The organism is Brevundimonas sp. EYE_349, from assembly GCF_023147505.1.
Taxonomy (GTDB): Bacteria; Pseudomonadota; Alphaproteobacteria; order Caulobacterales; family Caulobacteraceae; genus Brevundimonas.
Genome location: NZ_JAHXPB010000004.1, coordinates 163,006 through 216,747 on the forward strand (window position 1 = coordinate 163,006; position 53,742 = coordinate 216,747).

General features: G+C 66.2%; 61 protein-coding genes and 1 pseudogene (2 of these 62 cut by a window edge). 29 read left to right on the forward strand and 33 right to left on the reverse strand.

The window, feature by feature from the left end:
• Positions 1–1,797, reverse strand: partial view of an ATP-binding protein gene (locus KZX42_RS09120; protein ID WP_248118891.1) — the 5' portion only. 339 nt of this gene lie to the left of the window's left edge; 1,797 of the gene's 2,136 nt are visible here — the first part of the coding sequence; its start codon is at positions 1,795–1,797; the stop codon falls past the left edge of the window.
• Between the two features lie 301 nt (positions 1,798–2,098).
• On the opposite strand from KZX42_RS09120, the gene KZX42_RS09125 reads away from it, so the two are divergent.
• The 6 genes from KZX42_RS09125 (at position 2,099) to phoB (ending at position 8,775) form a co-directional block, all read left to right on the forward strand.
• Positions 2,099–3,496: an ATP-binding protein gene (locus tag KZX42_RS09125; RefSeq protein ID WP_248118892.1), complete on the forward strand. Its 1,398-nt coding sequence runs from the start codon at positions 2,099–2,101 to the stop codon at positions 3,494–3,496.
• Positions 3,497–3,649: 153 nt separating this feature from the next.
• On the forward strand, positions 3,650–5,080 hold the full coding sequence (gene pstC, locus KZX42_RS09130) for a phosphate ABC transporter permease subunit PstC (protein WP_248118893.1): 1,431 nt from the start codon (positions 3,650–3,652) through the stop codon (positions 5,078–5,080).
• Positions 5,073–6,377 (forward strand): phosphate ABC transporter permease PstA, encoded by a 1,305-nt coding sequence (gene pstA, locus KZX42_RS09135; RefSeq protein WP_248118894.1) that lies wholly within the window; start codon positions 5,073–5,075, stop codon positions 6,375–6,377. Before pstC ends, pstA begins: the two co-directional genes overlap by 8 nt.
• A 4-nt stretch (positions 6,378–6,381) precedes the next feature.
• Complete coding sequence (pstB, locus tag KZX42_RS09140; protein WP_248118895.1) at positions 6,382–7,332, forward strand: phosphate ABC transporter ATP-binding protein PstB; 951 nt, start codon at positions 6,382–6,384, stop codon at positions 7,330–7,332.
• Positions 7,333–7,336: 4 nt separating this feature from the next.
• The gene (phoU, locus tag KZX42_RS09145) at positions 7,337–8,062 is read left to right on the forward strand and encodes a phosphate signaling complex protein PhoU (RefSeq protein WP_248118896.1); all 726 of its coding nucleotides are present in this window, start codon (positions 7,337–7,339) and stop codon (positions 8,060–8,062) included.
• A gap of 20 nt (positions 8,063–8,082) precedes the next feature.
• Positions 8,083–8,775, forward strand: a complete 693-nt coding sequence (phoB, locus tag KZX42_RS09150) for a phosphate regulon transcriptional regulator PhoB (protein WP_248118897.1) — start codon at positions 8,083–8,085, stop codon at positions 8,773–8,775.
• A gap of 41 nt (positions 8,776–8,816) precedes the next feature.
• On the opposite strand, the gene KZX42_RS09155 is transcribed toward phoB, so the two are convergent.
• A complete protein-coding gene (locus KZX42_RS09155) occupies positions 8,817–9,740 on the reverse strand; it encodes an Hsp33 family molecular chaperone (protein ID WP_248118898.1) in 924 nt (307 codons plus the stop codon).
• Between the two features lie 200 nt (positions 9,741–9,940).
• On the opposite strand from KZX42_RS09155, the gene KZX42_RS09160 reads away from it, so the two are divergent.
• The 4 genes and pseudogenes from KZX42_RS09160 (at position 9,941) to KZX42_RS09170 (ending at position 14,409) form a co-directional block, all read left to right on the forward strand.
• A complete protein-coding gene (locus KZX42_RS09160; protein ID WP_248118899.1) occupies positions 9,941–10,480 on the forward strand; it encodes a hypothetical protein in 540 nt (179 codons plus the stop codon).
• Between the two features lie 121 nt (positions 10,481–10,601).
• Positions 10,602–11,129: pseudogene (locus KZX42_RS17320) on the forward strand (HAD-IB family phosphatase); the annotation flags it as partial.
• 135 nt (positions 11,130–11,264) lie between these two features.
• A complete protein-coding gene (serA, locus tag KZX42_RS17325) occupies positions 11,265–12,494 on the forward strand; it encodes a phosphoglycerate dehydrogenase (RefSeq protein WP_348983623.1) in 1,230 nt (409 codons plus the stop codon).
• A 112-nt stretch (positions 12,495–12,606) separates the two neighbouring features.
• Positions 12,607–14,409, forward strand: a complete 1,803-nt coding sequence (locus tag KZX42_RS09170) for an autotransporter domain-containing protein (RefSeq protein WP_248118901.1) — start codon at positions 12,607–12,609, stop codon at positions 14,407–14,409.
• Positions 14,410–14,434: 25 nt separating this feature from the next.
• Here KZX42_RS09170 and KZX42_RS09175 read toward each other — a convergent pair whose 3' ends face one another.
• Entirely contained in the window at positions 14,435–14,998 is a 564-nt protein-coding gene (locus tag KZX42_RS09175) for a GGDEF domain-containing protein (protein ID WP_248118902.1), read from the reverse strand.
• A gap of 175 nt (positions 14,999–15,173) precedes the next feature.
• Between KZX42_RS09175 and purE the strand changes: the two genes are divergently transcribed.
• Positions 15,174–15,665, forward strand: coding sequence for a 5-(carboxyamino)imidazole ribonucleotide mutase (purE, locus tag KZX42_RS09180; RefSeq protein ID WP_248118903.1), 492 nt, complete (start codon positions 15,174–15,176; stop codon positions 15,663–15,665).
• Positions 15,666–16,748 carry a 5-(carboxyamino)imidazole ribonucleotide synthase gene (locus KZX42_RS09185; RefSeq protein ID WP_248118904.1) on the forward strand — a complete coding sequence of 361 codons (1,083 nt, stop codon included), beginning with the start codon at positions 15,666–15,668 and terminating at the stop codon, positions 16,746–16,748.
• A 239-nt stretch (positions 16,749–16,987) separates the two neighbouring features.
• Here the strand turns inward: KZX42_RS09185 and KZX42_RS09190 are convergent, their stop codons facing one another.
• Positions 16,988–17,635 (reverse strand): COQ9 family protein, encoded by a 648-nt coding sequence (locus KZX42_RS09190; RefSeq protein WP_248118905.1) that lies wholly within the window; start codon positions 17,633–17,635, stop codon positions 16,988–16,990.
• A gap of 187 nt (positions 17,636–17,822) precedes the next feature.
• Between KZX42_RS09190 and rpsU the strand changes: the two genes are divergently transcribed.
• On the forward strand, positions 17,823–18,065 hold the full coding sequence (gene rpsU / locus KZX42_RS09195; protein WP_087120183.1) for a 30S ribosomal protein S21: 243 nt from the start codon (positions 17,823–17,825) through the stop codon (positions 18,063–18,065).
• A 103-nt stretch (positions 18,066–18,168) separates the two neighbouring features.
• Here rpsU and KZX42_RS09200 read toward each other — a convergent pair whose 3' ends face one another.
• The 7 genes from KZX42_RS09200 to KZX42_RS09230 form a co-directional block, all read right to left on the reverse strand.
• Positions 18,169–19,527, reverse strand: coding sequence for an ABC transporter permease (locus KZX42_RS09200; RefSeq protein ID WP_248118906.1), 1,359 nt, complete (start codon positions 19,525–19,527; stop codon positions 18,169–18,171).
• A complete protein-coding gene (locus tag KZX42_RS09205; RefSeq protein WP_248118907.1) occupies positions 19,524–20,471 on the reverse strand; it encodes an ATP-binding cassette domain-containing protein in 948 nt (315 codons plus the stop codon). Before KZX42_RS09205 ends, KZX42_RS09200 begins: the two co-directional genes overlap by 4 nt.
• A 64-nt stretch (positions 20,472–20,535) precedes the next feature.
• The gene (locus KZX42_RS09210; RefSeq protein ID WP_248118908.1) at positions 20,536–22,422 is read right to left on the reverse strand and encodes a CocE/NonD family hydrolase; all 1,887 of its coding nucleotides are present in this window, start codon (positions 22,420–22,422) and stop codon (positions 20,536–20,538) included.
• A gap of 68 nt (positions 22,423–22,490) precedes the next feature.
• Entirely contained in the window at positions 22,491–23,129 is a 639-nt protein-coding gene (locus tag KZX42_RS09215; RefSeq protein WP_248118909.1) for a M23 family metallopeptidase, read from the reverse strand.
• Positions 23,130–23,293: 164 nt separating this feature from the next.
• The gene (locus KZX42_RS09220) at positions 23,294–23,518 is read right to left on the reverse strand and encodes a DUF465 domain-containing protein (RefSeq protein WP_248118910.1); all 225 of its coding nucleotides are present in this window, start codon (positions 23,516–23,518) and stop codon (positions 23,294–23,296) included.
• A gap of 37 nt (positions 23,519–23,555) precedes the next feature.
• On the reverse strand, positions 23,556–24,020 hold the full coding sequence (locus KZX42_RS09225; protein ID WP_248118911.1) for a TIGR02444 family protein: 465 nt from the start codon (positions 24,018–24,020) through the stop codon (positions 23,556–23,558).
• Positions 24,020–24,619, reverse strand: a complete 600-nt coding sequence (locus tag KZX42_RS09230; RefSeq protein WP_248118912.1) for a UbiX family flavin prenyltransferase — start codon at positions 24,617–24,619, stop codon at positions 24,020–24,022. The genes KZX42_RS09225 and KZX42_RS09230 overlap by 1 nt, the downstream gene beginning before the upstream one ends.
• Positions 24,620–24,735: 116 nt before the next feature.
• Between KZX42_RS09230 and KZX42_RS09235 the strand changes: the two genes are divergently transcribed.
• Entirely contained in the window at positions 24,736–24,909 is a 174-nt protein-coding gene (locus tag KZX42_RS09235) for a DUF465 domain-containing protein (protein ID WP_248118913.1), read from the forward strand.
• Between the two features lie 77 nt (positions 24,910–24,986).
• Here KZX42_RS09235 and KZX42_RS09240 read toward each other — a convergent pair whose 3' ends face one another.
• Complete coding sequence (locus tag KZX42_RS09240; protein ID WP_248118914.1) at positions 24,987–25,652, reverse strand: cell cycle transcriptional regulator TrcR; 666 nt, start codon at positions 25,650–25,652, stop codon at positions 24,987–24,989.
• A gap of 220 nt (positions 25,653–25,872) precedes the next feature.
• Between KZX42_RS09240 and KZX42_RS09245 the strand changes: the two genes are divergently transcribed.
• A complete protein-coding gene (locus tag KZX42_RS09245) occupies positions 25,873–26,535 on the forward strand; it encodes a beta/gamma crystallin-related protein (protein WP_248118915.1) in 663 nt (220 codons plus the stop codon).
• Here the strand turns inward: KZX42_RS09245 and KZX42_RS09250 are convergent.
• Positions 26,532–27,503: an NAD(P)H-quinone oxidoreductase gene (locus KZX42_RS09250; protein ID WP_248118916.1), complete on the reverse strand. Its 972-nt coding sequence runs from the start codon at positions 27,501–27,503 to the stop codon at positions 26,532–26,534. The genes KZX42_RS09245 and KZX42_RS09250 overlap by 4 nt on opposite strands.
• Before the next feature lie 88 nt (positions 27,504–27,591).
• On the opposite strand from KZX42_RS09250, the gene KZX42_RS09255 reads away from it, so the two are divergent.
• Positions 27,592–27,795: a DUF1192 domain-containing protein gene (locus KZX42_RS09255; RefSeq protein ID WP_248118917.1), complete on the forward strand. Its 204-nt coding sequence runs from the start codon at positions 27,592–27,594 to the stop codon at positions 27,793–27,795.
• Between the two features lie 107 nt (positions 27,796–27,902).
• Complete coding sequence (locus tag KZX42_RS09260) at positions 27,903–28,403, forward strand: DUF1465 family protein (protein ID WP_248119141.1); 501 nt, start codon at positions 27,903–27,905, stop codon at positions 28,401–28,403.
• A gap of 9 nt (positions 28,404–28,412) precedes the next feature.
• Here the strand turns inward: KZX42_RS09260 and KZX42_RS09265 are convergent, their stop codons facing one another.
• Together KZX42_RS09265 and rpmE are read right to left on the reverse strand one after the other, a co-directional pair.
• Positions 28,413–29,975 carry a L,D-transpeptidase family protein gene (locus KZX42_RS09265; protein WP_248118918.1) on the reverse strand — a complete coding sequence of 521 codons (1,563 nt, stop codon included), beginning with the start codon at positions 29,973–29,975 and terminating at the stop codon, positions 28,413–28,415.
• 168 nt (positions 29,976–30,143) lie between these two features.
• Positions 30,144–30,368, reverse strand: a complete 225-nt coding sequence (gene rpmE, locus KZX42_RS09270) for a 50S ribosomal protein L31 (RefSeq protein ID WP_087119900.1) — start codon at positions 30,366–30,368, stop codon at positions 30,144–30,146.
• 136 nt (positions 30,369–30,504) lie between these two features.
• Between rpmE and KZX42_RS09275 the strand changes: the two genes are divergently transcribed.
• Complete coding sequence (locus KZX42_RS09275; protein WP_248118919.1) at positions 30,505–32,370, forward strand: ABC transporter transmembrane domain-containing protein; 1,866 nt, start codon at positions 30,505–30,507, stop codon at positions 32,368–32,370.
• Between the two features lie 5 nt (positions 32,371–32,375).
• Here the strand turns inward: KZX42_RS09275 and KZX42_RS09280 are convergent, their stop codons facing one another.
• The 6 genes from KZX42_RS09280 to KZX42_RS09305 form a co-directional block, all read right to left on the reverse strand.
• Positions 32,376–33,407 (reverse strand): glycerophosphodiester phosphodiesterase, encoded by a 1,032-nt coding sequence (locus KZX42_RS09280; protein WP_248118920.1) that lies wholly within the window; start codon positions 33,405–33,407, stop codon positions 32,376–32,378.
• An 84-nt stretch (positions 33,408–33,491) separates the two neighbouring features.
• On the reverse strand, positions 33,492–34,298 hold the full coding sequence (locus KZX42_RS09285) for an inositol monophosphatase family protein (RefSeq protein ID WP_248118921.1): 807 nt from the start codon (positions 34,296–34,298) through the stop codon (positions 33,492–33,494).
• Positions 34,299–34,399: 101 nt separating this feature from the next.
• Positions 34,400–34,966 (reverse strand): elongation factor P, encoded by a 567-nt coding sequence (gene efp / locus KZX42_RS09290; protein ID WP_248118922.1) that lies wholly within the window; start codon positions 34,964–34,966, stop codon positions 34,400–34,402.
• A gap of 120 nt (positions 34,967–35,086) precedes the next feature.
• On the reverse strand, positions 35,087–35,647 hold the full coding sequence (locus KZX42_RS09295; protein ID WP_248118923.1) for a tryptophan-rich sensory protein: 561 nt from the start codon (positions 35,645–35,647) through the stop codon (positions 35,087–35,089).
• A 56-nt stretch (positions 35,648–35,703) separates the two neighbouring features.
• Positions 35,704–36,204 carry a bacterioferritin gene (gene bfr / locus KZX42_RS09300; RefSeq protein ID WP_248118924.1) on the reverse strand — a complete coding sequence of 167 codons (501 nt, stop codon included), beginning with the start codon at positions 36,202–36,204 and terminating at the stop codon, positions 35,704–35,706.
• A 143-nt stretch (positions 36,205–36,347) separates the two neighbouring features.
• Positions 36,348–36,533, reverse strand: coding sequence for a (2Fe-2S)-binding protein (locus tag KZX42_RS09305; protein WP_087119906.1), 186 nt, complete (start codon positions 36,531–36,533; stop codon positions 36,348–36,350).
• Between the two features lie 130 nt (positions 36,534–36,663).
• Here KZX42_RS09305 and thiE point away from each other — a divergent pair, with 130 nt between their 5' ends.
• From thiE to KZX42_RS09320, 3 genes are read left to right on the forward strand one after another with little or no spacing between them, the layout of a single operon-like run.
• Positions 36,664–37,323, forward strand: a complete 660-nt coding sequence (gene thiE, locus KZX42_RS09310; RefSeq protein WP_248118925.1) for a thiamine phosphate synthase — start codon at positions 36,664–36,666, stop codon at positions 37,321–37,323.
• 58 nt (positions 37,324–37,381) lie between these two features.
• Positions 37,382–39,067 (forward strand): sensor histidine kinase, encoded by a 1,686-nt coding sequence (locus KZX42_RS09315; protein ID WP_248118926.1) that lies wholly within the window; start codon positions 37,382–37,384, stop codon positions 39,065–39,067.
• A gap of 43 nt (positions 39,068–39,110) precedes the next feature.
• Entirely contained in the window at positions 39,111–39,890 is a 780-nt protein-coding gene (locus KZX42_RS09320) for a hypothetical protein (RefSeq protein ID WP_248118927.1), read from the forward strand.
• 4 nt (positions 39,891–39,894) lie between these two features.
• Here KZX42_RS09320 and KZX42_RS09325 read toward each other — a convergent pair whose 3' ends face one another.
• Positions 39,895–40,236, reverse strand: a complete 342-nt coding sequence (locus KZX42_RS09325) for a VOC family protein (RefSeq protein ID WP_248118928.1) — start codon at positions 40,234–40,236, stop codon at positions 39,895–39,897.
• Positions 40,237–40,334: 98 nt separating this feature from the next.
• Here KZX42_RS09325 and KZX42_RS09330 point away from each other — a divergent pair, with 98 nt between their 5' ends.
• Positions 40,335–40,475, forward strand: coding sequence for a hypothetical protein (locus KZX42_RS09330; protein ID WP_248118929.1), 141 nt, complete (start codon positions 40,335–40,337; stop codon positions 40,473–40,475).
• Positions 40,476–40,478: 3 nt separating this feature from the next.
• Here KZX42_RS09330 and aroC read toward each other — a convergent pair whose 3' ends face one another.
• Positions 40,479–41,564: a chorismate synthase gene (gene aroC / locus KZX42_RS09335; RefSeq protein ID WP_248118930.1), complete on the reverse strand. Its 1,086-nt coding sequence runs from the start codon at positions 41,562–41,564 to the stop codon at positions 40,479–40,481.
• 9 nt (positions 41,565–41,573) lie between these two features.
• Positions 41,574–42,308 carry a DnaJ C-terminal domain-containing protein gene (locus KZX42_RS09340; RefSeq protein WP_248118931.1) on the reverse strand — a complete coding sequence of 245 codons (735 nt, stop codon included), beginning with the start codon at positions 42,306–42,308 and terminating at the stop codon, positions 41,574–41,576.
• A gap of 111 nt (positions 42,309–42,419) precedes the next feature.
• On the opposite strand from KZX42_RS09340, the gene pdxH reads away from it, so the two are divergent.
• Positions 42,420–43,094: a pyridoxamine 5'-phosphate oxidase gene (pdxH, locus tag KZX42_RS09345; RefSeq protein ID WP_248118932.1), complete on the forward strand. Its 675-nt coding sequence runs from the start codon at positions 42,420–42,422 to the stop codon at positions 43,092–43,094.
• A gap of 7 nt (positions 43,095–43,101) precedes the next feature.
• Here pdxH and queA read toward each other — a convergent pair whose 3' ends face one another.
• The 3 genes from queA to KZX42_RS09360 form a co-directional block, all read right to left on the reverse strand.
• Entirely contained in the window at positions 43,102–44,202 is a 1,101-nt protein-coding gene (gene queA, locus KZX42_RS09350) for a tRNA preQ1(34) S-adenosylmethionine ribosyltransferase-isomerase QueA (protein WP_248118933.1), read from the reverse strand.
• Between the two features lie 104 nt (positions 44,203–44,306).
• Positions 44,307–44,606, reverse strand: coding sequence for a putative quinol monooxygenase (locus KZX42_RS09355; RefSeq protein WP_248118934.1), 300 nt, complete (start codon positions 44,604–44,606; stop codon positions 44,307–44,309).
• Positions 44,607–44,702: 96 nt separating this feature from the next.
• Positions 44,703–45,989: a D-amino acid dehydrogenase gene (locus KZX42_RS09360; protein WP_248118935.1), complete on the reverse strand. Its 1,287-nt coding sequence runs from the start codon at positions 45,987–45,989 to the stop codon at positions 44,703–44,705.
• 136 nt (positions 45,990–46,125) lie between these two features.
• Between KZX42_RS09360 and KZX42_RS09365 the strand changes: the two genes are divergently transcribed.
• The 5 genes from KZX42_RS09365 to KZX42_RS09385 all read left to right on the forward strand — a co-directional run bounded on the left by KZX42_RS09365 (position 46,126) and on the right by KZX42_RS09385 (position 49,819).
• Positions 46,126–46,575 carry an Lrp/AsnC family transcriptional regulator gene (locus KZX42_RS09365; protein WP_248118936.1) on the forward strand — a complete coding sequence of 150 codons (450 nt, stop codon included), beginning with the start codon at positions 46,126–46,128 and terminating at the stop codon, positions 46,573–46,575.
• A gap of 30 nt (positions 46,576–46,605) precedes the next feature.
• Positions 46,606–47,082: a hypothetical protein gene (locus KZX42_RS09370; RefSeq protein WP_248118937.1), complete on the forward strand. Its 477-nt coding sequence runs from the start codon at positions 46,606–46,608 to the stop codon at positions 47,080–47,082.
• A 60-nt stretch (positions 47,083–47,142) separates the two neighbouring features.
• Complete coding sequence (locus KZX42_RS09375; RefSeq protein WP_248118938.1) at positions 47,143–47,487, forward strand: RidA family protein; 345 nt, start codon at positions 47,143–47,145, stop codon at positions 47,485–47,487.
• Between the two features lie 64 nt (positions 47,488–47,551).
• Positions 47,552–49,231 (forward strand): lysine--tRNA ligase, encoded by a 1,680-nt coding sequence (locus KZX42_RS09380; RefSeq protein ID WP_248118939.1) that lies wholly within the window; start codon positions 47,552–47,554, stop codon positions 49,229–49,231.
• Positions 49,232–49,345: 114 nt separating this feature from the next.
• Entirely contained in the window at positions 49,346–49,819 is a 474-nt protein-coding gene (locus KZX42_RS09385; protein ID WP_248118940.1) for an SH3 domain-containing protein, read from the forward strand.
• Between the two features lie 58 nt (positions 49,820–49,877).
• Here KZX42_RS09385 and KZX42_RS09390 read toward each other — a convergent pair whose 3' ends face one another.
• The 5 genes from KZX42_RS09390 to KZX42_RS09410 form a co-directional block, all read right to left on the reverse strand.
• Complete coding sequence (locus tag KZX42_RS09390) at positions 49,878–50,513, reverse strand: helix-turn-helix transcriptional regulator (RefSeq protein WP_248118941.1); 636 nt, start codon at positions 50,511–50,513, stop codon at positions 49,878–49,880.
• 51 nt (positions 50,514–50,564) lie between these two features.
• Positions 50,565–50,996, reverse strand: coding sequence for a hypothetical protein (locus tag KZX42_RS09395; RefSeq protein ID WP_248118942.1), 432 nt, complete (start codon positions 50,994–50,996; stop codon positions 50,565–50,567).
• Positions 50,997–51,087: 91 nt separating this feature from the next.
• Positions 51,088–51,438 (reverse strand): hypothetical protein, encoded by a 351-nt coding sequence (locus tag KZX42_RS09400; protein ID WP_248118943.1) that lies wholly within the window; start codon positions 51,436–51,438, stop codon positions 51,088–51,090.
• A gap of 176 nt (positions 51,439–51,614) precedes the next feature.
• Positions 51,615–52,010 (reverse strand): PaaI family thioesterase, encoded by a 396-nt coding sequence (locus KZX42_RS09405; RefSeq protein ID WP_248118944.1) that lies wholly within the window; start codon positions 52,008–52,010, stop codon positions 51,615–51,617.
• Positions 52,007–52,459 carry a PaaI family thioesterase gene (locus tag KZX42_RS09410; RefSeq protein WP_248118945.1) on the reverse strand — a complete coding sequence of 151 codons (453 nt, stop codon included), beginning with the start codon at positions 52,457–52,459 and terminating at the stop codon, positions 52,007–52,009. Before KZX42_RS09410 ends, KZX42_RS09405 begins: the two co-directional genes overlap by 4 nt.
• 84 nt (positions 52,460–52,543) lie before the next feature.
• On the opposite strand from KZX42_RS09410, the gene KZX42_RS09415 reads away from it, so the two are divergent.
• On the forward strand, positions 52,544–53,575 hold the full coding sequence (locus KZX42_RS09415; RefSeq protein WP_248118946.1) for a ligase-associated DNA damage response exonuclease: 1,032 nt from the start codon (positions 52,544–52,546) through the stop codon (positions 53,573–53,575).
• A gap of 6 nt (positions 53,576–53,581) precedes the next feature.
• Here KZX42_RS09415 and KZX42_RS09420 read toward each other — a convergent pair whose 3' ends face one another.
• Positions 53,582–53,742: the final stretch of a response regulator gene (locus KZX42_RS09420; RefSeq protein WP_248118947.1), read on the reverse strand. Its footprint extends 1,459 nt past the window's final position; 161 of the gene's 1,620 nt are visible here — the last part of the coding sequence; its start codon lies off the right edge, out of view; it ends in the stop codon at positions 53,582–53,584.

A 53,742-nucleotide genomic window follows, 5' to 3' on the forward strand; every position in this document is an offset into this window, starting at 1 on the left:
AATCAGCTCGATGACGCGCCGGTTGGTCGGATGGTCGTCGGCGACCAGAACGTTGACCGTGCGCGCGCCATCGGCATGTTGCGTCGCCGTGTCAGCTGGTTCCGACGGCGTCGGGGCGACGCAGGGCTTGAGCGGCAGGGTCAGGATGAAGGCCGCCCCGCTGCCCGGTTCGCTCTCGCAATCCAGATCGCCGCCCATCATGTCCGCCAACTGGCGGCAGATCGACAGGCCCAGGCCCGAGCCGCCGAACTTGCGCGTGATGCCGCCGTCGGCCTGTTCGAATCGGGTGAACAGGCGGTCGCGCGTCGCGGCGTCGAAGCCGATGCCGCTGTCCTCGACGGTGAAACGCAGCACCGGCCGGCCGTCCCGATCTTCGCCCTGATGGACCACGAGCCCGACGAAGCCCTGGCTGGTGAATTTCACGGCGTTGGAGATCAGGTTGGTCAGCACCTGTTTGACGCGGACCGCGTCCCCCATAACCCAGACCCCATCCTCCAGATCGATATCGACATGGAAATCGAGGCGCTTCTGGCGGGCGTTCTCGACATAGAGTTGCGCCGCTTCGCGCACCACGACCGCCAGTTCGAAAGCGTCCTCGGTCAACTCCAGCTTGCCTGATTCGACGCGGGCCAGGTCCAGGATGTCGCTGAGCAGGGTCTGCAACGTCTTGCCAGAGGCCTGCATCAAATCCAGCATCTCGCGCTGCTCGGGGGTCAGTTCGGTCCTGGCCAGCGCCTGCGATAAGCCCAGAACGCCGTTGAGCGGGGTGCGGATCTCGTGGCTCATATTGGCCAGGAACTGGCTCTTGGCGACGTTGGCGGCCTCGGCCGCATCTCGCGCCTCGGCCAAGGCCTGAGCATCCCGTTTCAGGTCGGTGATGTCGTTGCAGACGATGACCATGCCGCCTTCGGATGTGCGACGGTCTTGGACGCGGAGCCAGCGGCCGCCTCCGACCTGTTGTTCGATGCTGGCGGACAACTGGCGCAGCGCCCCCATGCGTTCGTTCAGCCAGTCGTCTTCGCGGCCCAGGGCTTCGTCGTAACGCCCCTGCTCGATCCCGATCTGCAAGATTTCACGAAACGTCATTCCAACCGTGAGGTGAGGTTGGAGCTCCGGATTCAGCTCCGCGTAGCGCGCATTCCACAGCACCAGCCGGTCCTTGGCGTCATAGAAACCCAGCCCGTCCGGCATGGCGTCCACCGCTTCGCGTATGCGACGCAGTTCGGTTGAGCGCGCGACATAGGCCATGACCGCAAGGACGCCGGCCACGCCGCAGATCAACGACAGCACTACGGCAACAAGTACTCGGATCGCGCCGGGCGACAGGCCTTGGGTATCCAGCACGGTTAGGTCCGGAACCAGGCTTATCGCCGCCATACCCACGAAGTGCAGCACGATCACTGTCATGGACAGGCCCACTGTCGTCATCAAAAGGTTGAGAAGACCGCCGCGCTTATAAAAGAAGGCGGTCGCGCCGCCGACGATCATGGCCCCGCCAAGGGAGGCCGCGACCAGACTGGGATCCCAGCTGATCCGCGCCGGCCCTTTGATAGCGGCCATGCCGAGATAATGCATGGCGCCGACGCCAGCCACGGCGATGACCGCCGCCAGAACACGCCATGCCCGCCCCTTGCCGAATTGAATTGAACCAATGGTCAGCCCGATCATGCCCAAGGCGACAACCAGCGAAGCCAGCGTAAGTCCCAGATCGTAGCGAACAGGCACGCCTGCCACGAATCCTTGCATCGCCACGAAGTGAGTCGCCCAGATGGACATGGCCCCAACAACCGTGGCCATGGCGACTGCGCGTCGTCTGCCGGCAGGATCACATCGTCGAACTCGCTCCATAAACCGTGTGGAGACGCCCATTCCTATTAGGCAGATCAGCGCCGCCAGCAGGGTGACCCGCCAGTCATGATCTCGAGTCATGCAGAAGACGATCCGGTCCACTAGCGCTCTCCTTTGAGACAATCTGGCCTAGAATTCTAAATAAACCGTGCGGTGACGCTTGAATGGGGCGCCGCCCTGTCGAAGCGCCGTCACAAAATCCGTGCAAGGATCGGATGTCGCCGTGCATTTTTGAGGTCGCCGCCCCTCCATGCCTTATGAAATCTCGCCCTCTCCCGTCGCGCCGGTGTCCTCGTCGCGTCTGTGGACCGTGGGCGCCAGCATCGGCGTCGCCATTCTGATCCTGGTGGTGCTGGCGATCCTGCATCCCGAACTGGCGGACTGGCTGCTGGGCGGGGCGGTGATCGTGGCGGCGTCGGCCTGGTTGCTGAACATGCCGGGCGCGGCCGACGCCGCCCCGTCCGCCCTAGACGGGGCGACCGCCGATGCGACGACCGATGCGGTCGCCGGCGAACTGCTTGATCGGGTGTTCGAAGCGCTGGACGATCCGGTGCTGGTGGTCAGCGGCGGCGAGCCGGACGATATCGCGGGCCGACGTATCGTCATGGCCAATAACGCTGCGCGCGACCTGTTGCGCATCCAGCGACAGGGTGCGCTGCTGGTCCAGGTCATCCGCGAGCCCGGCGTGCTGGAGGCGGTAGACGAGGCCCTGTTCGGCGGCGCCACGCGCACCACCGACTACACCACCGGCGGCCAGAGGGATCGGCGTTGGCGGGCCTGGACCCGGCCGCTGTCGGTCGCCGACGGCGTGGCGCCCGGGGGCGAGATGGCGCTGCTGATCCTGCGCGACGAGACGGATGCGCGGCGAACCGAGATGATGCGGGTCGATTTCCTGGCCAACGCCAGCCACGAACTGCGCACGCCGCTGGCCTCGCTGAGCGGCTTCATCGAGACGCTGAAGGGGCACGCGCGCGACGACGTGGCGGCGCGCGACCGCTTCCTGGACATCATGTCGGCGCAGGCGGATCGGATGGGGCGGCTGGTCGCCGACCTGCTTTCGCTCAGTCGCATTGAATTGAATGAACATATCCCGCCGTCCGGTCGTGTCGATCTGGACCGGGCCGCGTCCGACGTGGTGGACGCCATCAGCGTCCTGACGCGCGAAAAGGAAATCGCCATCGCCTTGGACCAAGGAGAGGCGCGGGCCTCGGTCAGCGGCGACCGTGACGAGATTCTCCAGGTGGTCCAGAATCTTTTGGACAACGCCGTCAAATATTCGTCACGCAACGGCACGGTCGAGATTTCCGTTCGGTCCGACCTGTCATTCGACGAGGCCTGGGCTTCGCGGATGCCGGGAGCCACGCGCCTGCCGCTGGTAACGCCCGATCGGACGGCGGGCGTTCTGTATGCCGCCGTCACGGTGCGCGATCACGGGCCGGGGATGGCGCGCGAACACCTGCCGCGCCTGACCGAGCGCTTCTATCGCGTCGAGGGGCAGAAGAGCGGCGAACGCCAGGGCACGGGCCTTGGGTTGGCCATCGTCAAACATATCATGAACCGCCACCAGGGCGGCTTGGTGGTGGAAAGCGCGCCAGGGATGGGCGCGGCCTTCACCGCCTGGTTCCCTCAACCGGGCGAGCGGCGCTAGGTCCTGTCGGCGGCGATGGGGGGAACCTTCGCTGTCACCCAACTGTCATCGACCCGTCTTAATCCGCTGACCATTCGCAGGCAGTAGTCGCGCCGCGTCGGTCCAGGTGTTCAGGGCCGCACGCCGATTCGCGCGCGTCGCTTCGGACTTCGAATGATCTGGATTTATCTGCTGATCCTCATGGCGCTGAGCGCGACCGCCTTTCTAGGCGGTCGAGAGCTGGCGCGTCGCCGCGCGATCGGCGCCAAACCGCATTCGCGCCCAGGCCAGCATGGCGCCTACGCCCTGATCTGGGTGGCCGCGCCGGCGCTGCTGGTGCTGGTCCTGGCCTCGGTTTTTTCAGCGCCGCTGCAACGTCAGCTGACGGCCTCGGGCACGCCTGAAGCGGTCGCCTCCTTGGATCATTTCCGCCGCGACGCCTTCTTCGCCGACGCCTATCGCGTTGGCCGCGGCGAGGCCGCCCTGCAGATCTGGGAGCGCCCGCTGGCCGAACAACTGCCGGTCGAGGCGCGTCGGATGGTCCGTATCGAGCGCACCCTGTCCTGGGGCGGGGGCGCCGCCGCTATCCTGGCCGCCATCTTGGGCGGTCTGTTCGCCCTAACCCAGATCAAGCCGAAGACCCGCGCGCGCAACCGTGTCGAGGGCTGGATCTATGGCGCCCTGTTCGTGTGCTCGGCCATCGCGGTCCTGACGACGCTGGGCATCATCGCCTCCCTGGCCTTCGACAGCTTCCGCTTCTTCCAGAAGGTGCCGGTTCTCGACTTCCTGTTTGGCACGCAATGGAGCCCGCAGATCGCGATCCGCGCCGATCAGGTGGGGTCGTCGGGGGCCTTCGGCGCCGTGCCGCTGTTCGCTGGCACACTGCTGATCATGGTGATCGCGATGTGCGTGGCCGCGCCCATCGGCCTGCTGTCGGCCATCTATCTGTCGGAATACGCCAGCCGCACGACCCGCGCGGTCATCAAGCCGCTGCTGGAAATTTTGGCCGGGGTGCCGACGGTCGTTTACGGCTTCTTCGCCGCCCTGACCGTGGGGCCGCTCCTGCGCGTCATGTTCAACGAGATCGGCCTGTTCCTGATCGGCGGGCCGCTGGACGGACTGGGCCGGTATCTGGCGCTGGTGCAGAACCAGATGGCCCTGACCGCCGGCGCCGTGATGGGCATCATGCTCATTCCCTTCGTGTCATCCCTGTCCGACGACATCTTGAACGCCGTGCCGCAGAGCCTGCGCGACGGTTCGTTCGCCATGGGCGCCACCAAGTCCGAGACGGTCAAGCGCGTGCTGCTGCCCGCCGCCCTGCCGGGCATCGCCGGCGCCCTGCTGCTGGCCGTGTCGCGCGCCATCGGCGAGACGATGATCGTGACCATGGCGGCGGGCCTGGCCGCCAACTTGACCTTCAATCCGCTGGATACGGTGACCACCGTCACGGTGCAGATCGTGACCCTGTTGACCGGGGACCAGGAGTTCAACAGCGCCAAGACCCTGTCGGCCTTCGGCCTGGGCCTGACCCTGTTCCTGGTGACGCTGGCGCTGAACATCATCGCCCACCGGATCGTCCAGACCTATCGGGAACAATATGACTGACGCGACCCCCGATCGGATCGACGGCGCTTCCGCCAACGGGCGGCTGGAGCGTCTGCGTGCGGGGCTCAAGCGCCGCCACGCCAAGGAAACGCGCTTCAAATGGTATGGCCGCCTGGCTATCGCGGCCGCCATGCTGTTCCTGGCGATCCTGCTGGTCCGTATCGTCGAACAGGGCCATACGGCCTTCTACGCCCACACGGTGACGGTGCCGGTCTATATGGACCCCGCCCGCATCGACCGCGCCTATCCGCAGGGCTCCAACTTCGAGCAGATGGCGGCCGAGCAGCAGCTTCAGCGGATGGGCGTCGCCGACGATGCGGCCGCAACAAAGGCCGGCCAGATGAAGCGGTTGTTCTCGTCGGAGCTGAAGTTCGTCGCCGCCGATCTGGTCGCCAAGCGCGCCGAGGTCATCGGCGAGACCGTGCCCTTGGCCGTGCCGCTGTCGGATGACGCCGACCTTTATCTGAAGGGCGAAATCTCCAAGGCCACGCCGGAGGATCAGCGCCGTCTGTCCGATCAGCAGATCGCCTGGCTGGACAAGATGAAGGCCGATGGCGTCATCGGCGCCCACTTCAACACCGCCCTGTTCACCAATGGCGATTCCACCCAACCCGAGCTGGCCGGGGTGCTGGGCGCCGTGGTCGGTTCGGCGCTGATGCTGCTGGTCACGGCCCTGATCGCCATTCCGCTGGGCGTCGGCGCCGCCATCTGGCTGGAAGAGTTCGCGCCCAAGAACAAGCTGACCGACATCATCGAGGTCAACATCAACAACCTCGCGGCCGTGCCGTCGATCGTCTATGGCCTCTTGGGTCTGGCCCTGTTCATCAACTGGATGCACCTGCCGCGCGCCAGCCCCATCGTGGGCGGTCTGGTTCTGGCCCTGATGGCCTTGCCGACTCTGGTCATCGCCACCCGTTCGGCGCTGAAGGCCGTGCCGCCCTCGATCCGCGAGGCGGCCCTGGCCATGGGCGCGTCCAAGACCCAGACGGTGTTCAGCCACGTCCTGCCGCTGGCCATGCCCGGCGTCATGACCGGCGCCATCATCTCCATGGCCCACGCCTTGGGCGAGACAGCGCCGCTGCTGCTGATCGGCATGGTCAGCTTCGTGCCGGGCGTGCCGCACGCCATCGACCAGCCCGTCGGCGCCCTGCCGTCGCTGATCTACATCTGGGAGAACGCCTCGGAGCGGGCCTTCCACGAACGCACCGCCGCGGCGATCATCGTCCTGCTGGTCTTCATGATCATCATGAACGCGGCGGCCATCATCCTGAGGCGGCGCTTCGAGCGTCGGTGGTAAGAGAATGAAATTCCGTATTTTCCGCTCCGCCGAGGACCAGACGGGCGCAGGGCCGGTCGATCCGACCCAGACGCCGCGCATGGGCGGGCAGGTCCTGCCCGAGGTCGCGCCGGCGTCCGACGCCGCGCCGACGAACTTGCGAGCCGAAGACGCCGCGCCTGTGACAGGCCCGACCGCCGTCGACACGCCGCCGACGGGACCGATCAAGATCGCCGCGCGCGACGTCTCGGTCTTCTATGAAGGCAAGCAGGCGCTTTACGACGTCTCGCTGGACATCCCGGACAAGACCGTCACGGCCCTGATCGGCCCGTCGGGCTGCGGCAAGTCGACCTTCCTGCGGACAATGAACCGCATGAACGACACCATCGCCGGGGCCCGCGTCACCGGGCGGATCGCGATGGACGACGAGGACATCAACGACCGCGCCATCGACCCCGTGCTGCTGCGCGCCCGGGTCGGGATGGTGTTCCAGCGCCCGAACCCCTTCCCCAAGTCGATCTACGAAAACGTCGCCTACGGACCCAAGATTCACGGCCTGGTTTCGTCCAAGTCCGAAATGGACGGCGTGGTCGAAAGCGCCCTGAAGCGCGCGGGTCTGTGGGACGAGGTGGCCGACCGCCTGCAATCCTCGGCCATGGGCCTGTCGGGTGGTCAGCAGCAGCGTCTGGTCATCGCCCGCGCCATCGCCGTGAACCCCGAAGTGATCCTGATGGACGAGCCCTGCTCGGCCCTGGACCCCATCGCCACGGCGCGGATCGAGGAATTGATCGACGAACTGCGCGAGCGGTTCTGCATCGTCATCGTCACCCACTCGATGGCCCAGGCCGCGCGAGTGTCGCAACGCACCGCCTTCTTCCACATGGGCCGTCTGGTCGAGACGGGCGACACCGAAGACATCTTCCAGAATCCGCGCGAACGGCGCACCCTCGACTACATCACGGGACGCTTCGGCTAATCCGATGAACCAGCACACCGTCAAAGCCTATGGCGACGAACTGAACCAGATCACGGCCGAGGTCGCTCGCATGGGCGGCCTAGCCGAGGCCCAGGTCGCGGACGCCATCGATTCCGTCGCCCGGCGCGACATCGCCCTGGCGCGCGCGGTGGTCGAGCGTGACCTGAAACTGGATGCGCTGCACCGGGATATCGAGAAGAAGGCCATTCGCCTGATCGCCTTGCGTCAGCCGGTCGCCAGCGACCTGCGTCGCACCCTGGGCGCCATGAAGATCGCCACCGATCTGGAACGCACAGGCGACCTGGCCAAGAACATCGCCAAGCGCGCCCTGATCTTGGCCGAGGGCGAGCCGATGCAGCCGCTCACGCGCTCCATCGAGCGTATGGGACGGTTGGTGTCGACCCGCCTGCGCGACGTGCTGGACGCCTACACCGCCTCCGAGTTGGATCGCGCCGTCGCCGTCTGGCAGACCGACGACGAGGTGGACGAGCACTATAACGCCCTGTTTCGCGAACTGCTGACCTACATGATGGGGGATCCGCGCACGATCGGCGCCTGCACCCATCTGCTGTTCATGGCCAAGAACCTGGAGCGGATAGGGGACCACGCGACCAATATCGCCGAGACCGTCCACTACGAGATCACCGGCGACGACATCGTGGGCGAACGCCCGCGCGCCCAGCCCACGGCCGAGGATTCCGATCCGACGCCAAACCTTTCCACGCACTGACCCGAGACCGGAGACCCGACGTGCAGCCCTATATCCTTGTGATGGAAGACGAGGACGCGCTGGCGACCCTGCTTCAGTACAATCTGGAAAAGGAAGGTTACGACGTCACCGTCGCCGCCGACGGTGAAGAAGGGATGCTCCAGATCGACGAGCGCCAGCCTGATCTTGTTCTGCTGGACTGGATGCTGCCCAAACTGTCGGGCATCGAGGTCTGTCGCCGTATCCGGGGCAAGGCCGAGACGCGCAACCTTCCGATCATCATGCTGACGGCGCGCGGCGAGGAAAGCGACCGGGTGCGCGGTCTGGACACCGGGGCCGACGACTATCTGACCAAGCCCTTCTCGATGGTCGAACTGATCGCCCGTATCCGCGCGGTGCTGCGCCGCATTCGTCCCGGTCTGGCCGACGACCGGCTGAACCACGGCGACATCATCATCGACCGGGTGTCCCATCGCGTGAAGCGCGACGGCAAGGAGGTTCACCTTGGCCCGACCGAGTTCCGCCTGCTGGACCACTTCATGCAGCATCCGGGCCGGGTGTTCAGCCGTGAGCAGTTGCTGGACGCCGTCTGGGGCTCCGACGTCTATGTCGAGGCCCGCACCGTGGACGTTCACGTCGGCCGCCTGCGCAAGGCCCTGTCCATCGGCGACGACAGCGCCAATCCGATCCGCACCGTCCGCTCTGCGGGCTATTCGCTGGATCTGGAAGGCTAGATCAAAAGAGAGGGCGGCTCGCGGAGCCGCCCTTTTTTGGCTCAGATCTGCTCGGCGACCACCTCGTCGGGGTCCAGCGCATAGACGGTGGCGCAGTATTCGCAGGTGACGCGAATCTTGCCGTCGTCCTCAAGCATATCGGCGCGTTCGGCGGGGTCGAACGAAGCCAGGACCGAAGCGATCCGGTCGCGCGAACAGCGGCAGACGGCGGTCAGCTCGCGCGCGCCTTCCAGCCGGACCCCGTCCTCGTGGAACAGGCGGAACAGCAGGGTCTCGGGCGAGATCGTCGGGTCGATCAGTTCGTCGTCGGCCAGGGTGCCAAACAGGGCGCGGGTGCGGTCCCAGACCTCCTCGGTCGATCCGCGCGTCTCGTCGCCGGCGATGATCTGGATCATCGCCCCGCCTGCGCGCCATTGCGAACCGGTCTCCGTTTCGACCGCGCCTACCGCCAAGCGCACCTTGGTCGGCACCTGTTCGGACTGCTGGAAATAGTGTTCGGCCGCCAGCGACAGGCTTTCGCCCTCGATAGGAGTGATGCCCTGGGTGCGCTCGAAGTCGGGGCCGCGATCCAGAGTCATGACGAAAACACCCTGGCCCAGCAGCGACTTGGCGCCGGGACGGGAGAAGCCCTTGGACGCCTCGCCGACCTCGGCCTCGTCATAGCGGCAGTAGCCGCGCAGGGAGCCATCGGTGCCATAGTCGGCCACGACATAGCGCACGGGGCCGTCGCCCTGGGCCTGGACCAGCAACCGGCCGTCGAACTTCAGGCTGGAGCCGATCAGGGCGGCCAGGGCGCAGGCTTCGCCAAGCAGGGCGGCCACCGGCTCGGGATAGGCGTGGGCGGCCAGAATCTTGTCGATGGCGGCGCCTAGGCGAACCAGGCGACCGCGCACGGGCCAGCCCTCGATCTGGAAGGCGGCGGCCAGATCGTCGGAAATGGGAGTTTCGGGCGCGTGATCGGTCACGGCGGGGTCCTTTGGCGACGTCATTTCGGGATCGCGGCTATGTAGGCGCCGAGGCGGCCGTTGATAAGGGGCAATCCGGCGCGGGGTCAGGGCCATGCGACGCGCGGTCGACGGAACCCTTTTCCGCGCGGTTCGCTCTTTTCCGACAAGCGGAGCCGTCGCTCCGCCTGACACGCCATTTCGAGGAAAAGGTCCCGCCGATGATCCGCGACATCGATCCGATTGAAGAAATTCGCAAACATCCCGGCATCACGGCCGGCAGCCTGGCTGCCTTGGTGCTCGGCGCGGCGGCTGTCGTCTATCTGACGCAGCGCACCGGGCCGACCCGCTATCAGCGCATCAAGACCCGCATCGACCCGCGCGGATGGGTCGATACGGCCGAACTGCGCGACCGTTTCCACGATGCGGTGGACGCCTTCCGTCATCGTGCGGAAGAGGTGGGCGAACAGACCGCCGACTTCTCGCGCGAAGCCCGCCACCGCGCCGCAGACGCCGCCTATGACGCCCGCGACCGCGCCGATGCTTGGTTCCGCTCGGCGCGCAAGGGGTCGAAGAAGGCCATGAAGAAGCACGGCAAGACCGCGCGTCGATATGCGGACGACGCCGGGGCCTACGCCCGCGATCATGCGCGCGAGGGCGGGGCGCTTCTGGCCGTCGCGACCATCGCCGCCGCTGTCGGCGCCGCCGTGCTGGAAAGCCGCCGCCCTGACAGCCGCGTGCGCCGGATCGTGCGTTTCTGACATAGTCGTGCCGCCCCGTGGGTGAAACACCCGCCGAGCGGCATGGTTTAAGCGCAACTGTGCGCCGTCATCAGCATGGCTTGGCTATGCTGCGTGCGCGAAGGCGGCTAAGACGCGCCACATGACTGCGCGCCCCACTCTGATCTTCGACTTCGATTCGACCCTGGTCGATTTCGAGACCCTTGAGGCGCTGGCCGACATCGCCCTGACAGGTTCGGCCGACGCCGATGCGATCCGCGCCGAGATCGCATCGCTGACCGACAAGGCGATGGCCGGGACGCTGGATTTCGGCCAGGCGCTGCGCCAGCGTCTGGCGCTGCTCCCCCTGACCCGCGACCATGTGCAGGCGCTGGCGCAGACCGCGCCCGATCGGTTGACGGCCTCCGTTCGGCGTAATCTCAACTTCTTCCAGCAGAACACCGGCAAGATCGTCATCATTTCCGGCGGTTTCCGCGACGTGATCGCCCCCGTCGCTCAGGAACTGGGCGTTTCGCCGGACCGGGTGCTGTGCAACGACCTGATCTATGACGCCGAGGGGCGTGTGACGGGCGTCGATGAGGCCAACCCTCTGTCGCGCGATAATGGCAAGCCCGCCGCCATCCATGCCCTGAACCTGTCCGGTCGCGTCGTCATGATCGGTGACGGCTGGAACGATGCGGAGGTCAAGATCGCCGGGGCGGCCGACGCCTTTTACGCCTTCACCGAGGTCGTGCGCCGCGCGCCGGTGGTCGAAGTCGCGGACGCGGAAGCCGCCTCGCTGGACGAGGTGCTGCACGCCGAGGGCCTGGCCGGTCGTTGGTCCTTCCCGCGCAGCCGCATGAAGATGCTGCTCTTGGAAAACATCCACCCCGCCGCCGTCGAACGGCTGGAGGAGGCGGGCTATTCGGTCGAGACGCAGAAGGGCGCGCTGGACGAGGACGATCTGATCGCCGCCATCAAGGGCGTCCATGTGCTGGGCATCCGTTCCAAGACCACGGTGTCGCGCCGGGTGCTGGAACAGGCGGACAAGCTGATGGCCGTCGCCGCCTTCTGCATCGGCACCAATCAGATCGATCTGGAGGCGGCGTCCGATCACGGCGTGGCGGTGTTCAATGCGCCCTATTCCAATACGCGCTCGGTGGTCGAACTGGCCATCGGCCTGATGATCGTGCTGATGCGCGACGTCCCGGACAAGTCGGCGGCCATGCATGTGGGCCAGTGGAACAAGTCGGCTACCGGCTCCAAGGAGTTGCGCGGCAAGACCCTGGGCATCGTCGGTTATGGCGCGATCGGCAGCCAGTTGTCTGTGCTGGCCGAGAACCTGGGGATGCGGGTTCTGTTTTATGACCTGTCGGAACGGCTGGCGCTGGGCAATGCGCGGCGGATGCGGTCTCTGGACGCCCTGCTGGCCGAAAGCGACGTGGTGACGCTGCATGTCGATGGACGGCGTGAGAACGCCGACATCTTCGGCGCGGCCCAGTTCGGCCGGATGAAGGAGGGCGCGCTGTTCCTGAACCTGTCGCGTGGTCATGTCGTCGATGTCGGCGCCCTGGCCCAGGCCATGGGGTCGGGCCGGGTCGCCGGCGCGGCCGTGGACGTCTTCCCCGAGGAGCCGCGCACCAATTCCGATCCCTTCGAAAGCCCGCTTCAGGGGCTGAGGAATATGATCCTGACGCCGCATATCGGCGGCTCGACCGAAGAGGCGCAGGAAGCCATCGCCGAGTTCGCGGCCGAGCGGCTACTGGGTTATCTGAACCGGGGGGACACGACATTCAGCGTCAATCTGCCCAACGTGCAGTTGGCCGATGTGTCGGGCGCGCACCGCATCCTGCACATCCACAGGAATCAGCCCGGCGTGCTGGCCGAGCTGAACCGGGCGCTTGCTGCGGCGGGTCTGAACATCCTGGGCCAGCACCTGAAGACCGACGAACGCACCGGCTACGTCATCACCGACGTCGATCGCGACTATGACCCGGAGGCGCTGCGGGTGCTGAAGACCGTGCCCGGCACGTTGAAGTTCCGCACCCTGCATTAGGTCACGCCGCGCAAAATCTTCCGAAGGCTGACGTTACGGCATCTTGCCATCTGCGCTGACTGGCGCATCCTCACCGCAACGGCCGCGACCTACGACGGCTGGGGAGGTTCACATGTCACGCTTCATCACCGGCGGCGCCGTCGCCGCCTTGGCGCTGGCCGCCTGCGCCTTTGCAGGATCGGCCTCGGCCCAGACCTACAACCGTCTCGTCGTGTTCGGCGACAGTCTTAGCGACAACGGCAATCTGTATCTGATCTCGGGCGGGACCCAGCCGCCGTCGCCGCCCTACGCCCGTCGGTTCTCGAACGGGCCAACCTTCGTCGAACTGCTGGGCTTCAACGCCGTCAACTTCAACGGCTCGGTGTCGGGCAGCATCAACTACGCCTTCGGCGGGGCGCGCACCGACGCCTCCACCGGCGTGCCGTTCGGCATGTTGAACCAGCTGTCGCGCTATACGGCGGCGGGCGGGCGGTTCAACTCGACCGATCTGGTCAGCGTCCTGGGCGGCGCCAACGACATCTTCCAGGGGCTGCCGGTCGCCGGCGCCTCGGCCAGCCCGGTCGCGGCGATCACGCCCGTCGCCACCGGCGCAGCGGCCAATGTCACCACCCTGATCAACACCGTGGCGGGGGCCGGTGCGGGGACCATCCTGGTCACCAACCTGCCCAAGCTCAGCCTGACGCCCCAGTTCCGGGGGACGGTCGCCGCGCCGCTGGCTGATTACGCCGTCACGACCTTCAACACCGCCCTGCAGACGGGGCTGACGACCACGGCCGGCGCGCGGCCGGGCAGCAACATCATCATGATGGACCTGTTCAAGATCGGCGACACCCTGGCCGCCAACCCAGGCCTGTTCGGCATCACCAACATCACTCAGAGCTGCTTCAACGGGGTCACGGTCTGTTCGAACCCCGACAGCTATTTCTACTTCGACGGCGTTCACCCGACGGCGGCCGGGCATCGGATCATCGCCCAGCTCGCAACCGACTACCTCTACTACGGCGACATCGGCGCCCAATCGACGCTTCAGGGCGAAACGACCTATCGCCACCGCGAGGACGCGCTGGACGCCGCAAGCGACGCCCTGTCGGGTCGTCAGCCGTGGGAGGCGGGCGTCGCCGTCACCACCGCCGCCCTGATCGACAGCGTCGACACCGATGCGCGTGGGCCGGTCACAAGCGTCTCCAGCGACGGCTGGGGCGCGCGGATCGCGCTGGAGGCGGGACCGTCCGCCAACTGGCGCTTCGGCCTGGCCGGATCGGCGCGAAGGACGGACGTGGACAGCCAGGCGTTGCGGTTCAATGTCGAAAGCTTCGGCCTGGACGTCTATGGCGGCTGGCGCTCGGGCGATGTGTTCGTCAATGCGGCGGTAGGTGTGGCGCGCGACAATATCGACGACATCGAGCGCACCACCAGCCTGGCCCCCATCGTCCACATGGCCGAGACACGGGCGCTCACCACCGGCGCGCGACTGCAGGGCGGGATGTGGTTCGACATGGGCGGCTTCGCGCTGTCGCCGCGCGCGGCCCTGGCCTATGTCTCCAGCGACGTGGACGGCTATTACGAACAGGGCGTCGGGGCCCAGTATCAGTATGGCGACCGCACCGTGAAAGCCCTGACCGGCGAGGTGTCGCTGCGCGCCGAGGCGGAGATGGGGCGCTTCGGCCTGTTCGCCGAAGGGGGCTATCGTGACGCGCTGGACGACAGTTCCGATCCTGTCCGCGTCGGGCTTTACAACAACCCGGCCCAGGTCCTGTCGCGCGAGATCGACGATCCGTTCGGCGGTCAGTTCCTGGCGTCTGCGGGCGTGGAAGGCGCGGTCGGGCCGGTCAAGGTCACGATCGGCTATCGCGGTCGCTTCGGCGATCACGCCGAGAGCCATATGGGCGGCATCCAGTTGAAACTGCCGCTCTAAGGAGCGGCGCGGGGAGGGGGCGCGCTCAGCGCCCTTTCTTACGCACCCACATGGCGGCGTCGGCCTCGGCCAGCCACGCCTCTGCGTCTGTATGACCGTCCCAGGCTCGAACGCCGAACGATCCGCCCAACTCTGTTTTCTGGCCGTCCCAGACGAAGCCTTCGGTCTGCAGCGCCTGGGCCAGCTGACGCGCCTTGGCTCGGCCCTCGTCCAGTCCGGCGTGCAGCATCAGAAGCGCGAACTCGTCGCCGCCCATTCGGCCGACCGCATCCGATTCGCGCAGGTTCGCCAGAAACAGACGGGCCACGGCGATCAGGGCGGCGTCGCCTGCGGCATGACCCAGGGTGTCGTTGACGCTCTTGAAGCCGTCCATGTCCAGATACAGCAGAACCGCCGGCACGCCGTGCCGCTGGCAATAGGCCATGGTCCGCTGCAAGGCCCCGATGAAGCCGCGCCGGTTCAGGGCGGGCGTCAGCACATCGTGATCGGCGGCGGCCTCGGCGGCGGCGGCGCGCGACTTCCAGGCGTCCAACTCCAGGCGCAGGCGTGCGATCTCGGCGGTCAGGTCGTGTTCGGCCACGTCGGTCACGGCGCAGGATGGGCTCCGGTCGCGCGACTCACTCAAGGCGTCGCGCAGGGTGAAGCGATGGTAGAGCGTGATTCCGCGACATTGAAGTCGCCGCGCGTCGGAAACCGCCGGCTTGCGGTTGCGGGCGCCCCGTCGGTGCTGTAACGGGCGCCTTTCCGCGAGGGGCCTTGCAGACATGGCGACTTCCGAAACCCCGGTGGCGATCATCATGGGCAGCCGGTCAGACTGGCCGACGATGAGGCTGGCCGCCGACAAACTGGACCAACTGGGCGTCGCCTGGCAGGCCAAGGTCGTCAGCGCGCACCGTACGCCGGACCGTCTGGTTCAGTTCGCCACGGGCGCCAAGGCCGCCGGATACCAGGTCATCATCGCGGGCGCGGGCGGCGCCGCCCATCTGCCTGGCATGGCGGCCTCCATGACCGAACTGCCTGTTCTGGGCGTGCCGGTGAAGTCCAAGGCGCTGAAGGGCATGGATAGTCTGTTGTCCATCGTGCAGATGCCCGCGGGCGTGCCGGTCGCGACCCTGGCCATTGGCGAGGCGGGCGCCGCCAACGCCGGCATTCTGGCCGCGCAAATCCTGGCCCTGGCAGATGCTGCCCTGGCCGAACGGCTGACCGCCTTCCGCACCGCCCAGACCGAATCCGTCGCAGAATCCGTCGAGGACTGAGTGCCCAGCCTTCCGCTTCCCCCCGGTTCGACCCTCGGCATCATCGGCGGAGGCCAACTGGGCCGGATGCTGAGTCAGGCCGCCTCGCGCCTGGGCTTTGACGTCGTTATTCTGGACCCTGAGGCGAACAGCCCTGCGGGCCGGGTGTCGGCGCGTCAGATCGTCGCCGCCTATGACGACCCCGACGCCCTGACGGCCTTGGGCCGCGCCGCCGACGTCGTCACCTTCGAATTCGAGAATGTGCCGGCCGCTTCCATCGAAAGACTGGCCGAGGCCGGCGCCTTGGTCGCGCCGGGACCGACCGCGCTGCGGGTGTCGCAGGACCGGGCGGATGAAAAGACCTTCCTGAACGCTGTCGGCGCGCCGACGGTGCAGTTCGCGGTGGTGGACACGCTGGAGGACCTGATCGACGGTCTGACGGTGCTGGGCGTTCCGGCCCTGCTGAAGACGCGTCGCGAAGGCTATGACGGCAAGGGGCAGGTCTGGATTCGCGATATCGCCGATGCGGCGCAGGCGCTGGAAAGCCTAGGTGGTCGTCCGGCGATCCTGGAGGCAAAGGCCAGTTTCGTGCGCGAGTTGTCGGTTATCGCCGCGCGCGACTGGGACGGCCATATGGCGGTCTATCCGTTGGGTGAAAACAGCCATGAGGGCGGGGTCCTGCGCACGACACTGGCGCCCGCGACTGTGGACGACAAGACCCAAGTCCGCGCCCGCGCCATCGCCGAGGCGATTCTGGACGGGCTGGACTATGTTGGCGTGTTGGGGGTCGAACTGTTCGACTTGGGCGACGACATCCTGCTGGTCAACGAGATCGCGCCGCGCGTCCACAACACTGGTCACTGGACCCAGGACGGCTGCGTTTGCGACCAGTTCGAACAGCATATCCGCGCCGTGACGGGTTGGCCTCTGGGGCCGACCGCCGCTCATGCCCGCGTCGAGATGACCAATCTGCTGGGCGACGAGGTCGAACAGTGGCGTGACTTGGCGGGCAAGTCCGACGAGCGGCTGCACATCTACGGCAAGGCCGAGGCGCGCCCCGGCCGCAAGATGGCGCATGTGAACCGGATGCTAGGTTCGATTTAGCCGAATTTGACTTCGTCACATCTCACGACGTTGAGAACGCCATTGGGGATCGGTTTGCTTTCGACCCAGCAGACCTTTGGTTTCGTTCGCGATGGCGGCTCTTGATAAGACAGCCCGCCTAAAAGCGCTGACCCCGCTAAAACTCCGATCCCGCTCAGGACGATGGTCTTCCGCATCTCACAACCTCCGTTTACTGCGATTGTCGCACAGGTTGTTGGTTTCGGCAATCGTGGGATGCCCTAGGTTCTTGCCCCATACCGCATCCGACTCAGCGCCTCATTCACCCTACGGAACGGCGCGTCGAAATCCTTGCCTGCCTTCCATTTTTCGAAGGCCATGACGTTTTCGATGCGGCGGGCGACGAATTCTTCTGCGCGTTCACGACCGTCGAACCAGCGCATCGTCAGGGCTGGAATCAGGATGCCCGACAGGATGGTTCGCTTCGAATAATGGTTCCAATCGGTCGCCTCGTCGCCGGCCCAGCGCCACAGGTGGTCAGCGCTTTCCCAGGCCAGTTTCAGCCCTAGATCGGCGTTGGCGGGCAGGGCCAGGAAGGCGGCGCATCGGCGTGTGGCCTCAAGGTCGGCGGCGCCCGCCTCCATCCGCTCGGACACGGCGCGGGCGATTCTTTCGCGAATCTTCAACGACTTGGCGTCGATGGCGGACAAGGCCTGTAAGGCCCGCGAATCGTGGCGACGCGACAACAGGGCGGCCAGATCACGCGCGCCATTGGGCAGCAGCAGTTCTTCGTCGCCAAGGGACAGTCCGCTGGCCTCGCACGCCTCGCGCACCAGGCGCGCGTTCCAGCCCAGGGCGGGCGCGCGGGCTATGGCGGCGTCCAGCACGGTCTGCTCGGTGCGGTCGGCCCAGTCGGGGTTCTGTGTCATGGGGGGAACATACGCCTGTCGCGCGGGGGTTTCGAGCCTTCAAGAATGGTCGCGTTGAACTGGACAGGGCAGGGTGGGTCGTGTATCAGCGCGCCTTCATCCGAGGGCCTCGCTCCCGGAAGACGATTTTATTTTGTTCGCCCGTCTCCCTCACAGGACGCGGCGGGCGGCCAAAGGAGAGTTTAACCTGGTTCAGATTTTCGTCCGCGACAACAACGTCGATCAGGCGCTGAAGGCCCTGAAGAAGAAGATGCAGCGCGAAGGCAGCTTCCGTGAAATGAAGCGCCACGTGCATTACGAAAAGCCGTCGGAAAAGCGCGCCCGCCAAAAGGCTGAAGCTGTCCGTCGCGCCCGCAAGCTGGCGCGCAAGCGCGCTCAACGCGAGGGCCTGCTGCCCGCGCCGAAGCCGCGCGTTCCCGGCGGTCGTTAAGACCTCGGCGAAAGCCACAAGATTAGAGGCCGCTTCCGAAAGGAGGCGGCCTTTTTCGTGTCTCCTCCCCACCGCTTTCGCGACGGGGAGGATAGACGCCTGCCTAGTTCTGTCCTGTCACCGCCCGGCCGAACGTTTTCCAACTCAGCTTCACGTCCGACAGGGCGCCGGCGCGGAAGGCGCGGCCGGCGATCCAGACCATGAAGGCGGCCGTGGCGAACATGCCGATCAGGGTCAGCACGACCTCGATCAGGGGCGGATCGCTGGGCGCCCGCGCGCTCATCAGGAAGGGGGTGAAGAAGGGAATCCACGACAGCACCTTGACCACCGGCGCGTCCGGGCTGGTCAGGGCCATCTGCATGACCAGGATGGGCACCACCAAGATCATCATGATCGGCCCCATCAGCGTCTGGGCGTCGCGCGGCGTCTCGCAGAAGGCGCCGATGGCGGCGAACAGCACCGCATACATCAGATATCCGCCGACCATATAGGCCATGAAATAGAAGATCAGGCCGTCGTGCATCAGCGCCTGTCCGATGCTGGCCGCCACCTGGGGCGAGGCGGACATCAGGGTCGATGCGCCGATCCCGCCCCACACCGCCATGACCGTCAGCGTCAGCAGCGCCACCCCCAGCACCTTGCCGGTCAGAATCTCGGTCGTCGACGCCGAGGACAAAAGCACCTCCAGGATCTTGTTCGACTTCTCCTCCATCACGCTGTTCAGCAATATGGAGGCGCCGGTGATGACCAGCGACCACAGCAGGAAACCGGCCCCCAGGCCCACGAAGGACGGGATGCGGTCGCGCATCGACACCTCGGCTCCGCTGGCGGCGTTGGGGGAGAAGGCCTTCACCTCGGGCTGGAACGTCTGGATCTCGGTGGCCACGGCCGGAGGCACGCCAGCCTCGGCCAGCAGTTCGTTGCGGCGCGCATCGCGCAGGGCGCTGCGGACGAAGCCGGACACGTCATTGTCGGTGGCGCGGGCGGTCCAGACCTGGGCGGCGGGCTTGCCGTCGATCCGGTTCAGAAACACCACGGCGTCCAGGCGATCGGTCTTGGGCGTCTGCTTGTCCAGCGCCGTCTTGATGGCGGCGTCACGCGCCGGGCCGGTCGCATCGGCGATGGCGGCCGGCGCCGCGACCAAACGAATTTTTGGCGCGCTGATGGAGGCCATGGCGCGCCCGGCGCCGGCCTGACCCTTCTCGGCGGCGATGCGCAGCCGTTCGCCCTGCCGATCCAGATCGGCCTGCAAGGCGTCGCGGACCGTGGCGGCCAAGCCCGTGGCGGCGGGGCCCTGTTCGATCACGGCTACCGTCTTGATCGGCTCGGCCGACCGGATCAGCAGCGGGATGCCCCCGCCCAGCACGGCGAACATCGGAAAGGCCAGCAACGACAGCCAGAACCCCACCGTCTTGGCGTAGGCGACATATTCGCGGCGCGCGATCAGCAGGGTGCGCTTCATTGGACCGCCTCCGACGGCGAGGCGGGTTGGTCGGGATGGTCGCCGGTCAGGCCGATGAAGGCGTCGTGCAGCGTCGGCTCCTTTAAGGCGAAGCCGCGCACGTCCAGGCCGTTCAGGAAGGCGGCCTTCAACGTCTCTTGCCCCGCCGCGCCCGGCGACAGGGCGATTTTCAGCCGTCGCACGCCATCCTGTTCGGACAGGGTTTCGACCCCCGCTACGCCAGGCAGGGTCGCCGCCGCCTGGGCGTCGATGGCGCCGTCCAGATCAAGGAATCGGGGCGAGGTCGCCTTGGCCTGCTCGACCGTGCCTTCGAACGCTTTTCGCCCGCGCGCCAGCAGCACGACCTTGTCGCACAGCCGCTCGGCATGCTGCATCACATGGGTGGAGAACAAGACCGTGGCCCCGTTGGCCGCCAGATCGCGGATCATGGCTTCCAGCCCCTGCTGGTTCATGGGGTCCAGGCCCGAGAACGGCTCGTCCAGGATGACGAACTCAGGCTGGTGCACGACCGAGGCGATCAGTTGCACCTTCTGCGCCATCCCCTTGGACAGTTCCTTCATCTTCTTTTTCTGCGCGGCGCCCAGCCCCTGCTGCTCCAGCATGGTCTTGGCGCGACGGCGACCTTCCGCAGGGGGCAGTCCCTTCAGCGCGCCGAAAAAGGCGATGGCCTCGACCGGCGTCATCTTCTTGTACAGACCCCGCTCCTCGGGCAGGAAGCCGATGCGGTCGCGCACCTGACGTCCGTCGGCGGCGCCCAAAATCTCGATCCGACCCGCCGTCGCCGGTTGAAGCCCCAGGATCATCCGCAGGGTCGAGGTCTTGCCCGCCCCATTGGGACCCAGAAACCCGCAGATCGAGCCCTTCTGAACCTGAAAGCTCAGATCGCGCACCGCGTCGAAATCGCCGTATCGCTTGCTCACGCTCTCCAGCGTCAACGCCGCCATGTCGCCCCCTAATGTTGCAGCCGTCAGCCTATGGGCGTCGCCGCCCGGACGCCAGCCGCCAGAGCTATTTGAGAACCGGCAAGTCGATATAGGAGGCGTCCGCCCCGTCATGGTGCACGGCGTTGTCGGCGATAACACCCTCGCGTTCGCTTTCGTTCGGTCCGCCGGTGTTCAGATTCCTGACGAATTTCGGGAAGTTGGAGCTGGTGATCTCGACCCTGATCCGGTGGCCTGGCTGGAAGGTGTTGCTGATGGTCATCGGCGTCGGCTGAACCGTGGCGACCTGGCCGGGCGTCAGAGGCGTGGGCCTGTCGTAGCCGTCCCGATATCGCGCCCGCATGATGGTGTCGCCCAGGATATAGGCTGTCCCGTCCGGCGCCACATCCACCAGCTTGACCGCGAAGTCGGTGTCGGGCGCCGAGGACGACACCTTCAGCACCGTGTCGATGAAGCCGGTGACCTGCATCGGCTGGGTCAGCGGCTCGGACGTGTAGACCAGCACGTCGTTGCGCGCCTCGATCTGGCGTTGGTCGAAAGCGCCGGCGGTCACCAGACCGCCGTTGCAGCAATCGCCTCCGCCGATGGTCTGGACCGGGTTCATGGGATCGTAGCGATAGCGGTCGGCCGATTCTCCGGCCGGCGGCGCGTCCAGGCTCAACCGTCCGCCGCCGTTCAAACTGTTGGCCGCGCCGCCTGAGCGCAGATACATCCGCACCGTCTGTACGCCAGCCGGCGGCCATTGGGCGGCGGTGCGCCAGGCGTTCTCGCCCATGTTGAAATATTGGACGTGCGGCGTGCTCTCCGGGAAGGCGCGGCGCTCGCCCTTGAGCCAGCGGTCGAACCAGGCATGGACCAGGGCGTCGCTGTCGAAGCTGGCGTCGCCCAGCGCCCGGTCGCCGGAGCGATAGTTGGGCCCCAGGCCGGCGAAGGCGCAGTGGTTGTTCGGGCCGACCACCACATACTGGTTCTCGGCCGCCTCGCGATCCTGCGTCGACGCCCGTGCGTGATTGAACAGTTCCATGTTCGGGCCGATCGACACATCATACCAGCTGTTGAACCACAGGGACGGCACGCCCCAACCCATGTCGTCGTGATACAGGCCGCCCTGGCGCCAGGCCGGATCGGCGGGCGTGCGGGCGATCAACTGTTCGAAGGTGGCGGGCGGCTCACCCAGGTCAGACAGCATCTGATCGACCGGCAGGTGACGAATCTGGCTGGGCCAATTGACCTCGGGCTTCTTGGCGTCCAGGTCGTTGTAGAGGAACAGCCGTGCGCGGGTCTTCTGATCGATGTCGGCTGGAACCTGCGCGCGCAGCGGATTGTCCACCCCGTACAGCCAGACGAAGAACAGGTTGCGTGGCACGCCGCCGGTGTACCAGTTGCCCTGTTCCTGGAACCGACCGACCTTGCCGATGCCGGCGCCGGAAGCCTGGGGCACCATGGCGGCGTGGGCCGGGTGGTTCTGCGCCGCCAGGGCCAGTTGCCATTCGGCGGACGATGAGCAACCCAGCGTGCCCACCTTGCCGTTCGACCAGGGTTGAGCCGAGATCCAGGTCAGGGCGTCGTAGCCGTCGGTCTGCGGATAGCCCAGGATCTGGTAGTCGCCGCCCGAGAAATAGCGCCCGCGCTCGTTCTCGATCACGAAGGCGTAGCCTCGGCTGACCCAGGTCAGGGCCGTCCGTGTCGTGCGGGCGTTGTTGGCCAACTCGTTATAGGGTGTCCGCACGAAGACAGTGGGCAAAGGCGCAGTCGCGTTCTTGGGCCGATAGACATTTGTCGCCAGTCCGACCCCGTCCCGCATCGGCACCATGACCGCCGTCTGCACATCGGCGATGCGCGACAGCTCGGTTTGGGCGGCGGCGTCGCTATAGCGACCATAATCCTGCGCCGATACGGCGAGGGGCGACAGCGCCAGAATCCCGGCCACGACGGCGGCGACGAACCTGTTCATTTCCGATGCCCCTCCCAAGGCGCGGGAAGGTTAGGCCGATTGGTCCGCGGGCGGCAAGGCTAAGGTCGTCAGGCCTTGGGTTTGACGGCGATCTCGAAGTGGCGGTCCATGACCTTGGTCGGATTGACCTGGGCGCCGTCGCGGCGGACTTCGAAATGCAGGTGAGGGCCGGTGGAATAGCCGGTAGAGCCGACCAAGCCGATGCGCTGTGCGGGCGTCAGGCGATCGCCGCTGGCCACGTCGATGCGGCTGAGGTGGCCGTAAAGGGTGGTCATGCCGTTGGGGTGGCGCACTTCGATGAAATTGCCATAGCCCCCAGCGTCATAGCCGGTGCGCAGCACCTGTCCCTCGGCGGCGGTGAAGACGCTGGTGCCCTGGGGGGCGGCGATGTCCACGCCCTTGTGGGCGCGGGCCTTGGCCTCGATGGCCAGTTTTCGCAGGCCGAAGACCGAGTTGATGGCGTAGCCGCGCACCGGGGCGGTGAACACAATCTGGCGCGTGACGGGGCCGGCCTTTTCCGCCTGGGCCTTGATGGGCGGGGCGACGGGGGCGGCGATGGGCTTTGACGTGCGGTCGGGCGCGGGGGCGACGTTCGGGGCGGCGGCGGCGGCGAAGACGGCCACGGCGGCGAAGGCGGCCGTCTGGCCGGAGTGGATCAAAAGGGTCTTGCAGCGCGCCATCGGCGCGTCGGTCAGCAGGCGTCGCATTCGGCGGCGTCTCCAGCGTATTTACGCTCTGGAATTAAGGAACGCGGCGTTCGACGACGCACGGCGTTCCGTGGAAGGCCGGCTTATGCCCGGGGGCTGGGGCGACTTTGGGGCCTGGTCTGGGCGGCGGATGGTCGCAGGACGGAACCGGGCCGTGCCGACGTTCAGGCGATGATGTCGGGCAGGATGACGTCCTCGATCTTCACGATCTCGTCCTTCAGGGCCAGCTTTCTTCGCTTGAGTCGGGCGATCATCAACTGGTCCGGCAGCGTCGCCTGGCTGAGCGCGTCGATTGAGGCGTCCAGGTCGGCGTGCTCCTGGCGCAGCAGTTTGACGCGGGCGTGCAGGGCCGCTTCTTCCTCGCTGATTTCAGGCAGGTCGTCGTTCATCGTCTGGTCCCCGAAGGCGCTTATAGCGACGCCGGCTTCAGGCCGGAAGGGCGTCGGCCAGGCGGATCAGCGCCGGGCGAGGGGTGACGGCGGCCCAGATCCTGGCGGTGGCGGCCAGGCCCTCGATGGCGGCACGAGGCGGAGCGCTGGGCTCGGGCGCCAGCGCCTCCAGCGCCTGAAGAAGATGGCGTTCGGCCTCAAGCTCGACCGCCTTGACGCGGTTGCGGATCGTCTCGCGCGGGCCGTCGTCGATGTCGGACACAGGCGCTTTCAGGATGCGGCGCATGGCCCGCAACGGCGTCACCACCACCCCGTCCCAGGCGCGGGCGGTGTCGCAGGCGGCCTCTATCGTCTCCTCGTCCGGCCGCCGACCCGTAGCGGCGGCCCAGGCGGACCACAGCAGCAGCGGCACGTTCTGTTCGTGATGGTCCTGCAGCGCCAGACAGGCGTCGGAAACGCCCGGGTCGCCATAGGCGGCGACGGCCCAATCCCACAAACTCATCAGCTCAGACCCTTCCAGCGCCGCACGGCGCTCCAGTCTAGGCCGAACAGGTCCAGCGCGCGGCCCACCGACTGGTCGACCATCTCCTGGATCGAGGCGGGTCGGGCGTAAAGGGCGGGCAGGGGCGGGGCGATGACGGCGCCCATTTCGGCCAGGGCCGTCATGGTGCGAAGATGGCCAAGGTGAAACGGCGTCTCGCGCACCATCAGGACCAGCGGTCGCCGTTCCTTCAAAGTGACGTCCGCCGCCCGGGTCAACAGGGTCGAGGTCACGCCCGTCGCGATCTCGCTCATGGTCTTGACCGAACACGGCGCCACGATCATGCCCAGGGTGCGAAACGAGCCGGAGGCGATGGTCGCGCCCACATCGGCCAGCTTGTGCACGACGGACGCCTTGGCGGTCAGCGCCTCCGGCGTCAGATCGGTCTCCTGCGACAATGTGAGCAGGGCGGCCTTGGTCACCACCAGATGGCTCTCGACGCCCAAATCGCTCAGCGCATCCAGCGTCCGCGCGCCATAGATCGCGCCGGAAGCCCCTGAAATTCCGACCACCATCCGGGCGGGCGGGTTCCGTATGGCTCCGTTCACATCATCGACCATTTTTGCGGTCAGCCTCCAACCTGTCCGACGAAGCGGGCTGTCACCGGAATGTGATTCCACAGCCTGCCAAACCGGGCGCTCACTCTACTGGTCCCTAACCTGAGGAGGCGCAAGCCATGACCATCGAGGCTCGTATTCGCGAACTGGGTAACCGTCATCGCAATCTGGATCAGACGATCCAGAAGGAACTCGCCCGGCCGTCCGTGGACACGTTGCAGGTCAGGGAGCTGAAGCAGAGGAAGCTTCGGCTCAAGGAAGAGATCACCAGCCTGGAGGCCCGCACCCACTAAACGGCGTCAGGCTTCCTAGAACGACGACGGCCCCGGAGATTGCTCTCCGGGGCCGTTTTGTTCTGGAAGACCTTATGTCAGTTCTTCGAACCGAACACCGACTCTGCGGTGGGCTCGGCGCTGGGGCGCTGGCGGGCTTCGGGGACGAACTCGGGCTCGGCCTCGACTTCCTCCACGGGCTGGATCGTGCCGCCGCCCTTCTTCAGGTCGTCCTTGGCCTTCTTGTCGGCGGCCTTCTTGACGATCTCGTCCAGGGCCAGCTGGCCGACCAGGCCCAGGGTCACCGGATCGACTGGCTTGATGTTGGCCGAGTTCCAGTGGGTGCGGTTGCGCACGCTCTCGATGGTGGACTTGGTGGTGCCCAGCATCTTGGCGATCTGGGCGTCGGTCACCTCGGGGTGGTTGCGCACGAACCAGGCGATGGCGTCCGGCCGGTCCTGGCGACGTGAGACGGGAGTGTATTTCGGCGCCGGTTTGGCCGATTTCAGCAGTTCGGCGTGGCGGCTGACGATGGCCTTCATCCGATAGTTTTCGTCGGCTTGCGCCTTGTCCAGCTCTTCGCGCGTCAGCTGGCCGCCGGTCACAGGATCGACGCCGCGAATGTCGCGCGCCACATCGCCGTCGGCGATGCCGCGGACTTCCAGCGGGTGAAGACCGCAGAAATCGGCGATCTGCTCGAAGCTGAGGGAGGTGTTGTCGACCAGCCAGACCGCGGTGGCCTTGGGCATCAGAATGTCGCTCATGGGGCGTTCGTCCCGGTGTTGTAGGAGCCGCCGAATGAGGCTTCGGCTGGCGTTGGATACGACGGCGCCCGGCCTTTCGACCGGGCGCTTATGATTTCGATATAGGCCTATTCGCGCGAAAAGAAAACGCCGCCCGACAATCGCATACAGCAACGGTTCATCCGTCCGGTGCAACCCTTGCGGTAGTGAAGGCTTTGAGCCTCAGGGAGAGGAGAACCCCATGTCCATTCTACTTTCGGCCGCCCTGGCCGCCGCGATGGCTGGTCAGGACTACAGCACCCAGCGGGTCGCACCCCGTGGCGGCTACAGCCAGTCATGCACCGAGGCCTACACAAATCGTGGTCGGCTTTACGCCGATTGTCGTGACGTCCGTGGTCGGATTCGTGGGACATCCATCGAACTGGCGCGGTGCGGCAACGAAGAGATCAACAACGACAACGGCCTGCTGGTCTGCGGTCGCTTTCGTGGCGACTATGAGGACAGCCAGCCTGGGCGGCCTGGCGGTGGTTGGAGACCTGGCGACGGCGGCGGCTGGGGATCGGGCAACGGCGGTCCGGGCCATGGCGGGCCGGGTTGGGGCGGCCCCGGTTGGGGCGGCGGAAATGGCGGTTGGGGCCGATCCTCGATCGTCGTCTATGAAAACTCTAACTTCCGGGGCGCTTCGCGCGAGTTCACCAGCGAGGATCGCAACCTGGGCCGCACCCCGTTCAACGACCGCATCAGCTCCGTGCGCGTGCAGGGCCGGTGGGAGGTCTGCACCGACGCGGAGTTCCGGGGGCGCTGCAGGATTGTCGAAGGCGACATCCGCAATCTGATCGGCGGATTCAACGACAGCATCTCGTCGTTGCGTCCAGTCGACGGCGGCTGGCGTCCCCGCCGTTAGACCTGCAGCATGATCTTGCCGATGTGCCCGCCTGCCTCCAGTTCGGCGTGTGCATCGGCCGCCTGCGCCAGCGGATAGACGGCGTCAATGGGCGGTTTGACCGCGCCGGATGCGATCCAGAGCCATGCCTTGGCCTCCACCGCTGCGGCTAGTCGCGCCTTTTCGTCCGCAGAGCGGCTGCGTAGCGTCGATCCTGTCAGGGTCAGGCGTTTCAGCATGATCCGCTGCAGGTCCATCTCGACATTCGGGCCAGTCAGCGACGCGATCACCACCCAGCGTCCGCCGGCCTTGAGGCTGTTCAGGTTCAGATGGGCGTAGTCGCGTCCCACCATGTCCAGCACGACATCGGCGCCGCCCGCAGCCTTGATACGCGCTTCCAGATCGTCCGTTCGGGCGTCCAGGCTGACGTCGGCGCCCAGATCGGCCGCCGCCTTCGTCTTGTCGGCGCCGCGAGAGGTGGCGATGACGGTGGCGCCCGCCGCCTTGGCCATCTGGATCGCCGTGACGCCGATGCCGCTGGTCGCGCCATGGATCAGAAGCGTCTCGCCGGCTTTCAGGGCGCCCGCCTCGAACACATTGGCGAAGACGGTGAAGACTGTTTCGGGCAGGGCGGCCGCCTGAACGAAATCCAGTCCCTCCGGGATCGGCAGGACGTGGCGGGCGTCCACCACCGCCTGTTCGGCGTATCCGCCCCCACCCAGAAGCGCGCAGACCCGGTCGCCGACCTGCCAGCGCGTGACGCCTTTCCCAACCCGAGCGATCTCGCCGGCGACCTCCAGCCCCAGGATGTCGGACGCGCCGGGCGGCGGGGGGTAGGCGCCGGTCCGTTGCAGCAGGTCCGGCCGGTTAACCCCCGCCGCCCGCACGCGGACGACCACCTGTCCCTGTCCGGCGACGGGATCGGGACGTTGCGCGACCTTCAACGCCTCGGCCGGCCCAGCGCCGCCTTCGATCTGGATGACCCGCATCGCACTCGCCTTGCTTTCGTCCGTGTCAGGGCGTTCAGATAGGCGCCCCGGCCCGCCTTGGCCATCACCGGAACGAAAGGCGCAGACGATGTTCGAGGATTTGGAGCCCCGGCCCCGGCGCGGCGAACCGCTGCGCGCCCTGTCGCGCGAAGATCTGGACGTCTATTCCATCGAGGATCTGGAGGGACGCATCGCCGCCTTGGACGACGAGATCGCCCGCACTCGCGCCGCCATTGAGGCCAAACGGTCCAAGAAAAACGCCGCTGACGCCCTGTTCAACTTCGGATCCTGATCGCGAAAGCCGTCGCGGCATGGCATGAGCGTTGCATCGTTTTGTCGAACGGCTCCGTCAGGGACCGATTGCAGGACGGTTCCGCATATCCAATGATCAAAGCTGAAATGACCTTCGCCCACGCCTCCGCCGACCGCAGCCGCACGGTGCGCGATTTCGCCCGGTCGGAACTGTTCGACCGCACCTTCCGCGAAGGCATGGAACTGGTGGAGGAGACGGCCGCCTATCTGGACGGGGAGGGACGTCGCGATTCCAAGATGCTGTCGCGCGCCGCCGCTCTGGCCTATGCGGCCGAGAGCATGAAGCTGACGACCCGGCTGATGCAGATCGCCTCTTGGCTGCTGGTCCAGCGCGCCGTCCGGGAGGACGACATGTCGCCCGAGACGGCTTGCGAGCCGCGCTATCGCCTGAACGATCGCCGTGTCGAGGCCGAACCCAGCCACGCCGAACTGCCGATCGCCCTGGTCGAATATCTGGTGCGGTCCGAAAAACTGTTCGAACGGACCCTGTATCTGGATCGCCGCATGTATCTCGACGACCAGGAGAAGGCCCCGGAGAACCCCGTGCTGTCCCAGATGGGAATGCTGGAGGCCGCCTTCCGGGGCTGATCGCTAGCGTTATGGGCCGACGTCGTTGGCGTCGGCGCGGCCGTCGTCGATGGGCTTGGGCAGGTTGACCCCAATGCCAAGCGCCTGGGCCAGTTTGTCGTCGCGGCCATAGACGTCTTCGCGGAACGCGACACGCCCCTGACCGTCGACGAAGGCGGTCCAGTACAGCAGGCGCACGGAAATCTCGCGCCCTGTCGTCACCCGTGTCGTTTCACGGCTGTCCTGCGCGGCGTCGAACTGTCCCAGCTTGGTCGGATCGGGCGACAGCAGCAGGCGGGCGAACTCGACCGCATTCTGAACCCGCACGCAGCCGTGGCTGCGCTGGCGCGTGGACAGGTTGAAGGCGGCCTTGGAGGGGGTGTCGTGCAGGAAGATGGCGTAGCTGTCGCGCAGTTCGAACTTCACATAGCCCAGGGCCGAGCGCGGACCGGCGCGCTGAATGACCATGCCGTCCTTCACATACATGTCGTTGGCGGCCAGATAGCCCGGCCCCTTGGGCAGGATTTCGCGACGTGCGATGCCGGCCGGCACATACCAGGGCGGATTGGCCACCACCGAGGCGAACGGCTTTTCCAGGCTGGGGGTCTGGTTCTCGGCCGAGCCGACTACGACGCGGTTGGAGTGAACCGGCTTGCCGTCCTTCCAATAGACCATGATGGCGGCGGCGGTGTTGACCTCGATCCGTTCGGGCGCGACTTCGCGCTTCAGCCAGCGGCGGCGTTCCAGGTTCAGGGCGATCTGACGCGCGCGGTCCTCGGCCGAGGCGCCCAGCGACCGCTGGGTGCCCGCGCCGATACGGCCGTCGGCGCCTAGGCCATGCCGGTTCTGGAAGCTTTGCACCGCGCGCTGCAGCTCGGCGTTGTAGGTCAGGCCCTGCGCCTTCAACCGCGCGCCGTCGGCGGCCGACAGGTCGCCCTCGGCGGTCAGCCGGTCGATCAGAGCGGGGATGCGGCGGTCGCTATTGCCCGGCTCGATGGTCGCGCCCTGCGCGAAACGAGGCCAGCCGCCTTGGGCCGCCAGTCGGCGATAGCGCACATAGCCCGCCGACAGGTTCTGATAGCCGATGTCGGTCGGCGCCAGGCCATCGTACCAGTTGGCCAGCACATTACGGTTCAGGGCGTCGGTCAGTCCGCGCGGCAGGTCCACGCGGTTCTTCTGCATTTCCCACAGGTCTTCGACCGTCTCGGGCCGCACCTTGCCTTCGGCCAGCACGCGGGCATAGGCCAAGGCCGCCGCCGTCGTGCGCAAATCCGCGCTGGCGGGGTCCGCCGCCAGGCCCACGAAGTCGAAATAATCGTTGGCGGCCAGGCCATGCTTGTCCGCACGCGACGCGGCCGTATTCAGAGCCCGCACCCGTTCGGCGTTCCACACGGGCCGCCAGTTGTTCAACTCGTAAAAGGCGCGGACGTCGGCCTGCTGGGTTTGCGGCAGACGAGAGATCTGGTCGTTGAAGCTGTTGTAGAAGGCGGTCGCCTCCGGGCCGCGCTGCACGAAGACCTGTTGCGCGCGCGCCGTGGAACCGAGGGCCATGGCCGCCGTGGCGACGCCCAGACCCAGTTGCCGTCTATTCATAACCTGTCCGCTTCTTCGATCGCTTCGGCCAGCGTGGCCGATGCCCCTGGTACCCGAACGCCCCTACATTATCGGCGTTCCGGCCAAACAAAAAGCGCCGGCCTTTCGACCGACGCTCTTGGTGACCTGTTTGCTGCAGTATGTCGCAGCGAAGTCTCAAGTCGGGCCTTACTTCTTGATGAAGCCGGCGAACTTGTTGTTGAAGCGCGAAACGCGGCCGCCGCGGTCCATCAGCTGGGCGTTGCCGCCGGTCCAGGCCGGGTGCGTCGTCGGATCGATATCCAGGTTCAGCGTGTCGCCTTCCTTACCGTAGGTCGAACGGGTCTGGTAGGAAGTGCCGTCGGTCATCACCACGGTGATGAAGTGATAGTCGGGATGCGTGTCCGCTTTCATGGTCGTCGTCCGGTCTCTGGCGCGGTGACGATGCCGACCGTCTGTGCGCGTGAAAATGAGAATCCCGCTGAAAGGTCCAGCGGAAAAGAGCGCGGCGTTTACACCGAGGGGCGTTCCGGGGCAAGAGGCGGGCACCATGACCGATCAGACCGCTTCCTCCCCCTCCAATTGCGCCTCCGGTCTGGCTTCGGTCGAGGGTCGGCCCAGCGCCGGCGCGCTTCTGGCCGAACAGATGTCCGAGGCGGGGGCCAAGCGCGCCAAGCGCCGCGACATCCGCCCCCTGGCCCGCCTTATCCCCTTCGCCTTGCGGCACAAGGGACACGCCCTGATGGCGGTCTTCTGGCTGCTCTTGTCCACCGCCGCCTCCCTGGGGCTGACGGCGCTGGCGCGGGGGGCCATCGACCATGGGTTCGAGGCGGGCGGCGCCAACCTGAACATCTGGTTCCTGATGCTGGGCGCCAACGCCCTGTTCCTGGGGCTGGCCACCGCCGCACGCTATTACTACGTCACCCGGACGGGCGAGCGGGTCATTGCGGATGTGCGAAAGGGGCTGTTCGGACGCATTCTGACGCTGGACCCGTCCTTCTACGCCCATATGCGTACGGGCGAGGTGCTGTCGCGCCTGACCACCGATATCGCTCTGGTCGAGACGCTGATGACCACGTCGGTGTCCTACGCGCTGCGCAACTTCCTGACGCTGATCGGGGGCGTGGCCCTTTTGTTCTTCGTCAGCCCCAAGCTGACCGGACTGGTCCTGCTGATCGTGCCGTTCCTGTTGGGGCCGATTTTCATTTTCGGGCGCCGGGTTCGTAAGCTGACGGTCAAGTCGCAGGATCGATTCGCCAACGCCGTCGGTTTCGCCGGTGAGAGCGTGGACGCCATCGAGACGGTGCAGGCCTTTGGTCGTGAACGCAGCGCCATCGACCGCTTCGGTGCGGCGGTGGAGGACGCGTTCAGCGCCTCCCTGACTCGTATGGCCGCGCGGGCCTGGATGACGGCCCTGATCATCGTCGTGATGTTCGGCGGCGTAACCCTGGTTCTGTGGCTGGGCGCGCAGGATGTGGTGAAGGGCGACATGTCGCCCGGCGCCTTGCTGCAATTCGTGCTGCTGTCGGTCTTCGCCGCCGGGGCCGTCGGCGCCCTGGGCGAGAGCTGGGGCGACGTGCAGAAGGCGGCGGGCGCCATGGAGCGGATCGAAGAACTGATGCGCGCCGTGCCGGGCATCGCGCCGCCCGCCCACGCCACAGCCCTGCCTCAGCCGCCGCGCGGCGAGGTCTCGATGTCGGCGGTCGGCTTCTCCTATCCGGGACGGCCTGACCTGCCTGCGCTGAAGGGTTTCAGCCTGACCGTGCGGCCTGGTGAGACGGTGGCTCTGGTCGGGCCGTCCGGCGCGGGCAAGTCCACGGTCTTCCGCCTGCTGTTGCGTTTCTATGACCCGCAGACCGGGCTGGTGTCGGTCGACGGCGTGGACGTGCGCGAGGCTGATCCTGTCGCCGTTCGCAATCGCTTCGCCTGGGTGTCGCAGGAAACGCCGTTGTTCTCAGGCTCGGCCTTGGAGAACATCCAGTTCGGCCGCGAGGAGACGACGCTGGATGAGGCCCGCATCGTCGCCGAGAAGGCCCAGGCCCTGGGCTTCATCGACGCCCTGCCGGAAGGGTTCGACACGCCCCTGGGCGAACGCGGCAAGAGCCTGTCTGGCGGTCAGCGCCAGCGTCTGGCTATCGCCCGGGCCCTGGTCCGCGATGCTCCGATCCTGTTGCTGGACGAGGCCACCAGCGCCCTAGACGCCGAGAGCGAACGTCTGGTGCAGGTCGCGCTGGATCAGGCGATGGAGGAGCGCACCACGCTGGTCATCGCCCACCGTCTAGCGACCGTTCTACGCGCAGACCGCATCGTGGTGATGGACGATGGTCGGGTGGTCGAAGAAGGTACGCATGATCAACTGGTGGCGCAGGGCGGGCTGTATGCACGTCTGGCTGAACTGCAGTTCCGGGCGACGTAAGGGGCTTAACGCAGCCCCTCGCGCGCCAGTGCAGGAAAATCACTAAAGATGGCGTCCACCCCTGTGTCAGCCAGCGCGCGAACATAGCCCGCCATGTCGCCGTGGGCGGCGGGCAGGGCGCCTGAACGACGCTCCAGCGGCAGGAAGACGTTTTCCGCTCTCAGGGTCCAGACGACGACTTTCAGGCCTGCGGCATGGGCGTCGCCGACCAATGAAGACGGCGCGGTCGAACGGCCCTGGGTGTCGCGGGGCATGACCAGCGTCACGTCAGGCGCGACCCATGCGGCATAGACGGCGACAGCCTTCAGGCCATCAGGCGTGATCATCTGGGCATAGGTCAGGTCGGGGCGATCGTGGGGCGCGCCGCCTGCGGCGATCAGTTGGGCCAGCGGGGCCTTGATGCGGCGTGACAGCCGCTCCAGCGGTCCGACCTCGAAACACTGGACGATGATGGGGGCGTCGGCGCCCGTCAGGTTCAGCCGCTCCAGTTCGGCGACGAAGGCGTCCTCCATGGGCAGGCCGATCCCGGCGAAATAGGTCGGGTGTTTCAGCTCTGGCGCGACGGCGATGGTGCGGCCGGTGCGTGCCGACGCCGCGCGCGCGATCTCCACTACCTCGTCAAAGGTCAGGATGGGGTCGCGCCCGTCATAGGCGACATTGCCGGTGCGGACCTGAGGCAGGCGCTCACCGGCGCGCAGGGTCTTCAGCTCGGCCAGGGTGAAGTCCTCGGTGAACCAGCCGGTGGTCACGACGCCGTCTATGGTCTTGGTGGTCTTGCGGTCGGCGTATTCCGGGCGGCTGGCGACGTCGGTCGTGCCGCCGATCTCGTTTTCATGCCGGTCGATGAAGACGCCGTCTTTCGACATGACCAGATCGGGCTCGATCACATCCGCGCCCTGTTCAATGGCCAGTTCATAGGCGGACCGGGTGTGTTCGGGCCGTTCGCCCGATGCGCCGCGGTGGGCGATGATCAGGGGCTGCGCCACGGCGGGGGCTCCTGTGAACAGGATCAGGGCGGTCAGGATGGCGCGGATCATGACCGCTGGATAGGGCGGGCACGCGACGCGGGCATGACAGCGCCAGAGGCTCCGCCTCCCAGCGGAGAGACGGAGGCCTTCAGCCTACGCCCCCTGCAGCACCTTGCGCAGATGCGGGTGCAGTTCGGTGTTCGACGCCAGGATCGACGCACCCGTCTTGGGATCGCCGTCGTTGTCGATGGTGGTGACGCGCCCGCCCGCCTCGGTGACGAACAGGATGCCCGCGGCCACGTCCCAGGGCTTCAAGTTACGTTCGTAATAGGCGTCGTAGCGACCGGCCGCGACCCAGGCGAAATCCAGGGCGGCCGAGCCCAGACGGCGTATGCCGGCGACGCGCTGGCCGACGGCGTGGATATCCTTGATCGCCTGGGCATGGCCTGTCTTGCCGATGAAGGGCAGGCCGGTGGCGATCAGACTTTCGGACAGGTCGCGACGGCCGGCGACGCGGATGCGCTGGTCGTTCAGATAGCAGCCCTTGCCCTTTTCGGCCCAGAACAGCTCGTTCATCACCGGATTGTAGGTGACCCCTGCGACGATCTCGGACGAGCCGTCGGGCGCCCGGCGCTCCAGCCCGACGGTGATGGCGAAGTGGGGCATGGCGTGCATGAAGTTGGTGGTGCCGTCGATCGGATCGACGATCCAGGTGTGGGACTTGTCGGTCCCCTCGACCATGCCGCGCTCCTCGCCCAGGAAGCCGTAGCCGGGGCGGGCCTTCATCAGCAGTTCGAACAGAGTGTCTTCCGCCTTCAGGTCGGCGGCGGTGACGAAATCGCCGGGCCCCTTGCGCGACACCTGAAGCTGGGAGACTTCGCCGAAGTCGCGCAGCATCGGACGGGCGGTCTTGCGCACCGCGTCGGTCATGACTTGGAGCAGGGCGGAAGCGAGGGCCATCGGCGGATCTCCTGGTCCGCATGTCCTTGAAAGGCGCTCTGGCCCGGATATGCGGAGAAGTTCAAGAAAAGGGAACGGCCCCCGCAGGGGCGTGGTCAGGATTAGTCCGCGCGGCGGACGTATTCGCCGCTGGTCGTGTCGACGACGATGCGCTCGCCGGCCGACATATAGGGCGGGATCATGATGCGTACGCCGTTCGAGGCCAGCGCGGGCTTGTAGGAGGACGAGGCGGTCTGACCCTTCACGGTCGGCTCGGTCTCGGCGACTTCCAGCACGACCTGATCAGGCAGTTCCAGGCCGATGGGACGCTCTTCGTGCATCTCGATGACGACCTTCATGCCTTCTTGCAGATAGGGGATGCGCTCTTCGCCGACCCAGTCCTTCTGCAGTTCGATCTGCTCGTAGGTGGCGTCGTCCATGAAGACCAGGCTTTCGCCATTGTCGAACAGATAGGAGAAGTCCTTCTGCTCCAGCGTCACGCGCTCGACCTTGTCTTCCGAACGGAAGCGTTCGTTCAGCTTGTTGCCGGTTTCGAGATTCTTGGCCTCGACGTTGGCGAAGGCCCCGCCCTTGCCGGGCTTGACGTGGCTGGCCTTGGTGACGACCCACAGGCCGCCATTGTGCTGCAGGACCATGCCGGGCTTGATGGTGTTGCCGTTGATCTTCATGGGGTCACATCGGAATTGGGGTTGCGCCCGCGCGACCGTTCCGGAGCGTGGCGAAGGGCGCGATCCCTAGAGGAAGCCCTCGCAAAGGGCAAGGCAGGGCAAAATCCAAGCCGACGCGATCTAATGCAGGGTGCGCTCGCGCGAGGCGTCGTCGGCCTTGCGATGCAGGAAGTTGCCCAGACGCACGCCCGATCCGGTCGGGGCGGCCATCTTGCCGGCGCCTTCGTCCAGCTTTCGCGCCTCATGGGCGAAGGCGGCGGCGAGACCGGCCGAAGACATGGCGGCCATCACCTGCCGCGCCATGGAAGAAGGCCGCAGGCCCAGCCAGACGGCGTTCACCGTCTGAGCGGCGACCCACAGTCCCATGGCGCGGGTGCGTTCCTTTTGCGGCGGGGCGTTCCACACACGCACGGCCGACAGGGTGGTGGCCGAAAATACCGCAGGCAGGATCAGGCTGAAGGCCCCCTTTGGCTTCTCGGTGATCGGCAGATCCTTGTCGCGCACCTGTTTCAGGTTGCGACGGGGCTTCAACGCGCCCGAGGCGATTGTATGCGCCAACAGGGCGAAACCCACTGTCAGGGCGATGCCCGCGACCACATGGCCGGTGCTGCGACCCTGGCTGTTCAGCAGGTCGGCGGCGGCGTCGCGCACGTCGTCGATGGCGTCGTCAATGTCGGTCATGGTGCGCTCCAGCTTGCCCTCGGAAGGCTAATGACCGGAGCGCATCACGGTTCCCGTCAGGCGCCGGTTGCGGCGCCGTCGGTCACGATCTCCTTCATGGCCGACTGCAGATAGTTCTGCGCGCCCATCAGTTGGATCAGCTTGTGCTGGTTTTCCAGGAAGTCGATATGTTCCTCGGTGTCGGCGAGGATCTTCATCAAGAGGTCGCGGCTGACGTAGTCGCGCGCCTCCTCGCACTGGGTCACGGCGGCGGCGGTGGTCGCGCGGCTGTCCAGCTCAAGCTGCAGGTCGGCGCCCAGGCATTCGATGGGATCTTCACCGACCTTGAGCTTGCGCAGATCCTGCAGGTTCGGCAGGCCGTCCAGGAAAAGGATGCGTTTGATCAGCATGTCGGCGTGCTTCATTTCGCCGATCGATTCTTCGTAGATGACGTTGCCCAGGTGGGCCAGGCCCCAGCTTTCGAACATGCGGGCATGCAGGAAGTACTGGTTCACTGCCGTCAGTTCGTTGGTCAGCACTGCGTTCAGCGTGCGCAGGATTGCGGGATCGCCCTTCATGGCCATGGTCCTTGATCTCTCTGCGGCGTCGCTGCCGCTGTCGAGCGAGGGCATACCACAGTAAAACCCGCATTGTTTATTTGCGAGTTTTTATCACTACATTGATAGTGCGAGTGATTTTCGGCCGCGATGGGCGGCGAGACCTATTCGGCTGCGAGTGCGAACGCTTCGCGACTATCCTGGATCATCTGGCGCATTTCGCAGACGCATTTGGCGCACTGCGCTTGGCATTGATGACTGGCGAAGATGTCGCGCGGGCGTTGGGCGCCCGCCTCGATGGACTGGGCCACATCCCGTTTGCGAAGGCCGTTGCAGTTGCAGACGTACACGAGTGTTCTACGCGATCCACCGACTGAGAATGGTTCGCTATAGCATCTCATCTGGCGATTGCAAGTCGTTCTCACGGCATCGGTCGCCCGTGACCGTTGACGCGACGTCGCAGGGGAGGGAAGGACAGTCATGGCCAAGACACCCAACGTCCCCTACCGCCCTCCGTGCCGGCTGTATCTGATCACGCCGCCGTCCATTCCCGATCTGGACGCCTTTTCGAAGATGCTGGATCAGGCGCTGGCGGCTGGCGACGTGGCGGCGCTGCAGATTCGTCTCAAGCCTGCGGACGATGAGGTGATCCGACAGGCCGTCGCGGTGCTGGCCCCGATCGCGCGGCGATACGATGTGGCGGTGATCCTGAATGACCGGCCCGATCTGGCGCGCGCCACCGGCTGCGACGGCGTGCATATTGGTCAGGAGGACAGTTCTTTGGCCGACGCCCGGCGGATCATGGGGCTAGACGCCATGATCGGCGTCACCTGTCACGACGACCGCGATCTGGCGTGGGATGCGGCGGAGGGCGGCGCGGACTACGTCGCCTTCGGCGCCTTCTATCCAACGACGACCAAGGAAACGGTGCATACTCCCCCGCTGGAGCTTCTGACCATCTGGCAGGAAACGGTCGAGACGCCCTGCGTCGCGATCGGCGGCATCACCGTCGAGACGGCCGAGGTCATGGCGCGCGCAGGCGCGGATTTCGTGGCCGTCAGCGGAGGAATTTGGAGTTATCACGGCGGCGCAGCCGCTGCGGTTAAGCTGTTCAATCAAAAGTTGAACTTCCAACTTTAAGGGATGTTAGGAACCCTGTGGTCATGTGCGCCTGACGACATTCGGTCAGGACGCTTTCATGATGATGAGCCGCGCGCTCAACAGCGACGTCCCTCCCGTCTCCTCCCCGACGACGGCGCCGAAGGCTGCTCAATTCTCATCTGACCGCGATCGCCCTGACGCCTTCCAGCCTCTGGCGCCGGTTTTGACCGGTGTGGCGGTCGCCGTGCTGGTCGCCATGGCCATTACGTATGGGCGCTCGACTGGTCTGGTCGCCGCTCTGTGGGGCGCGAGCGGGGTGGCTATCGCGGTGTGGCTGCGCACAAGCCGGGGGCGCGCCGGCGACCTGATGTTCGCCGCCGTTCTGACGATCAGCCTCCTGATCGGCGAGATCATTGCGGGCAACAAGCCGCTGCTCGCGCTGGCCTTCACGGCCGCAGGCATGGTCGAGATCGTCTCCGCCGTTCTGTTGGCGCGGCGTTTCGCCCCGACGCTGAACCTGTCGACGCTGAACGGTGCGGCCGGCTTCCTGCTCTTCGCGGCCGTGCTGGCCCCCATCCCCGCCGCCCTGTGCAGCGTTTTGATCCAGTGGCAGAGCGGCCAGCCGAACCTATGGCAAGGCTTCCAGACTTGGTGGTTCGGTCATGCGCTGGGCATTGCGGTGCTGGGCTCGATGGGGCTTTCGTTGACGCGCGCCACCGTGGCGCGGTTGATGCGGCCGGCCAAGATGATCGAGGCGGGCGTCCTGCTGGGCTGTGTGGTCGTCTTTTACTACGTCAGCTTCAGCGGCTACGCGACGCCGCGCTTTTTCCTGCTGCCGCTGCTCATGGCCATAGCCGTTCGGCTCGGCGTTGCGGGCACGGCCTTCACTCTTGTACTGGTGGCTCTGCTTTCGGTCGGCGGGGCCATGATGGAGCATGGCCCCTACAGGCAAGGCAACACGACCGAACAGGTCATGATGGCCCAGATGCTGGTGCTGATCGGCTATATGCCGATCCTGCTGGTCGCATCCCTGCTGGAAGAGCGCGATGTCTTGGCCGAGCGCGCGCGCGTGGGCCGCGAACGCGCGGAGAAGGCGTCCGAGGCCAAGTCCCGCCTGCTGGCCAATGTCGCCCATGAGATCAAGAGCCCGGTCGCGGGCATCATCGGCATCGGCGACCTGTGGCGTCAGGGCCAGCTTGGGCCGGTCACGCCGCAGCAGGCCGAGATGTCCGACATGCTGGTCGGCACGGCGCGCCAGATCGAGGCCCTGGCGCACGACCTGCTGGATGTCGCGCGGGCGGAATCCGGCGCGGTAAGGGTTGATCTGCGCCCCACCGACATTCCCGGCCTGTTGGAGGATGTGCGACGCGCCTGCCTGTTGCGGGCGGATCCCGCTGGCAAGATCGCGATCGATGTGGTGTGCGAAGGGGACGGACTGGTCGCCGTGGCGGATTCCCAGCGTCTGGCGCAGGTCATCACCAATCTGACGGTCAATGCGCTGAAATACGGAGCTTCGGGCGGGCGCGTCGTCCTGCGCGCGCTGCGCGCTGACGATTGCGTGCGGATCGAGGTCAGCGACTTCGGACCTGGCCTGTCCCTGCAGAAACAGGCGCAATTGTTCGAACCTTTCAACCGCCTGGGGCTAGAACGCTCGGCCGTCGAGGGGCATGGCGTCGGTCTGGCCCTGGCCAAGCGGCTGGTCGAGTTGCAGGGCGGCTCCATCGGCGTGATATCGGCGCCGGGCGAGGGCGCGACCTTCTGGGTTCTGATCCCCAAGGCTTGAAGCTGAGCTTGCGAACCCGGCCGCGCCGCGCAATGGTTCGGACATGACCCTGATCGCCCTCGCCACCGCCGTCGTCCTGTCCGGTCAGGCCGCTTCGCCCCCGCGCGCCGGCAGCGACCTGACACGCGACCTGAACAGCGCGCCCCCCGCCGCGGCATCGACGACCACGCGCGCCACGACGCCAGCGCCCGTCGCTGCGCCGCCGTCTGCTGCGACGACGCGAACCCAAACCCCGGCGTCGGCGTCCCAAGCGCCGGGCGCCAGCCGTCCGACAGCGTCCACGCCGGCCGCTCGTCCTACGACGACTTCGCCGACGCCCGCGCCGGGGACAGCGATCCCCAGTCGGCCCAGCGCTGCGCCACCTTCCGCGCGCGCCACGACAACGCCGGCGCCCGCGCAGACCGCGCCTGCTGCATCGCCGGCTGCAGCGTCGCCCGCGCCTGCCGCAACGCCAGCCCCCGCCGCGCTGGATGCGGCGGGGATCGCCGCCCTGCCGTTCCGAATCGAGCTTCCGGCTGGCGTGGTCATGGTTCCGGCGCGCGCGGGCGCGGACGCGGCCATCTATCGCATCCAGCGCGGCGACCTGACGCTGGCCATGATCTACGCCGGGCCTTCGTCGCAGTTTCCCATCTATGACGGCGACATGATCCGCACAGGCGGCCGGACCTCCATCGTCGTCAACGAGGGCGGCCGGCGTCTGGCGATGGAGCATCTGTTCCAGCGCGCCACGACGCCCAAGGAAATCCACGTCTGGATCGCCAGCGTCGTAGGCGCGGACCGCGACCTAGCCGAGCGGATCGGCCAGTCGGTCGATCCGCGCTGAGACTTCAGGTCTCGGACCAGACCGCCATTTCGGTCCCGGCAGGGTCGACGAAGTGGAAACGCCGCCCACCGGGGAAGGCGTAGATCGGCTTGACGATGCGCCCGCCCGCCGCCTCGACGCGGGCCAGCATGGCTTGCAGATCGTGAGCGTAGAGAACGGGCAGGGGCGCCGGCGTCCGGTCGGCCGGATCAGCGTCGAAACCACCTTCCAGACCCTGGTCGAAGGCGGCGTATGTCGGGCCGTAGTCTACGAACGTCCAGCCGAACGCCTGACTGTAGAAGGCCTTGGTTTCCGGCAGGTCGGCGGCTGGCAGTTCCAGATAGTCTAGCTTCCCGTCTTCACGCACGGTTGATCTCCTGTTTTCCAAGCCACCAAAACAGGCTCTTGCACGACCGCGCGACTTGCGCAAACCTGCAAACGGTTCGCAGTTGCAGGAGTCGAGCGGTGATCGTGATGACCACGGGATTGGCGGGCCTGGTCGCCCTGATGCAGCGGGAGGAGCGACCGCTGGCGGTCGTGCGGCCGGTTCCGGGCGCTGCTCCCATTCAACCCGCCGACGTTGCGCGCCGACGCGCGAGCCGCTGAACCCTAGCCGACCTGGGCGCGGTGCCTCAGGAAGGCGTCGGCCAGGACGCAGGCGGCCATGGCCTCGATCACCGGAACGGCGCGCAGGGCGACACAGGGGTCGTGGCGGCCCTTGGTGCGCAGGTCCGTCTCCTCGCCGTCGCGGGTGATCGTCTGTCGCAGCGTGAGGATAGAGGAGGTCGCCTTGAACGCCACGCGCGCCGTGACGGGCTGGCCCGTAGAAATCCCGCCCAGCACGCCGCCCGCCTTGTTCGACAGGAAGACCGGCTGTTTGTTGAGGTCCAGCCGCATCTCGTCGGCGTTTTCCTCGCCCGTCAGCTCGGCGGCGTCAAAGCCCGCGCCGATCTCCACGCCCTTGGCGGCGTTGATCGACATCAGGGCCGCCGCAAGTTCGGAATCCAGCTTGGCGTAGATCGGCGCGCCCCACCCGGCCGGAACTCCCGTGACCTCCAGCGCCACCACGGCGCCGACCGATGACCCGGCCTTTCGGACGCCGTCCAGATAGGCCTCCCACGTCGGCACGACCTCGGCCGAGGCGGCGAACAACGGGTTGCCATGCACGGCGTCGAAGTCGATCTGGTCAGGCGCGATCCGGTGCGGACCGATCTGGACGACGCCCGCGCGGATTTTCACGCCTTCGCCAAGCACCTTGCGCGCCACCGCCCCGGCCGCCACGCGGCTGGCGGTTTCGCGCGCCGAGGATCGTCCGCCGCCCCGGTGGTCGCGCACGCCGTATTTGATCTGGTAGGCGAAATCGGCGTGGCCCGGCCGGTAGGCCCGGGCGATCTCGCCATAGTCCTTGGACCGCTGGTCCTCGTTTTCGATCAGGATCGAGATCGGCGTGCCGGTGGTGACGGGGCCGTCGCCGTCATCGAACACGCCCGATAGGATGCGAGCCGTGTCGCTTTCCTTTCGCTGGGTCACGAAGCGGCTGCCGCCCGGCTTTCTCTGGTCCAGCCACGGCTGGACGTCGGCCTCGGTCAGCGGCAGAAGGGGCGGGCAGCCGTCGATGACGCAGCCGATGGCCGGGCCATGGCTCTCGCCCCAGGTGGTCACGCGAAACAGATGGCCGAAGGTGTTGTGCGACATGGCCCCGACTTAGGCCGCCAGACGTTCCTGCGTCCAGACCCGCGTGAACCGGACCAGCAGGTCTTCGGCTGCGGACGGGGTGTCCGACGACGGCGTCAGGGTCACGAACAGATGCCCCGCCGCCCGCGATCCACGCGCGGGCAGGCCCAGTCCCTTCAACCGTACGCGGATGGGCGGCGCCATATCCGCCGTGATCCAGGCCGAGCGGGTTCCCATATGGGTCTCGATCTCCACCCGTCCGCCATCGGCCATCAGGCGGCGCTCGACTGGCCAGGACATGAACAGGTCGTCGCCCATCGCGGATAGGCCGTCTTCTGGCCGGATCAGCACGGCCAGATACAGGTCCGCTCCGTCCACCGCCCCCCGTCGCAGTCGCAGATGGTCCCCGGTGCGCAAGCCTTTCGGCGTCGTGACGCGCACGGTGCGGGCGCCCAGCCTGATCTCCACCTTACCGCCGGCCAGGGCCTGCATCGGCGACAGGGCCAGGACGGGCGCGGGCGCCGGGCGAATGCGGGGCGGGGCCAAGGCGGCCTGACCAGGCTGGTGCGCCTGGATCAGGCGATAGGCTGCGATCACACGCCGGAAACGTTCAGCGTCGCCGCCCGCCTGATCCGGCCGCGCCGCCTTCACCGCCTCGCGGAAGGCGGCCTTCAAGGTTGGCGCGTCCACATCGGCTACGACGCCCAAGACGGCTAAGGCTTCGCGGACGCCGGAGACGTCGGATGAAGGACGGTGCGCGCTCATGGCCGCAACCGTTCGCCGATCAGGGTCAATGGTCGGTTAACCGTGATCGAGATGCGGCCGTTTTTGACGTCGATCATTTGCACCGAAAAGCCTAGGCGCTAAATCGGCGTCATGACCGCATCCGTGATCCCGCCCAGCCCGTCGCGTGAGGAATACGCCCGCGACTACGCCGCCGCCCTGGCCGCCAATGGCGACGAGAGTATCTTCGCGCGGGCCGAACCCATGGGGCTGTTCATCGAATGGCTGGCCGACGCGCGGGCGCACGAGCCGAACGACGCCAACGCCATGACCCTGTCCACCGTCGATGCGGACGGCCTGCCCGATGCGCGGATCGTATTGTTGAAGGACGTGGATGCGCGCGGCTTCACCTTCTATTCTAACAGCGAGAGCGCCAAGGGTGTCGAACTGGCGGGTCGCCCCGTCGCCGCCCTGACCTTTCACTGGAAGTCGCTGCGGCGTCAGGTGCGGATAAGGGGTGCGGCAGAGCCGGTGACGGCGGCCGAGGCCGACGCCTATTTTGCCAGCCGCGCGCGCGAAAGCCGGATCGGCGCCTGGGCCTCGGACCAGTCGCGCCCGCTGTCGGATCGCCCGGCGTTGGAGGAGGCGGTTGGTCGCGAGACGGCGCGGTTCGACGGTCAGGAGGTGCTGCGCCCGTCCCACTGGACCGGCTGGCGCGTCGTGCCGCAATCGGTCGAGTTCTGGCGCGACCGGCCGTTCCGACTGCATGACCGACTGCGGTTCGACCGTGACGGCGACAACTGGCGCTCGGGCCGCCTGTGGCCCTGAGCCGCGATCAGGCGCGGAACAGCAGCGATCCGTCGCCGTAGGAATAGAAGCGATATCCGTCGGCGACAGCGTGAGCATAGGCCGCCTTCATCACGGCCTGTCCGGCGAAGGCGCTGACCAGCATGAACAGAGTCGATTTGGGCAGGTGGAAGTTGGTCATCAGCACGTCGACCGCGCGGAACCGATAGCCCGGCGTGATAAAGATGGCCGTGTCGCCGTGGAAGGGCTTGATCTCGCCATCCTCGGCCGTGGCGCTTTCCAGCAGGCGCAGGCTGGTGGTGCCGACGCAGACGATGCGGCCGCCAGCGGCGTGGACGGCGTTCAGGGCGGCGGCGGTTTCGGGCGGCACCTCGCCCCATTCGCTGTGCATCTTGTGATCGGCCAGATCGTCGGCCTTGACCGGCAGGAAGGTGCCGGCGCCGACGTGCAGGGTCAGGGCGTGGGTCGAGACGCCCTTCGCCCGAATGGCGTCCAGCAGGGCAGGGGTGAAGTGCAGGCCCGCCGTGGGAGCGGCGACCGATCCGTCATGCTGGGCATAGACGGTCTGATAGTCGGAACGGTCGCGGTCGTCCTCGGGCCGTTTGGCGGCGATATAGGGCGGCAGGGGCATGACCCCGACATCACGAATGGCGTCGTCCAGCACTGGGCCGGACAGGTCGAACTTCAGCGCGATCAGGCCGTCGTCGCCCTTGGCCGTGACGGTGGCGTCCAGACGACCCAGGTCGCAGGCTGCGTCACTTTCGTTTCCAAAACGAATCCGGTCGCCCGGCTTGATGCGCTTGCCCGGTTTCATGAAGGCGGACCAGACATCGGGGGCGTCGCGGTGGTGCAGGGTGGCCTCGACCGCGACCGTCAATGTGTCGCCTTCCGGCCCGCCGACGACGGGGTTCGGGCGCTGGCGAACGCCCGACAGGCGCGCAGGGATCACGCGCGTGTCGTTGAACACCAAGGCGTCGCCGGGACGCAGGAAGTCGGGCAGGTCGCGGATGACCCGATCCTGAAGCGCATTCCCATCGACCACCAGCAGGCGGGCGCTATCGCGCGGATCGGCCGGACGCAGGGCGATGCGGTCCTCGGGCAGGTCGAAATCGAAATCAGCAGTCTTCATCGGGCGCTCTATACGAGCGTCAGACAGGGTGCGCTATGATTTGAATGAGTGCGGCTGGAAGCGGACGCGCGCGATGCCCGTGAAGGGGAAGAGCGAATTGCGGATTAGGTGCGGCGGGGCTCGTCCACATCATAAACGAACAGGTTCCGATCGCTTATTTCGAGGCCCGACCAAGCTGCGCGCCACTCGGCAATGTGCTTGGAGGCGAAATGTCGATCAAGTTCTGCCTGTCCATTCCAGCGTTCTTTAACGTGAATAAGGCCGGGCTCTAACACGTCTTCGGCATAGACATATTCAATGCACCCTTCCTCGGCGCGACTGGCGTCAACCATACGCTTCATGATTGGACGAGCAGCATCCAGATTTGATGAGGGCAGTCGAATGGTTCCGATGATCAGCAGCATGTGCCGAGCGTAGCGAAGGAGCTGATGTCTACAATAGGCGGGATACGAGATTTTGCGTCCTTGCGTGACACGTAAAAGTCCGGCCCTTCCAGTCTTTCACCCAAACCCGGGCGCAAACGCCCCCGCCCATGATCCATAGCGGCTCGATGCCAGGTCCCGTGTCTCGATCTCGGGCTCGGCGCCGTCGATCATGTCGGCCAGGACGCGAGCGGAGCCGCAGGCCATGGTCCAGCCCAGGGTGCCGTGGCCGGTGTTCAGATAGAGGCCGGGAATGCGGGTGGCGCCGATGACGGGCGTGCCGTCTGGCGTCATGGGGCGCAGGCCGGACCAGTAGCTGGCGCCCTTCAGATCGCCGCCGCCGGGGAACAGGCTGCCGACCGACTGCTCCAGCGTTTCGCGGCGCAGGAGGGGCAGGCTGTTGTTGTAGCCGGACAGTTCGGCCATGCCGCCGACCCGGATGCGGTCGCCCAGACGGGTGATGGCGACCTTGTAGCTTTCGTCCATCACGGTCGAGACGGGGGCACGGTCGGCGTCAGTGATCCGGGCCGTGATCGAATAGCCCTTCACCGGATAGACCGGCAGTTTCAGTCCCAGCGGCGCGACCATCTGCGGCGAATAGGAGCCCAGGGCCACGACGACGGCGTCGGCCTGCAGCGCGCCCATGCTGGTGCGGGCGCCGACGATGCGGCCATTGGCTTCGGTCAGGCCGTGAATCTGGACGCCATTGTGGAAGACCACGCCCTGTTCCGTCGCCATCTTGGCCAGAGCATTGGTGAACAGGAAACAGTCGCCCGTCTCATCGTTCGGCAGGCGCAGGCCGCCGACGAAGGGGACGTCCGACGCCGCCAGGCCCGGCTCTGCAGCGATACAGCCTGCACGGTCCAGAACCTCGCACGGCACGCCCTGGGCGCGCAGGACGTCGACGTCCTTATGCACGTCGGCCAGCTGCTTTTCGGTGCGGAACAGCTGCAACGTGCCTTGCTCGCGTCCGTCATAGGCGATGCGGGTCTGGCGGCGCAGCAGGTCCAACTGGTCGCGGCTGTATTCGGCCAGGCGCACCATCCGGCCCTTGTTCAGCGCATAGCGTTCGTGGGTGCAGTTGCGCAGCATGGCCAGCGTCCAGCGGATCATGGCCATGTCCAGTTGCGGCCGGATGATCAGAGGGGCATGGCGCATCAGCAGCCATTTCATCGCCTTGACCGGGATCGACGGCGCGGCCCAGGGCGCGGAATAGCCGGGGGAGACCTGACCCGCATTGGCGAAGCTGGTCTCCAGCGCCGGGCCGCTTTCGCGATCAACCACGACGACCTCATGGCCTGCCTGACTGAGATACCAGGCGGTGGTGACGCCGATGACGCCCGAACCAAGCACCAGAACCCGCATGTGACGCTTCCAAGCCGACTGTTTCCCGTTCCAGCCAAGTTAGTCGTGCGGCGTTCGATGATCCTGCCTGTTTGCGCAATGGTCGGCGGCTGATAGACGGTTTACGCAATTATCTGCGGTCAGAAGGCAGAAAATTGTGACCCTCCTCGATCCTGTCGATCAACGCATCCTGCGGCACCTGCGCGCCGACGGGCGGATCAGCAATGCGAACCTGGCGACGGCGGTCGGCCTGTCGCCTTCGGCCTGTCTCAGGCGCGTGCGTCGGCTGGAGGAAAGGGGCGTGATCCGGGGCTACGCCGCCATACTGGCCAATGACGGCGACGACGGGGTGGTGGCCTATGTCGAGATCACGCTGGAGAAGCAGACCGACGACCACATGCGCCGGTTCGAGGCGGCGGTCAGGAACCACCCGGAAATCCGCGACTGCTATCTGATGGCGGGGGCGGCGGACTATATCGTGCGGGCCGTGGCGCCGGACATCGCCGCCTATGAGGTGATCCACAAGGACGTGCTGTCGCGCCTGCCCGGCGTGTCGCGCATCCACTCCAGCCTGGCGATCCGCAATGTGCTGGCGGCGGCGGGCTGAACCCTCGTCGTCTTGGGGTGTTCAGATGGCATGAAGCCCACCGACCTTGTTCCCTCCGCCCTCATCGGCGCCGTCGCCAGCGCCCGCTCCATGACCCCGATGGCGGCCATCGCCATCGCCGAACTGGCGCACAAGCCCATGCCTGGGCGGGTCTTTTTGCTGAACCAGCCCCTATTTAAGTTTGGGGCCTTGTTGATGGGCGTTGGGGAGTTGTTCGGCGACAAGATGAAATCGGCACCGGACAGGACCGTCTTTCTGGGCCTGCTGGCGCGGATCATGAGCGCGGGCATCGCCGGATCGGCCCTGGCGCCGCGCGGCAAGGAGAAGCTTGGCGCGGGCGTCGCCGTGGCGACGGCCGTTCCCTTGGCCTATCTGACGCTGGCCGGTCGCAAGAAGGCTATGGCGCGCATAGGCCAGACCAAGAGCGGATTGATCGAGGACGCTGTGATCGTCGGCGCGGGCGCGCTGGTGGTGGGCCTGACCGTCGCGGGTCTGAACCGCCGCTGAGGGGGCTCGACAGCAGGACGAGCAGGGCGATAGGTGCGGGATGACAGAGAGGATTTCATCATGATCACCCGCATCCAGCCTGGCGCCCGCATGAGCGAGGCCGTCATCCACGGCGACACCATCTATCTAGCGGGACAGGTGGGCGAGCCGGGCGATGATGTGGTCGCTCAGACGAAGACGGCTCTGGACGAGATCGAGGCCTTGCTGGCCGAGGCGGGCAGCGACAAGTCGAAGATTCTGATGGCCCAGATCTGGCTGGCTGATATCGGCGATTTCGAGGCGATGAACAGCGTCTGGGACGCCTGGGTCGACACCGCCAATCCGCCCGCCCGTGCGACGGGCGAAAGCAGGCTGGCGTCGCCTGACTATCTGGTCGAGATCATCGTCACCGCCGCAAAGGGCTAAAAGCCCGTCCGCAAAGGGCGGCGGACGGTTGACCGCAGGGTTTGCAGCCTGCAAACCGCCGCCCATGCTACAGAACCTCGAAACGCTCGCCCGCGAGGCCAAGTCCTGGCCGTTTGAACAAGCCCGCAATCTTCTGGCCCACGTGCTGAAGAAACGGCTGGCGGAGGCGGATCGCGCCGAGGCGAAGGCCCTGATCGACGCGGGCAAGGCTGACGAGGCGCTGGCCAGGTTCGAGGCCCTGCAGCGGCCGGTGACCCTGGAGACGGGTTACGGCCCATCGGGTCTGCCGCACATGGGCACCTTCGGCGAAGTGGCGCGCACGACCATGGTGCGCAACGCCTTCCGCGCCCTGACCGGCGATCATTGGAAGACGCGCCTGATCGCCTTCAGCGACGACATGGACGGTCTGCGCAAGGTGCCGGAAGGCATTCCAAACCCGGAGATTCTGCACGAAGACCTGCATCTGTCGCTGACCCGCGTGCGCGACCCGTTCGGCGCCCATGACAGTTTCGGTGCGCACAACAATGCGCGTCTGCGGGCGTTCCTGGACAGCTTCGGCTTTGACTATGAGTTCATGTCCTCAACCGAGACCTACAGGTCCGGGCGGTTCGACGCGACCCTGCTGACTTTGCTGGAGCGGTTTGACGCGGTTCAGGCCATCATGCTGCCGACCCTGGGTGAAGAGCGGCGCGCGACCTATTCGCCCTTCTTGCCGATCAGCCCCATCACCGGCCATGTGCTGCAGGTGCCGACGCTGGCGCGTAATGTCGAGAAGGGGACGATCACCTTCGAAGACCCTGCCGGCGAACCGGGCAACCGCACCGAGGTGCCAGTCACGGGCGGTCATGTGAAGCTGCAATGGAAGCCCGACTGGGCCATGCGCTGGGTCGCGCTGGACATCGATTACGAGATGTCGGGCAAGGACCTGATCGAGAGCGTGCGCGAAAGCTCCAAGGTCTGCCGCGCACTGGGCGGCACCCCGCCCGAAGGCTTCAACTTCGAACTCTTCCTCGACATCGAGGGTAAGAAGATCTCCAAGTCCAAGGGCAACGGCCTGACGATGGACGAGTGGCTGCGCTATGGCACGCCCGAGAGCCTATCGTGGTACATGTTCCAGTCGCCCAAGTCGGCCAAGAGCCTGCACTTCAACGTCATTCCGCGCGCCATCGACGACTATCTGGCCTTCATCGAAAGCTACAAGACGCAGGAGCCGGCCAAGCGGATCGACAACGCCGTCTGGTCGATCCACGCGGGCGATCCGCCGACCCATACGTCGCCTGTGTCGTTCGCCCTGTTGCTGAACCTAGTGGGCGTGGCCAATGCGTCCAGCAAGGCGCAACTGTGGGCCTATTTCGCCAAATATCTGCCGGATGCGACGCCCGAGAACGAGCCGCTGCTGGACCGGTTGATGGACCATGCGCTGAACTACTACGAGGACTTCGTGAAGCCCTCCAAGTCGTACCGCCTGCCGGACGACAAGGAGAAGGCGGCGCTGCAGGATTTGGCGACGCGTCTGAGGAGGCTGCCTGCCGACACGACGGACGGCGAACTGATCCAGAACGAAGTCTATGCGGTGGGCAAGGATCACGCCTTCGACCCGCTGCGGGCCTGGTTCGGGGCGCTGTACGAAGTTCTGCTGGGCGCCTCTCAGGGGCCGCGTTTCGGCTCGTTCGCCGCGATCTACGGGTTGCCGCAGACGATCGCGCTGATCGAAGCGGGCGCGAAAGGCGAACTGGTCGCCTGACATCGTTTGGGCGGCTATCAACATGAACCGAAAATAACGGCGAAGCTCCGGGAGCCTTCAGGTTCGTTCGTGCATTCTCCACCCATCGGCAAACGCGCTGACAGGAGAAGAGTTATGTCGAACAAGATTTTCAAGACCGGTCTGGCCACCGCTGCGGCTCTGGCCGCCATGGTGACCGCCGCCCCGATGGCTGCACAGGCTCAGGCCAACGGCGTCACCAACTGCGACGCCCCCGGCGGTCGCCAGCGTGCGGGCGCCCTGATCGGCGCTGTCGTCGGCGGCGTGGTCGGATCGAACCTGGCCCGTAACGAACGTACAGCCGGCACCATCGTCGGCGCCGGCGCCGGCGCGGCCGCCGGTTCCTACATCGGCTGCAACCAGGAGCGCGCGCGTGCGGCCTCGGTGTCGAACGGCTCGCAATATCGCGCCTCGTCCAACCTGCGCATCCGCAGCGGCCCGGGCACCAACTATCGCACCGCCGGCACGCTTTCGGCGGGTCAGCCCTTCACCGCCATCGGTTCGCAGGGCGAATGGGTGCAGATCGCCGGCGGCGGCTGGGTGAACGCCCACTACGTCACGGCCAACTAAGATCTAGTCGGCTCGATGAGGCCCCGCCGGTTCGCCGCGCGGGGCCTTTGCATGTCCGCTACTGACTGACCCACAGAATGCGCGCCATCCATTCGATGTCGCGTCGGGGCACGATCCGGGGCGGATAATCGGGATTGATGGACGCCAGGGTGACGGTGCGGCTGGTCAGGCTGGCCACCTCTTTGGCGATGGTCTCGCCGGTCATCAATCGCGCGACGACGCGGTCGCCGCGTCGGACACGGGTTTCTTCCTGATCCACTAGAACCCGGTCGCCCTCGCGGTAGAGCGGCGACATCGAATCGCCGTCTATGGTCATGCTGAACAGGGTGTCCTTGGCGCGCGGCAATTCCGTCTGGTCCCAGCCGTCGCCCGTGGGTAGGCCGGCATCGTCGAAAAAGCCGTCGTCGCCCGCCTTGGCCAGGCCAAGCAACGGAACGGTCGCGGGCCGCTCAGGCGCATCCTCGGCCAAGGCCGCGAAGTCCCCCAAGGACACGCCCGTCGCTTGAAGAACCAGGGTCACGCTTTCGGTCGAGGGCCAACGAGGGCGCGGCGGGTCGCCCGCCCCGAACCGTTTGGAGGGATTGAAGCTGGTGGCGTCCAACCCCGCGCGCCGTGCCAGGCCCGATGGCGTCAGACCTTCTCGCCGCGCCAGATTATCGACGGCTTTCCAAAGTTTGGCATGCGACAGCGGCATGGCGTCCCAACGACTGATTCGCCACAGGATAGGCGTTAAGGATAGGAATTTCTACCTATTAAGTTCCGCTGCGTGGCGGTCTTGCCATGAGAAGAAAGTGCCGACGATCATAAAGCCGATAATAAGATAGCTGTTAAGATTCATCACGGTAATAAGCGAAGCCAGTAAAACTGGCTGCTTGGTAAGTATCATTATGTGACACATCACCGTGATTAGCTGAATGCCGCTAACCCATACTGGCCATGATCGCCGATATCGCCAGGAAAGGCCGACAAAAACAAAAAGAGCGACGACGTCGATCAAGAAAAGACCGACCGGCATTCCGCGAAAGCCGCTGTTTTCTTGAAGAATGATCGAGGCAAACCAAGCGAAAAGATATGCGCCCGCGCCGAAGCGCTCCGCTTGTCCGCCTTTCAAGAAAGCGAACAGCGCCATGCCGACCATGAAGACCGCGCCGAAGACTACGTAGACGATATTGAGCATGGCAAATCGCCCCCGTGCAAAAATGCGCGGGGGCGATAATGACCGAACTCAAGACAAACGGAAGTCGGGGTGAGCTAAGCTTACCAACAATTCACGCGACGCGGTGCAGGTGCGTCGGCGTCAAGGCAGCCTTCGGGTCCAGCCAATCGTCAGGCTTGGCGATTGGGCCGGCGGCGTAGGTGCCGTAGCCCAGGCGACGGTGGTCCTTTTGCAGTTCGGCGTGGCAGGCGACGATGGATTCGCGCGCGGCCGACAAGGCGGCGATGGTTTCCATGGCCTTGGCCTGAGACATCGTGCCGCTGACCGGCGACAGCGAAAGTGCGGCGCGGGCGCCGATGAAGGATTGAACCAGGGTCGTCGCCTGAGTGATCGCGGCGTCGATCGCGAGTTCGGTAGCATGCAGATCGCCAGCAACGCTGGTGACGACTTCAGTCCGGTCCATGAGAGCCCCTCAAGGTGTGGTTAAAGAGGTGTTATGGTTATCACGTCTTAACCTTGTTTGATAGGGGTATGTTCATACCTCATGACAATCGCGCGTTGAGATGCGCGTCATCGCTGTCGCTTGAATGTCAGGAGCGAAGGGCATCTGGCGCCAATCGCCTCTTCGCGCCCTGACCATCAGTTCCGGTTGTCGAGCAGGAAGTGTGCGGTCAGACTGGCGATGGGCTGTGAACGTTCTTCTTGCCAAGCCTCGGCCTGGACATGGGCCAGACGGCGGCCAGCGCGGCTGATCCTGGCCCGGGCGAAGACGTCGATGGGCCGCCCGGTGCGGAGATAGGCCACCGTGACGTTGATCGGACGGGGCAGGCGCGCACTGGGAAAGGCCAGGGCCAGTTGGGCCATGGCGGTCATCTCCAGCAGGGCGGCCGTCGAACCACCGTGCAGCGCCGGCAGCATCGGATTGCCGATCAACTTGTCCGCGAACGGCATGATCACAGTGATCTCGTCGCCGCTGACGAGCGTTTTCAGACCCAGGAAACGGGCGTAGGGCAGGGTGGCGAGGGTATCGGTCATGCGGCCGCTCCGACGAGGCGTTCGCGAGACGGATTGAAGATGTAGGCCGACTGGGCCGCCGCCACCGGGTCGGACGGATCGTCCTCGAAGGCCCAGGCCCGCACGAAGGCGATGGTGTGGGTCATGCGATAGCAAACGCCCTGAGCCAACAGATCTCGATGCGGCCGGGCGGCGCGCATATAGTCCACGCGCAAGTCGACCGTGGCGACGGGTTGGAAGGCGTCTAGGGCCGTCCAGACGGCCAGGCCGCCGATATGATCCAGCAGGGTCGTGACCAGACCGCCGGCGAACACGCCGCTGTCGGGATCGCCCACCAGATCCTCGCGCCAGGGCACACGAATGCGCGGCTCGCCATCGTGCAGGCCGTCGAAGGCGAAGCCCAGCGCTCCGGTATGGGCCGCGCCAGCCGCGAGTTGGGGCAGGATGGAGGTCAGGAAGCTGTCGGACATCAAGCAGGACGGCCTTTCGGGCGCGGTTTGCGGATGGTCCTGTATGGATCGGCGACCGGACGGCGTCGAGTGCGTTAGGGAGCCATGATCCGAGCCGAAGACCTGCTGCACCCGACGCCTGCGGGCCTCTATTGCCCGCCAGGCGACTTCTATGTCGATCCGGTGCGTCCGGTGGATCGGGCGGTGATAACCCATGGTCATTCCGATCACGCGCGGGCGGGACACGGGGCCGTGCTGGCGACGCGGCAGACACTGGCGATCATGGCCGAGCGCTATGGCGCCGATTTCACCGGCCAGGCCCAGTCGGTCGAATATAGTCAGGCGACGGCGATCAACGGCGTCGACCTAAGGCTGGCGCCGGCGGGTCATGTGCTTGGCTCGGCCCAAGTCGAGGTGCGCTGGAAGGGACTGACCATGGTCGTTTCCGGCGACTACAAGCGCCGCCGCGATCCGACCTGCGCGCCGTTCGAGCCGATCCCGTGTCATGTCTTCATTTCCGAGGCGACTTTCGGCCTGCCCGTGTTCAGCCATCCGCCCGCCGAAGAGGAGGTGGGGCGGCTGGTGCGCTCCCTAGGTCAGTTCCCGGAGAGGGCGCATCTGGTCGGGGCTTATGCGCTGGGCAAGGCGCAACGCATCATTCGTCTGCTGCGTGAAGCAGGGTGGGAGCGACCCATATATTATCACGGTGCGATGGAGCGGTTGAACGCCCTTTACGAACGCGAAGGCGTTGACCTGGGGCCGCTGTTGCCGACGCGCGACCTGCCCAGGAACGCCTTGGGCGGCGAGGTCGCCATCGCGCCGCCGTCGGCCATTCAGGATCGCTGGGCGCGCCGGTTCGCCGACCCGGTCACGGCCTTCGCCTCGGGTTGGATGGGGGTGAAGGCCCGTGCGCGTCAGAGGGGTGTGGAACTGCCCCTGATCGTGTCCGACCATGCTGACTGGAACGAACTGACGGCGACCTTCATCGAACTGAAGCCCGAGGAGGTCTGGATAACCCATGGCCGCGAGGAGGGTCTGTTGCGCTGGGCGGAGATCAATGGACAGAAGGCCAGAGCGCTACGTCTTGTCGGCTATGACGAGGAGGACGAGGAGGCGTTGGACGTCAGGCCGGATTGAGACGGGTCAGGCGGCTGATCGGCCCGATGCATCCTCGTTTTCGACGTCCTGCGCCACCGCCAAGGCGGCGTTCATGGCCATGCGCAGGCGTTCGGGCTTGATCGGCTTTTCGACCACCGCCGCCATGCCGATGGACAGATAGTGTTTGGCGTCTTCCGGGTCGGCGT

What these genes read in the sequence shown, in the direction of transcription:
- KZX42_RS09315 (WP_248118926.1), top strand. Translation starts at nt 37,382, where the DNA reads ATGATGATGAGCCGCGCGCTCAACAGCGACGTCCCTCCCGTCTCCTCC.
- KZX42_RS09370 (WP_248118937.1), top strand. Translation starts at nt 46,606, where the DNA reads ATGAAGCCCACCGACCTTGTTCCCTCCGCCCTCATCGGCGCCGTCGCC.
- KZX42_RS09390 (WP_248118941.1), bottom strand. Translation starts at nt 50,513, where the DNA reads ATGCCGCTGTCGCATGCCAAACTTTGGAAAGCCGTCGATAATCTGGCG.
- KZX42_RS09220 (WP_248118910.1), bottom strand. Translation starts at nt 23,518, where the DNA reads ATGAACGACGACCTGCCTGAAATCAGCGAGGAAGAAGCGGCCCTGCAC.
- phoU (WP_248118896.1), top strand. Translation starts at nt 7,337, where the DNA reads ATGAACCAGCACACCGTCAAAGCCTATGGCGACGAACTGAACCAGATC.
- KZX42_RS09245 (WP_248118915.1), top strand. Translation starts at nt 25,873, where the DNA reads ATGTCCATTCTACTTTCGGCCGCCCTGGCCGCCGCGATGGCTGGTCAG.
- KZX42_RS09205 (WP_248118907.1), bottom strand. Translation starts at nt 20,471, where the DNA reads ATGGCGGCGTTGACGCTGGAGAGCGTGAGCAAGCGATACGGCGATTTC.
- pdxH (WP_248118932.1), top strand. Translation starts at nt 42,420, where the DNA reads ATGACCGCATCCGTGATCCCGCCCAGCCCGTCGCGTGAGGAATACGCC.
- KZX42_RS09360 (WP_248118935.1), bottom strand. Translation starts at nt 45,989, where the DNA reads ATGCGGGTTCTGGTGCTTGGTTCGGGCGTCATCGGCGTCACCACCGCC.
- queA (WP_248118933.1), bottom strand. Translation starts at nt 44,202, where the DNA reads ATGAAGACTGCTGATTTCGATTTCGACCTGCCCGAGGACCGCATCGCC.
- KZX42_RS09355 (WP_248118934.1), bottom strand. Translation starts at nt 44,606, where the DNA reads ATGCTGCTGATCATCGGAACCATTCGACTGCCCTCATCAAATCTGGAT.
- pstB (WP_248118895.1), top strand. Translation starts at nt 6,382, where the DNA reads ATGAAATTCCGTATTTTCCGCTCCGCCGAGGACCAGACGGGCGCAGGG.
- KZX42_RS09250 (WP_248118916.1), bottom strand. Translation starts at nt 27,503, where the DNA reads ATGCGGGTCATCCAGATCGAAGGCGGCGCTGGGCCGGCCGAGGCGTTG.
- KZX42_RS09415 (WP_248118946.1), top strand. Translation starts at nt 52,544, where the DNA reads ATGATCCGAGCCGAAGACCTGCTGCACCCGACGCCTGCGGGCCTCTAT.
- KZX42_RS09170 (WP_248118901.1), top strand. Translation starts at nt 12,607, where the DNA reads ATGTCACGCTTCATCACCGGCGGCGCCGTCGCCGCCTTGGCGCTGGCC.
- KZX42_RS09210 (WP_248118908.1), bottom strand. Translation starts at nt 22,422, where the DNA reads ATGAACAGGTTCGTCGCCGCCGTCGTGGCCGGGATTCTGGCGCTGTCG.
- KZX42_RS09200 (WP_248118906.1), bottom strand. Translation starts at nt 19,527, where the DNA reads ATGAAGCGCACCCTGCTGATCGCGCGCCGCGAATATGTCGCCTACGCC.
- KZX42_RS09240 (WP_248118914.1), bottom strand. Translation starts at nt 25,652, where the DNA reads ATGAGCGACATTCTGATGCCCAAGGCCACCGCGGTCTGGCTGGTCGAC.
- KZX42_RS09405 (WP_248118944.1), bottom strand. Translation starts at nt 52,010, where the DNA reads ATGACCGATACCCTCGCCACCCTGCCCTACGCCCGTTTCCTGGGTCTG.
- KZX42_RS09380 (WP_248118939.1), top strand. Translation starts at nt 47,552, where the DNA reads ATGCTACAGAACCTCGAAACGCTCGCCCGCGAGGCCAAGTCCTGGCCG.
- purE (WP_248118903.1), top strand. Translation starts at nt 15,174, where the DNA reads ATGGCGACTTCCGAAACCCCGGTGGCGATCATCATGGGCAGCCGGTCA.
- aroC (WP_248118930.1), bottom strand. Translation starts at nt 41,564, where the DNA reads ATGTCGCACAACACCTTCGGCCATCTGTTTCGCGTGACCACCTGGGGC.
- KZX42_RS09125 (WP_248118892.1), top strand. Translation starts at nt 2,099, where the DNA reads ATGCCTTATGAAATCTCGCCCTCTCCCGTCGCGCCGGTGTCCTCGTCG.
- KZX42_RS09260 (WP_248119141.1), top strand. Translation starts at nt 27,903, where the DNA reads ATGACCTTCGCCCACGCCTCCGCCGACCGCAGCCGCACGGTGCGCGAT.
- rpmE (WP_087119900.1), bottom strand. Translation starts at nt 30,368, where the DNA reads ATGAAAGCGGACACGCATCCCGACTATCACTTCATCACCGTGGTGATG.
- KZX42_RS09160 (WP_248118899.1), top strand. Translation starts at nt 9,941, where the DNA reads ATGATCCGCGACATCGATCCGATTGAAGAAATTCGCAAACATCCCGGC.
- KZX42_RS09225 (WP_248118911.1), bottom strand. Translation starts at nt 24,020, where the DNA reads ATGAGTTTGTGGGATTGGGCCGTCGCCGCCTATGGCGACCCGGGCGTT.
- KZX42_RS09265 (WP_248118918.1), bottom strand. Translation starts at nt 29,975, where the DNA reads ATGAATAGACGGCAACTGGGTCTGGGCGTCGCCACGGCGGCCATGGCC.
- KZX42_RS09230 (WP_248118912.1), bottom strand. Translation starts at nt 24,619, where the DNA reads ATGGTCGATGATGTGAACGGAGCCATACGGAACCCGCCCGCCCGGATG.
- KZX42_RS09190 (WP_248118905.1), bottom strand. Translation starts at nt 17,635, where the DNA reads ATGACACAGAACCCCGACTGGGCCGACCGCACCGAGCAGACCGTGCTG.
- bfr (WP_248118924.1), bottom strand. Translation starts at nt 36,204, where the DNA reads ATGAAGGGCGATCCCGCAATCCTGCGCACGCTGAACGCAGTGCTGACC.
- KZX42_RS09275 (WP_248118919.1), top strand. Translation starts at nt 30,505, where the DNA reads ATGACCGATCAGACCGCTTCCTCCCCCTCCAATTGCGCCTCCGGTCTG.
- KZX42_RS09385 (WP_248118940.1), top strand. Translation starts at nt 49,346, where the DNA reads ATGTCGAACAAGATTTTCAAGACCGGTCTGGCCACCGCTGCGGCTCTG.
- KZX42_RS09400 (WP_248118943.1), bottom strand. Translation starts at nt 51,438, where the DNA reads ATGGACCGGACTGAAGTCGTCACCAGCGTTGCTGGCGATCTGCATGCT.
- pstC (WP_248118893.1), top strand. Translation starts at nt 3,650, where the DNA reads ATGATCTGGATTTATCTGCTGATCCTCATGGCGCTGAGCGCGACCGCC.
- KZX42_RS09285 (WP_248118921.1), bottom strand. Translation starts at nt 34,298, where the DNA reads ATGGCCCTCGCTTCCGCCCTGCTCCAAGTCATGACCGACGCGGTGCGC.
- KZX42_RS09320 (WP_248118927.1), top strand. Translation starts at nt 39,111, where the DNA reads ATGACCCTGATCGCCCTCGCCACCGCCGTCGTCCTGTCCGGTCAGGCC.
- KZX42_RS09410 (WP_248118945.1), bottom strand. Translation starts at nt 52,459, where the DNA reads ATGTCCGACAGCTTCCTGACCTCCATCCTGCCCCAACTCGCGGCTGGC.
- KZX42_RS09215 (WP_248118909.1), bottom strand. Translation starts at nt 23,129, where the DNA reads ATGCGACGCCTGCTGACCGACGCGCCGATGGCGCGCTGCAAGACCCTT.
- pstA (WP_248118894.1), top strand. Translation starts at nt 5,073, where the DNA reads ATGACTGACGCGACCCCCGATCGGATCGACGGCGCTTCCGCCAACGGG.
- KZX42_RS09340 (WP_248118931.1), bottom strand. Translation starts at nt 42,308, where the DNA reads ATGAGCGCGCACCGTCCTTCATCCGACGTCTCCGGCGTCCGCGAAGCC.
- KZX42_RS09375 (WP_248118938.1), top strand. Translation starts at nt 47,143, where the DNA reads ATGATCACCCGCATCCAGCCTGGCGCCCGCATGAGCGAGGCCGTCATC.
- KZX42_RS09255 (WP_248118917.1), top strand. Translation starts at nt 27,592, where the DNA reads ATGTTCGAGGATTTGGAGCCCCGGCCCCGGCGCGGCGAACCGCTGCGC.
- KZX42_RS09395 (WP_248118942.1), bottom strand. Translation starts at nt 50,996, where the DNA reads ATGCTCAATATCGTCTACGTAGTCTTCGGCGCGGTCTTCATGGTCGGC.
- KZX42_RS09235 (WP_248118913.1), top strand. Translation starts at nt 24,736, where the DNA reads ATGACCATCGAGGCTCGTATTCGCGAACTGGGTAACCGTCATCGCAAT.
- KZX42_RS09280 (WP_248118920.1), bottom strand. Translation starts at nt 33,407, where the DNA reads ATGATCCGCGCCATCCTGACCGCCCTGATCCTGTTCACAGGAGCCCCC.
- thiE (WP_248118925.1), top strand. Translation starts at nt 36,664, where the DNA reads ATGGCCAAGACACCCAACGTCCCCTACCGCCCTCCGTGCCGGCTGTAT.
- efp (WP_248118922.1), bottom strand. Translation starts at nt 34,966, where the DNA reads ATGAAGATCAACGGCAACACCATCAAGCCCGGCATGGTCCTGCAGCAC.
- KZX42_RS09295 (WP_248118923.1), bottom strand. Translation starts at nt 35,647, where the DNA reads ATGACCGACATTGACGACGCCATCGACGACGTGCGCGACGCCGCCGCC.